The 57,671-nt window shown below is 54.4% G+C and carries 47 protein-coding genes (2 of these 47 running past the window's edge); 24 read left to right on the top strand and 23 right to left on the bottom strand.

Annotated features, from left to right (window positions below):
• The 3 genes from glnD to ABGA49_RS10180 all read left to right on the top strand — a co-directional run.
• A protein-coding gene (glnD, locus tag ABGA49_RS10190; protein ID WP_061497579.1) for a bifunctional uridylyltransferase/uridylyl-removing protein GlnD crosses the window boundary here: on the top strand, nt 1-1,042 show its 3' portion. Its footprint begins 1,634 nt before the window's first position; the window shows 1,042 of its 2,676 coding nt (coding positions 1,635-2,676); its start codon lies beyond the left edge, outside the window; its stop codon occupies nt 1,040-1,042.
• A 33-nt stretch (nt 1,043-1,075) separates the two neighbouring features.
• Entirely contained in the window at nt 1,076-1,900 is an 825-nt protein-coding gene (gene dapD, locus ABGA49_RS10185) for a 2,3,4,5-tetrahydropyridine-2,6-dicarboxylate N-succinyltransferase (protein WP_061497581.1), read from the top strand.
• A 122-nt stretch (nt 1,901-2,022) separates the two neighbouring features.
• Nucleotides 2,023-2,412: a DUF3461 family protein gene (locus ABGA49_RS10180; protein WP_017457991.1), complete on the top strand. Its 390-nt coding sequence runs from the start codon at nt 2,023-2,025 to the stop codon at nt 2,410-2,412.
• Nucleotides 2,413-2,471: 59 nt separating this feature from the next.
• Here the strand turns inward: ABGA49_RS10180 and cdaR are convergent, their stop codons facing one another.
• The 3 genes from cdaR to dgt all read right to left on the bottom strand — a co-directional run bounded on the left by cdaR (nt 2,472) and on the right by dgt (nt 6,877).
• Nucleotides 2,472-3,629, bottom strand: a complete 1,158-nt coding sequence (gene cdaR / locus ABGA49_RS10175; RefSeq protein ID WP_061497583.1) for a DNA-binding transcriptional regulator CdaR — start codon at nt 3,627-3,629, stop codon at nt 2,472-2,474.
• A 157-nt stretch (nt 3,630-3,786) separates the two neighbouring features.
• Nucleotides 3,787-5,223, bottom strand: coding sequence for a serine endoprotease DegP (degP, locus tag ABGA49_RS10170; protein WP_061497584.1), 1,437 nt, complete (start codon nt 5,221-5,223; stop codon nt 3,787-3,789).
• Between the two features lie 139 nt (nt 5,224-5,362).
• Nucleotides 5,363-6,877: a dGTPase gene (gene dgt, locus ABGA49_RS10165; RefSeq protein WP_088237408.1), complete on the bottom strand. Its 1,515-nt coding sequence runs from the start codon at nt 6,875-6,877 to the stop codon at nt 5,363-5,365.
• A gap of 106 nt (nt 6,878-6,983) precedes the next feature.
• On the opposite strand from dgt, the gene mtnN reads away from it, so the two are divergent.
• The 3 genes from mtnN to ABGA49_RS10150 are packed head-to-tail and all read left to right on the top strand — an operon-like array spanning nt 6,984 to nt 9,112.
• Nucleotides 6,984-7,682 carry a 5'-methylthioadenosine/S-adenosylhomocysteine nucleosidase gene (mtnN, locus tag ABGA49_RS10160; protein WP_347665509.1) on the top strand — a complete coding sequence of 233 codons (699 nt, stop codon included), beginning with the start codon at nt 6,984-6,986 and terminating at the stop codon, nt 7,680-7,682.
• Nucleotides 7,675-8,475 carry a vitamin B12 ABC transporter substrate-binding protein BtuF gene (gene btuF / locus ABGA49_RS10155; RefSeq protein WP_347665508.1) on the top strand — a complete coding sequence of 267 codons (801 nt, stop codon included), beginning with the start codon at nt 7,675-7,677 and terminating at the stop codon, nt 8,473-8,475. Before mtnN ends, btuF begins: the two co-directional genes overlap by 8 nt.
• A gap of 13 nt (nt 8,476-8,488) precedes the next feature.
• Nucleotides 8,489-9,112, top strand: a complete 624-nt coding sequence (locus tag ABGA49_RS10150; RefSeq protein WP_061497592.1) for a TRIC cation channel family protein — start codon at nt 8,489-8,491, stop codon at nt 9,110-9,112.
• 47 nt (nt 9,113-9,159) lie between these two features.
• Here ABGA49_RS10150 and erpA read toward each other — a convergent pair whose 3' ends face one another.
• Both erpA and clcA read right to left on the bottom strand, forming a co-directional pair.
• Nucleotides 9,160-9,504 (bottom strand): iron-sulfur cluster insertion protein ErpA, encoded by a 345-nt coding sequence (erpA, locus tag ABGA49_RS10145; RefSeq protein WP_023480429.1) that lies wholly within the window; start codon nt 9,502-9,504, stop codon nt 9,160-9,162.
• A gap of 82 nt (nt 9,505-9,586) precedes the next feature.
• Complete coding sequence (clcA, locus tag ABGA49_RS10140) at nt 9,587-10,996, bottom strand: H(+)/Cl(-) exchange transporter ClcA (RefSeq protein ID WP_088237407.1); 1,410 nt, start codon at nt 10,994-10,996, stop codon at nt 9,587-9,589.
• Nucleotides 10,997-11,167: 171 nt separating this feature from the next.
• On the opposite strand from clcA, the gene hemL reads away from it, so the two are divergent.
• Nucleotides 11,168-12,448, top strand: a complete 1,281-nt coding sequence (hemL, locus tag ABGA49_RS10135) for a glutamate-1-semialdehyde 2,1-aminomutase (RefSeq protein ID WP_061497595.1) — start codon at nt 11,168-11,170, stop codon at nt 12,446-12,448.
• 38 nt (nt 12,449-12,486) lie between these two features.
• On the opposite strand, the gene fhuB is transcribed toward hemL, so the two are convergent.
• The 6 genes from fhuB to hrpB all read right to left on the bottom strand — a co-directional run bounded on the left by fhuB (nt 12,487) and on the right by hrpB (nt 23,712).
• Complete coding sequence (gene fhuB / locus ABGA49_RS10130) at nt 12,487-14,469, bottom strand: Fe(3+)-hydroxamate ABC transporter permease FhuB (RefSeq protein ID WP_347665507.1); 1,983 nt, start codon at nt 14,467-14,469, stop codon at nt 12,487-12,489.
• On the bottom strand, nt 14,466-15,356 hold the full coding sequence (gene fhuD, locus ABGA49_RS10125) for a Fe(3+)-hydroxamate ABC transporter substrate-binding protein FhuD (protein ID WP_088237405.1): 891 nt from the start codon (nt 15,354-15,356) through the stop codon (nt 14,466-14,468). Before fhuD ends, fhuB begins: the two co-directional genes overlap by 4 nt.
• On the bottom strand, nt 15,356-16,153 hold the full coding sequence (fhuC, locus tag ABGA49_RS10120) for a Fe3+-hydroxamate ABC transporter ATP-binding protein FhuC (protein ID WP_061497602.1): 798 nt from the start codon (nt 16,151-16,153) through the stop codon (nt 15,356-15,358). The genes fhuD and fhuC overlap by 1 nt, the downstream gene beginning before the upstream one ends.
• Before the next feature lie 47 nt (nt 16,154-16,200).
• Complete coding sequence (fhuA, locus tag ABGA49_RS10115) at nt 16,201-18,375, bottom strand: ferrichrome porin FhuA (RefSeq protein ID WP_347665506.1); 2,175 nt, start codon at nt 18,373-18,375, stop codon at nt 16,201-16,203.
• A gap of 260 nt (nt 18,376-18,635) precedes the next feature.
• Nucleotides 18,636-21,167, bottom strand: coding sequence for a bifunctional glycosyl transferase/transpeptidase (gene mrcB, locus ABGA49_RS10110; RefSeq protein ID WP_061497605.1), 2,532 nt, complete (start codon nt 21,165-21,167; stop codon nt 18,636-18,638).
• Nucleotides 21,168-21,282: 115 nt separating this feature from the next.
• Nucleotides 21,283-23,712: an ATP-dependent helicase HrpB gene (gene hrpB, locus ABGA49_RS10105; protein WP_347665505.1), complete on the bottom strand. Its 2,430-nt coding sequence runs from the start codon at nt 23,710-23,712 to the stop codon at nt 21,283-21,285.
• Nucleotides 23,713-23,794: 82 nt separating this feature from the next.
• Between hrpB and thpR the strand changes: the two genes are divergently transcribed.
• The 9 genes from thpR to panD all read left to right on the top strand — a co-directional run bounded on the left by thpR (nt 23,795) and on the right by panD (nt 30,867).
• A complete protein-coding gene (gene thpR, locus ABGA49_RS10100) occupies nt 23,795-24,325 on the top strand; it encodes an RNA 2',3'-cyclic phosphodiesterase (RefSeq protein ID WP_134318852.1) in 531 nt (176 codons plus the stop codon).
• A 15-nt stretch (nt 24,326-24,340) separates the two neighbouring features.
• Nucleotides 24,341-25,048 carry a DNA/RNA nuclease SfsA gene (sfsA, locus tag ABGA49_RS10095; protein ID WP_061497611.1) on the top strand — a complete coding sequence of 236 codons (708 nt, stop codon included), beginning with the start codon at nt 24,341-24,343 and terminating at the stop codon, nt 25,046-25,048.
• A gap of 173 nt (nt 25,049-25,221) precedes the next feature.
• Nucleotides 25,222-25,677 (top strand): RNA polymerase-binding protein DksA, encoded by a 456-nt coding sequence (gene dksA, locus ABGA49_RS10090; protein WP_007373199.1) that lies wholly within the window; start codon nt 25,222-25,224, stop codon nt 25,675-25,677.
• Between the two features lie 92 nt (nt 25,678-25,769).
• The gene (gluQRS, locus tag ABGA49_RS10085; RefSeq protein WP_061497612.1) at nt 25,770-26,672 is read left to right on the top strand and encodes a tRNA glutamyl-Q(34) synthetase GluQRS; all 903 of its coding nucleotides are present in this window, start codon (nt 25,770-25,772) and stop codon (nt 26,670-26,672) included.
• Between the two features lie 56 nt (nt 26,673-26,728).
• The gene (pcnB, locus tag ABGA49_RS10080) at nt 26,729-28,126 is read left to right on the top strand and encodes a polynucleotide adenylyltransferase PcnB (protein WP_071890601.1); all 1,398 of its coding nucleotides are present in this window, start codon (nt 26,729-26,731) and stop codon (nt 28,124-28,126) included.
• Nucleotides 28,123-28,602 (top strand): 2-amino-4-hydroxy-6-hydroxymethyldihydropteridine diphosphokinase, encoded by a 480-nt coding sequence (gene folK / locus ABGA49_RS10075; RefSeq protein ID WP_088237401.1) that lies wholly within the window; start codon nt 28,123-28,125, stop codon nt 28,600-28,602. The genes pcnB and folK overlap by 4 nt, the downstream gene beginning before the upstream one ends.
• A 108-nt stretch (nt 28,603-28,710) precedes the next feature.
• Nucleotides 28,711-29,502, top strand: a complete 792-nt coding sequence (gene panB / locus ABGA49_RS10070) for a 3-methyl-2-oxobutanoate hydroxymethyltransferase (protein WP_134318854.1) — start codon at nt 28,711-28,713, stop codon at nt 29,500-29,502.
• A gap of 11 nt (nt 29,503-29,513) precedes the next feature.
• On the top strand, nt 29,514-30,377 hold the full coding sequence (gene panC / locus ABGA49_RS10065) for a pantoate--beta-alanine ligase (RefSeq protein ID WP_061497622.1): 864 nt from the start codon (nt 29,514-29,516) through the stop codon (nt 30,375-30,377).
• A 109-nt stretch (nt 30,378-30,486) separates the two neighbouring features.
• Entirely contained in the window at nt 30,487-30,867 is a 381-nt protein-coding gene (gene panD, locus ABGA49_RS10060; protein WP_061497624.1) for an aspartate 1-decarboxylase, read from the top strand.
• Nucleotides 30,868-30,871: 4 nt separating this feature from the next.
• On the opposite strand, the gene ABGA49_RS10055 is transcribed toward panD, so the two are convergent.
• From ABGA49_RS10055 to ABGA49_RS10045, 3 genes are all read right to left on the bottom strand, one after another.
• Complete coding sequence (locus ABGA49_RS10055; protein WP_061497625.1) at nt 30,872-32,116, bottom strand: polysaccharide deacetylase family protein; 1,245 nt, start codon at nt 32,114-32,116, stop codon at nt 30,872-30,874.
• 132 nt (nt 32,117-32,248) lie between these two features.
• Nucleotides 32,249-33,019 (bottom strand): ABC transporter permease, encoded by a 771-nt coding sequence (locus ABGA49_RS10050; RefSeq protein ID WP_061497627.1) that lies wholly within the window; start codon nt 33,017-33,019, stop codon nt 32,249-32,251.
• Nucleotides 33,016-33,942, bottom strand: coding sequence for an ABC transporter ATP-binding protein (locus tag ABGA49_RS10045; RefSeq protein ID WP_061497629.1), 927 nt, complete (start codon nt 33,940-33,942; stop codon nt 33,016-33,018). Before ABGA49_RS10045 ends, ABGA49_RS10050 begins: the two co-directional genes overlap by 4 nt.
• Before the next feature lie 107 nt (nt 33,943-34,049).
• On the opposite strand from ABGA49_RS10045, the gene can reads away from it, so the two are divergent.
• On the top strand, nt 34,050-34,712 hold the full coding sequence (gene can, locus ABGA49_RS10040; RefSeq protein WP_061497631.1) for a carbonate dehydratase: 663 nt from the start codon (nt 34,050-34,052) through the stop codon (nt 34,710-34,712).
• 27 nt (nt 34,713-34,739) lie between these two features.
• Here can and hpt read toward each other — a convergent pair whose 3' ends face one another.
• On the bottom strand, nt 34,740-35,276 hold the full coding sequence (gene hpt / locus ABGA49_RS10035) for a hypoxanthine phosphoribosyltransferase (RefSeq protein ID WP_061497633.1): 537 nt from the start codon (nt 35,274-35,276) through the stop codon (nt 34,740-34,742).
• Between the two features lie 205 nt (nt 35,277-35,481).
• Here hpt and ABGA49_RS10030 point away from each other — a divergent pair, with 205 nt between their 5' ends.
• On the top strand, nt 35,482-37,872 hold the full coding sequence (locus ABGA49_RS10030; RefSeq protein ID WP_061497635.1) for a glucose/quinate/shikimate family membrane-bound PQQ-dependent dehydrogenase: 2,391 nt from the start codon (nt 35,482-35,484) through the stop codon (nt 37,870-37,872).
• 84 nt (nt 37,873-37,956) lie between these two features.
• On the opposite strand, the gene cueO is transcribed toward ABGA49_RS10030, so the two are convergent.
• Entirely contained in the window at nt 37,957-39,591 is a 1,635-nt protein-coding gene (cueO, locus tag ABGA49_RS10025; RefSeq protein ID WP_347665504.1) for a multicopper oxidase CueO, read from the bottom strand.
• A gap of 144 nt (nt 39,592-39,735) precedes the next feature.
• Here cueO and ABGA49_RS10020 point away from each other — a divergent pair, with 144 nt between their 5' ends.
• From ABGA49_RS10020 to speD, 3 genes are all read left to right on the top strand, one after another.
• Nucleotides 39,736-40,083 carry a YacC family pilotin-like protein gene (locus tag ABGA49_RS10020; protein ID WP_061497638.1) on the top strand — a complete coding sequence of 116 codons (348 nt, stop codon included), beginning with the start codon at nt 39,736-39,738 and terminating at the stop codon, nt 40,081-40,083.
• A 142-nt stretch (nt 40,084-40,225) separates the two neighbouring features.
• Nucleotides 40,226-41,083, top strand: coding sequence for a polyamine aminopropyltransferase (gene speE, locus ABGA49_RS10015; protein WP_061497640.1), 858 nt, complete (start codon nt 40,226-40,228; stop codon nt 41,081-41,083).
• Nucleotides 41,084-41,097: 14 nt separating this feature from the next.
• Nucleotides 41,098-41,892 carry an adenosylmethionine decarboxylase gene (gene speD / locus ABGA49_RS10010; RefSeq protein WP_061497642.1) on the top strand — a complete coding sequence of 265 codons (795 nt, stop codon included), beginning with the start codon at nt 41,098-41,100 and terminating at the stop codon, nt 41,890-41,892.
• Nucleotides 41,893-41,921: 29 nt separating this feature from the next.
• Here the strand turns inward: speD and yacL are convergent, their stop codons facing one another.
• From yacL to pdhR, 7 genes are all read right to left on the bottom strand, one after another.
• A complete protein-coding gene (gene yacL, locus ABGA49_RS10005) occupies nt 41,922-42,284 on the bottom strand; it encodes a protein YacL (protein ID WP_061497644.1) in 363 nt (120 codons plus the stop codon).
• Nucleotides 42,285-42,570: 286 nt separating this feature from the next.
• Entirely contained in the window at nt 42,571-45,168 is a 2,598-nt protein-coding gene (gene acnB, locus ABGA49_RS10000; protein ID WP_088237395.1) for a bifunctional aconitate hydratase 2/2-methylisocitrate dehydratase, read from the bottom strand.
• A 267-nt stretch (nt 45,169-45,435) separates the two neighbouring features.
• On the bottom strand, nt 45,436-46,863 hold the full coding sequence (locus ABGA49_RS09995) for a hypothetical protein (RefSeq protein ID WP_082794186.1): 1,428 nt from the start codon (nt 46,861-46,863) through the stop codon (nt 45,436-45,438).
• 157 nt (nt 46,864-47,020) lie between these two features.
• On the bottom strand, nt 47,021-48,445 hold the full coding sequence (gene lpdA / locus ABGA49_RS09990; RefSeq protein WP_061500180.1) for a dihydrolipoyl dehydrogenase: 1,425 nt from the start codon (nt 48,443-48,445) through the stop codon (nt 47,021-47,023).
• Between the two features lie 203 nt (nt 48,446-48,648).
• The gene (gene aceF, locus ABGA49_RS09985; protein WP_347665503.1) at nt 48,649-50,547 is read right to left on the bottom strand and encodes a pyruvate dehydrogenase complex dihydrolipoyllysine-residue acetyltransferase; all 1,899 of its coding nucleotides are present in this window, start codon (nt 50,545-50,547) and stop codon (nt 48,649-48,651) included.
• Between the two features lie 14 nt (nt 50,548-50,561).
• Entirely contained in the window at nt 50,562-53,225 is a 2,664-nt protein-coding gene (aceE, locus tag ABGA49_RS09980) for a pyruvate dehydrogenase (acetyl-transferring), homodimeric type (RefSeq protein ID WP_061497649.1), read from the bottom strand.
• A 174-nt stretch (nt 53,226-53,399) separates the two neighbouring features.
• Nucleotides 53,400-54,164 carry a pyruvate dehydrogenase complex transcriptional repressor PdhR gene (gene pdhR / locus ABGA49_RS09975; protein ID WP_061497651.1) on the bottom strand — a complete coding sequence of 255 codons (765 nt, stop codon included), beginning with the start codon at nt 54,162-54,164 and terminating at the stop codon, nt 53,400-53,402.
• A 534-nt stretch (nt 54,165-54,698) separates the two neighbouring features.
• Here pdhR and aroP point away from each other — a divergent pair.
• The 3 genes from aroP to ABGA49_RS09960 form a co-directional block, all read left to right on the top strand.
• A complete protein-coding gene (aroP, locus tag ABGA49_RS09970; protein WP_088237393.1) occupies nt 54,699-56,072 on the top strand; it encodes an aromatic amino acid transporter AroP in 1,374 nt (457 codons plus the stop codon).
• A 171-nt stretch (nt 56,073-56,243) separates the two neighbouring features.
• Nucleotides 56,244-57,650, top strand: a complete 1,407-nt coding sequence (locus ABGA49_RS09965) for an MFS transporter (protein WP_061500183.1) — start codon at nt 56,244-56,246, stop codon at nt 57,648-57,650.
• Nucleotides 57,650-57,671, top strand: the start of a protein-coding gene (locus ABGA49_RS09960) for a family 43 glycosylhydrolase (protein ID WP_347665502.1). It continues 929 nt past the right edge of the window; 22 of the gene's 951 nt are visible here — the first part of the coding sequence; its start codon is at nt 57,650-57,652; its stop codon lies off the right edge, out of view. The genes ABGA49_RS09965 and ABGA49_RS09960 overlap by 1 nt, the downstream gene beginning before the upstream one ends.

The following is a 57,671-nucleotide window of genomic DNA, read 5'->3' as shown; positions in this document are numbered from 1 at the left end:
AGAAACGCAACTGGTTGCCTGGCTGGTCCGCCATCACTTGCTGATGTCGGTAACCGCCCAACGCCGTGATATTCAGGATCCGGAAGTCATCAAGCAGTTCGCTGAAGAGGTGCAAACGGAGAACCGGTTACGCTTCCTGGTCTGCCTGACCGTTGCGGATATTTGCGCCACTAACGAAACCCTGTGGAACAGCTGGAAGCAGAGCCTGTTGCGCGAACTCTATTTCGCCACTGAAAAACAGCTACGCCGTGGCATGCAAAACACGCCGGATATGCGTGAGCGGGTGCGCCATCATCAATTACAAGCGCTGGCGTTGCTGCGTATGGACAATATTGATGAGGAGCAGTTGCATCAGATTTGGGCGCGTTGCCGCGCCAACTATTTTGTGCGCCATAGCCCAAACCAGTTGGCATGGCATGCCCGGCACCTGCTCGCGCATGATTTAAGCAAACCGCTGATCCTACTTAGTCCTCAGGCAACCCGTGGCGGCACAGAGATCTTTATCTGGAGTCCCGACAGACCTTACCTCTTTGCCGCAGTATGTGCCGAACTCGACAGACGTAATCTCAGCGTCCATGACGCGCAGATCTTCACCACCCGTGACGGCATGGCAATGGATACCTTTATTGTGCTGGAACCGGATGGCAGCCCGCTCTCCGCCGATCGTCACGATGCCATCTGCTTTGGTTTAGAGCAGGCTATCACGCAACACACCTGGCAACCGCCACAGCCACGACGTCAGCCAGCCAAATTGCGTCACTTTACCGTCGACACGGAAGTGAATTTCCTGCCGACCCATACCGACAGAAAATCCTTCCTTGAATTGATTGCACTCGATCAACCCGGCTTGCTCGCACGCGTTGGCCAGGTGTTTGCCGACCTTGGAATTTCGTTGCACGGGGCGAGAATTACAACAATTGGTGAACGAGTAGAAGATTTATTTATAATCGCAACCGCCGACCGGCGTGGCCTTAATAATGCGCTGCAAAAGGAGGTGCAACAACGGTTGACAGAGGCCCTCAATCCAAACGATAAAGGGTGATGATTTTTTTACACAGATGGAAAGAGCTTAACAATGCAGCAGTTACAGAACGTTATTGAAACCGCTTTCGAGCGTCGCGCAGAGATCACCCCGGCCAATGTGGATACCGTTACCCGTGAAGCGGTCAACCAGGTTATTGCTCTGCTCGATTCCGGCGCCCTGCGCGTCGCAGAAAAAATCGATGGTCAATGGGTCACTCACCAGTGGCTGAAGAAAGCGGTTCTGCTCTCTTTCCGCATTAACGATAACCAGGTTATCGACGGTGCAGAAAGCCGCTACTTCGATAAAGTGCCGATGAAATTCGCCGACTACGATGCAGCGCGTTTCCAAAAAGAAGGTTTCCGTGTCGTGCCGCCGGCTGCGGTTCGTCAGGGTGCGTTTATCGCCCGTAATACTGTACTGATGCCGTCGTACGTTAATATCGGTGCCTATGTCGATGAAGGCACCATGGTGGATACCTGGGCAACCGTAGGGTCCTGTGCGCAGATTGGTAAAAACGTTCACCTCTCCGGTGGCGTGGGAATCGGTGGCGTACTGGAGCCATTACAGGCAAACCCGACTATCATTGAAGATAACTGCTTTATCGGCGCGCGTTCCGAAGTGGTGGAAGGTGTTATCGTTGAAGAGGGGTCGGTTATCTCCATGGGCGTGTATATCGGTCAGAGCACCCGTATTTATGACCGCGAAACCGGTGAAATTCACTACGGCCGTGTACCGGCGGGTTCCGTTGTGGTTTCCGGCAATCTGCCATCCAAAGATGGCAAATACAGCCTCTACTGTGCTGTTATCGTGAAAAAAGTCGATGCGAAAACGCGTGGCAAAGTGGGTATCAACGAACTCCTGCGCACCATCGATTAAGTCTTTCCCCTCTCCCTTTTCGGGAGAGGGTGACCTGTCCCGCCTTTTTAGTACGCGCAGGTGGAAAAAATAGATTTTTTCGTTAATTATTCATAGGTTATGTTGAGCTTAAGGGTACCGCTATGTACGATAATCTGAAAAGTTTAGGCATTACCAATCCCGATGAAATTGATCGTTACAGCCTCCGCCAGGAAGCGAACAACGATATCCTGAAAATCTATTTTCATAAGGACAAAGGCGAGTTTTTTGCCAAGAGCGTGAAGTTTAAATACCCGCGTCAGCGTAAAACCGTGGTCGCTGACGGTGTCGGCCAGGGGTATAAAGAGGTTCAGGAGATCAGCCCTAACCTGCGCTATGTCATTGATGAGTTAGATCAAATCTGCCAGCGCGATCGTACCGAAGTGGATCTGAAACGTAAGATCCTTGACGATCTGCGTCACCTTGAAAGCGTGGTTACCAACAAGATCAATGAAATTGAGTCGGATCTTGAGAAATTAACGCGCGGGAAATAACCGTGTCGTGCTTACCCGGTCTGCGGAGCCTTTCCACAGGCCGGGTAAGAAATATCAAATCAACGTTGCTCGTCCAGTTGCAGCGCCACATACAGTAGTAGCCTGTCATCGAAATTCCCTAAATCCAGCCCGGTCAGTTCAGAGATGCGATTGAGACGGTATTCCAGCGTGTTGCGGTGGATAAACAGCGCCTTGGACGTTGCCAGCGGCTGTACGTTATGGCGGAACCAGGCCGATAAAGTGCGCCTGAGCAGGCCATTGTTGTCCATCGCTTTTAACCGTGACAACGGGCGCGCCAGCTCATTCGCCTGCCAGCCGCCACGTAAACTGTCCAGCAATACTGGCAACATCAGATCCTGATAAAAATAGCTGCGGTTTTCCGGCATCCGCTGTTTACCCACCATCATCGTGGTGCGCGCGGTACGGTATGAACGGGCGATACTGCCAGGACCAGTAAAATAGTTGCCAAGTGCAACACGAAAACGCAGTTGGCCGTTCTCTTTCATGCGGGTAATCAATTGCTCAACGCGCTTGCGGTGATCTTCCGCGTCCCAGCGACCAAACTGATTGAGCGCCGGTTTGAGCACCACCATCTCCGTTAATGAGACAATCGCGATAAGGTTGTTGCGTTCCGGCGTAGTCAGCGCATTTTGCAACTGCTGCAATTCGGCCATGGCACTATCAACGCCCAGTTGACCACTGTCGACTTCCACGACCGCGACCACGCGCGGCTGGTTTAAATCGATACCCAAGCGCTGCGCCCACTCAGTTAATGCGGGCGTATGCTCTTCCGCCTGGATCAGGTTCATCACCAGCTCTTCACGTAAGCGGCTGTCTTGTGCCAGCAGATGCATCAAACGGGATTGTTCCAGCATCATCTCAGCGGTCATACAGACCAGTTCGCCATATTTGCGCAACGTTTCCGGTTCGCCGGTCAAACCGATAACGCCGACAATTTCGCCTTCCAGTCGTAGCGGCAGATTGATCCCCTGACGTACGCCATGCAAGTGACGCGCGACCGCATCATCAATGTCCACCACGCGGCCCTGGGAGAGAACTAACAGCGCACCTTCGTGCAATTCCCCAATTCGTTCGCGATCGCCGCTACCAATGATGCGACCACGTGCATCCATGACGTTAATGTTTGTATCGATGATGCGCATCGTGCGCGCCACGATATCCTGTGCCATTTTGGTATCAAGGTGCCAGCCAGCCATGTAACCCTCCCGTTAGCAGAGCCCAAGCATATGGGAGAAAACCATAGCGCGCACTGTGCATATGCACAAAGCAGCATTCAGAAGTATGGAGTTGTGGAAGGCTTCACAAAACAGAAGGAGCCCCTCTCCTCGCAGGGAGGAAGAGGGGTTTTACAGATTACTGCATCAGCAGATAAATGGAGGTATCGCCACGCTGAATATTCAGCGCCAGTACAGACGGTTTGCCGTCGAGGATTTTGCGCAACTCAGCGATATTTTTCACCGGCTGCTGGTTAGCACCGATAATCACATCCCCTTTTTTCAGGCCAATCTGCGCCGCAGGGGTATTCGCTTTCACTGCGTTAACCACCACGCCAGCATCTTTGCCTTTGTTGCTCATTTCCGCGCCTTCAATACCGCTGAAGATGGTGCTGGAATCCACCTGGTTCTGGCTGCTCTGCTGTAATTCCAGCGTGATATTCACCGGTTTGCCGTCACGCAACAGGCCAAGAGCAACTTTACTGCCAATTGGCATTGAACCCACTTCCGCACGCAGTGCGGCGAAGCTGCTAATCGGTTTGCCATTCAGCGAGGTGATCACATCACCCGCCTTGATACCCGCTTTCGCGGCGGCGGAATTCGGCATCACCTGGCTGACAAACGCCCCGCGTTGGGCATCGACTTTCATCGCTTTCGCCAGCTCGGAGTTCAGTTCAGTCCCCATAATCCCCAGCTCACCACGGCGTACCTGGCCGAACTCAACCATCTGGCCGGTCAGGTTTTTCACCATATTACTCGGGATGGCAAAACCGATACCAATGTTGCCGCCGTCCGGCGCGAGGATTGCGGTGTTAATCCCGATCAGTTCACCATTCAGGTTGACCAGTGCACCACCGGAGTTACCCCGGTTAATCGCCGCATCCGTTTGGATAAAGTTTTCGTAGTTTTCAGCATTCAGCCCGCTGCGGCCAAGCGCGGAAACAATCCCGGAAGTCACCGTCTCACCCAGACCGAACGGGTTACCAATCGCTACCGTATAGTCACCCACGCGCAGGGCGTCAGAATCCGCCAGCTTGATAGCGGTCAGGTTTTTCGGATCCTGAATCTGGATCAGGGCGATGTCGGAACGCGGGTCTTTACCCACCACTTTAGCGTCAAATTTACGCCCGTCGCTCAACTGAACCTTAATGGTATTGGCGTTATCCACGACGTGGTTGTTGGTCACAACATAGCCTTTGGCGGCATCAATAATGACCCCGGAGCCCAATGCCATAAATTTCTGCTGCTGACCACCGCCGGAGCCATCTTGCCCACCCTGACCGCCCTGACAGAATGGCGAGCCCTGGAACGGAGAACCGTCCTGGCAGAACGGTGAATTATCACCAAAGAACTGCTGGAAGTTACGTGGCATACGCGGGGTATTCACCGTCGTGCTGCCTTCTACGTTAATACTCACCACCGAAGGCATCACTTTTTCCAGCATCGGCGCAAGGCTCGGCATTTGTTGCGACGGGGTAGCTGAAGATGCTGTTTCCGCCGCCGTAGCTGACAGAGGAGACAGCGCTAAACTTAAACTCAAGGCCAGTGCACTCATTGCTAACGTGGTTTTTTTCATGTGTCTCTATCTCATTACCGATTAACGCAAACAAACTGCTGTGTATGTACCACTCAGAGTCGATTTATAGCCTGAAGTTCCGGGATGTCGTTTCGGCAAAAAGTAAAAATTTATTGTCGTTCTTTACAAAACAACGGGGTTATTCCACTGCCATCAAACGACGATATTCATCCCAAGAATATAAATCAGTCATACCGCTGATATAATCCTGAATCAATCGACAACGATGATAATACTCCAGCACCGGATACTCCGCCGAATCGGGCGATAATTTACTGACCGCTTCTACATACGCTAATCGATGGCGCGTCGACAGTTTATGAAACAGACGCGATGCAATCGGAAAGCGGCGCAGACGCTCCTTTTCCACCAGCTCAGTAAAATCCGCCAACGATAATTGTAACAACGGGCGGTAAATATCCAGCAACCCACTGATGACGCGATAACCTTGTAATTCAAGCTGCTCAACGTCCGGGTGGCTGAATACATGTTTAATGGCGACATTTTTATATAATTCAAGTAGCTGACTGAATCCGCTATCATCCTCCAGCAACGCATGGTTGAATTCACCGCTGAAGATTTGGGGCAGGTTATCAATAAAGCGCTGTGCAGCGTAGGGCACCAGCTTATTAAGGGTATTGACCCGCAGATACATAAAGAATTGATCTTCCGCACTGCGGCTCATGGAATTCACACGGGATTTATCCCAGGCATTTTCGACCACCTGAGCAAACAACGAACCCTTTTCATGTGTTCCCCAGGCATCATAAAGATGCTGGTAAAGTTGTTCCGCCGTGAAAATACGTTTTTCTACCGCATCCTCTAAGTCGGCGACGCAATAAGAAATATCATCAGCGGCTTCCATTATCCACGTCAAAGGGAAGCGGCTGTAAGTATCCAGGTTTAATTCTTTACGTAAGCGCTCAACATAGGCTTCTTCGCTGAAATAATAACCTGGTTTTTTCATTAAATAGCTGTGCGACGTTGGAGGAGAACCAACCCACCATGCAGGGCGCGTATATTTTAATATGCAACCGACCTGCGCCCATGTCAGGTTCATTCGCATCAGCGTATGCACCAGGCGGATCCCCTGCGCGTTTCCTTCAAAATGGCTTAAATCCTGACGAACTTTTCTACGTAGCGCATTTAACCCATCTTCGCCTTCATGCAGGCGCAACACCGCCACTTCACAGCGATCGTCCGATAACGGTTGACCGAGCGCATCTTCCGGCGCCAGCCGCTGATGGAACCAATCATTAATTGCCGCCTCGCCAAAATGGCCGAAAGGTGGGTTGCCAATGTCATGCATCAGGCACGCCATTTCAACAATGCTTTCAAACGGTCCGGTCAGTTCATCCAACCCGTAAGTTTCCAGCAACTTCAGTTCTTTCAGGCGGCTAAGGATTTCTTTGGCGATGTAGCGTCCCACCTGTTGTACTTCCAGGGAGTGGGTAAGGCGTGTACGTACCGCGGCATTGCGTTCCAGGGGGAAAACCTGCGTTTTTTGTTGCAACCGCCGAATGGCCGGGGAGTTGATGATGCGCCCGCGATCGCTTTCAAAAATACGCAGGATTTCACGCTCAGTTTTCACGCCCTGCGGCGAACGATAGCGACGGTGCCAGTTTATTTTGTTGCGAAAGTCGATCTCTGCCATTTTCTCTCCTGTGCGAAGCGTCACGGGATATCATGCAATTGTGTATGCCATGATAGACTATGCCCTGAAAACGTAATTCTGTCTTATCACATTAGCGAGTATCTCCATGAAAATTGGCATTATTGGTGCAATGGAAGAAGAAGTTACGCTGCTGCGTGACAAAATCGAGAACCGTCAGACCCTGAATATTGGCGGGAGCGAAATCTACACCGGTACGCTGAATGGCACTGACGTTGCACTGCTGAAGTCGGGCATTGGCAAAGTCGCTGCTGCCATGGGCGCAACGTTGCTGCTGGAGCGCTGCCAGCCGGATGTGATTATCAATACCGGTTCTGCGGGCGGTCTGGCGCCAACGCTGAAAGTAGGCGATATCGTGGTGTCTGACGAAGCGCGTTATCACGATGCCGACGTGACGGCTTTCGGTTACGAGTACGGCCAGTTACCGGGCTGCCCGGCGGGCTTTAAAGCCGATGATAAACTGATTGCCACCGCAGAAGCCTGTATCGCGCAACTGGATCTGCACGCCGTGCGCGGTTTGATTGTCAGCGGCGATGCCTTTATCAATGGTTCAGTGGGTCTGGCGAAAATCCGCCACAACTTCCCGCAAGCCATCGCCGTGGAAATGGAAGCCACCGCCATTGCGCATGTTTGCCATAACTTCGGCGTGCCGTTTGTTGTGGTTCGCGCCATCTCCGACGTGGCAGATCAACAGTCGCACCTGAGCTTTGATGAGTTCCTGGCCGTCGCGGCGAAACAATCCAGCCTGATGGTAGAAACCCTGGTGCAGAACCTGGCGCGTGGCTAATCGTTCACTCGGGGCGCTTGCCGCCCTGCTTATTCTGCTGCCGGCGTGGCTGTTCGCCGCGCCGCGCGTGATTTCGCTCTCACCGGCCAATACAGAACTGCTGTTTGCCGCAGGGATTACGCCTGTCGGCGTGAGCAGTTATTCCGATTACCCTCCCGAAGCCGCGCATATTGAACAAGTCGCCAGTTGGCAAGGCATCAACCTCGAACGCATTGTCGCATTGAAACCCGACATGGTGCTGGCGTGGCGCGGAGGCAACACCGAACGGCAGGTCAATCAACTGAAGCAGTTTGGCGTTACCGTGATGTGGGTGGATGCCATCACCATCGAACAAGTTGCAGAGACGCTGCGCGCGCTTGAGCCCTACAGCCCGCATCCTGAGCAGGCCCGACAAGCGGCGCAACAGCTGATGGCACATTATGACGAATTGAAAGCGCGCTATGCAAACCAGCCGAAAAAACGCGTGTTCCTGCAATTTGGTGCACAGCCGCTGTTCACCAGCGGGCAAGGTTCGATTCAGAACGAGGTGCTGGAGCTGTGCGGCGGCGAAAACATCTTTGCCGCCAGTCGCGTGCCCTGGCCGCAGGTCAGCCGCGAGCAAGTATTAGCCCGCCAGCCGCAGGCGATTGTGGTCGCCGGAGAGGCGCGTGAAATTCCCAATATCGAACAATTCTGGCATAGCCAGCTCGATGTACCGATTATTTCTCTACACAGCGACTGGTTTGAACGCGCAAGCCCGCGTATTATCCTCGCCGCTCAACAACTCTGTACTGCCCTTGCGCAGGTGAAATAACCGGGGAATTCACATGCTCGTCTACTGGCTGGATATTATCGGCACTGCCGTGTTTGCCATCTCAGGCGTCCTGCTTGCCGGAAAATTGCGGATGGATCCGTTTGGCGTGCTGGTGCTCGGCGTGGTTACCGCAGTTGGCGGCGGGACGATCCGCGATATGGCGCTGGCGCACGGGCCGGTATTCTGGGTAACCGATCCTACCGATCTGGTGGTCGCCATGGTGACCTGCATGCTGACCATTATTCTGGTGCGTCAGCCGCGCCGCCTGCCGAAGTGGATACTCCCTGTGCTGGACGCCGTAGGTCTGGCGGTGTTTGTCGGGATTGGCGTGAATAAGGCCTTTCTGGCCGAAACCGGGCCGCTGGTCGCCATCTGTATGGGCGTTGTCACCGGTGTGGGCGGCGGGATAATCCGTGACGTTCTGGCGCGGGAAGTGCCGATGATCCTGCGTACCGAAATTTACGCCACTGCCTGTATCGCCGGCGGCATTGTGCATGCGACTGCGTTTCACTTTTTTACCATTCCGCTGGAAACAGCCAGTATGCTGGGCATGGTGGTTACGCTGGTGATTCGTCTGGCGGCCATTCGCTGGCATCTGAAGCTACCGACGTTCGCCCTGGATGAACCGGGCCGATAACAAAAAAGCCGTGTCGATGACACGGCTTTTTATACCTGCCGGGTTCGTTAAATACTGAACGAAGAACCGCAGCCGCAGGTGCTGGTCGCATTCGGGTTGGTGACCACAAAGCGGGAACCTTCCAGACCTTCGGTATAATCAACCGAACCACCTACCAGATATTGCAGGCTCATGGGATCAACCACCAGGCCAACGCCCTGTTTCTCAATGGTCATATCGCCATCGTTGATTTGATCATCAAAGGTAAAACCATACTGGAAGCCACTGCAACCACCACCGGTGATGTAGACACGCAGTTTCAGGTTTGGATTTTCCTCATCTGCGATCAGGCTTTTTACTTTGTTGGCTGCTGCATCGGTAAACTGCAGCGGCAACGCTACGTCATCACTCATGTCTTGCTCCCATTGCTACTGCGATCCGGGCAAATAGTCACCCGATCATTGTTGGCTATTATCCAATACGCTATTAAATCGTTCAAGTATTCTCCCGCCGCGACGCCTCAACACCGGCCGCCTCCTGCCTGGCAAGCGTACGTGCCAGGATAGCGGAATAGAGCGGTTTGCCGCCAAGGAACTGTGCTAACAGTGTCGCACCGAGACAGGTGATAATCATTGGCAGAATAAGCTGATAATTGTCTGTCATTTCCAGAACCAGCACGATCCCGGTCAGCGGCGCGCGTAACGAAGCAGCCAGTAACGCGCCCATGCCCGCGACGGCAAACGTTGCTGCATCCAGTTGATAGTGCGGAAAAAGATCTGCACTCGCACTGCCGAAAGCCATCCCCAACACCGTACCCAGCGACAGCATCGGCGCAAATATTCCCCCCGGTGCACCCGAACAGAAACACAGCAGCGTCATGGCAACACGGATCAAAAAGAGTAATAGCAACACCCCAACAGTATAGTTCCCGGCTGCCGCTATCGGGATCAAAGCAAAACCCCCACCGGAAAACGCCGGGGCAATCAGCCCCAACACGCCGCAAGCACCACCGATAAGCCCACCGATCAGCACCCAGCGGGTCGTCTGGCCACCATGAATACGTTGAAAAAGATCCTGAGTACGCAGCACCAGCGTATTAAACAAAGGCCCTACGCAGCCAAAAATCATCCCCAGCACCAGATAGAGCCAGAGTGTGTTGACCGGCGCATTACTAAGTTTGCCAACATCAATGACCGCGGCTTCGCCATTAAACAGGCGAAACACAATGCTCGACATGATCACACCGGTGAACACGGCTTTAATGGAGATGAGGTTGTAGTGAAACTGGGAGCGCATCTCTTCAATAATAAAAAGGATCCCAGCCAAGGGCGCATTGAACGCGGCTGACAAGCCTGCCGCTGCACCGGTCGCCAGTAGCGTATGGCGCGCCTCTGCACTGCGCATACGGAACAGATCCGCCACCATGCGGCCAATATTACCGCCAATCTGCACCGTCGGGCCTTCCCGGCCAAGTACCATGCCTGCGCCAAGTGTTCCCATACCGCCGATAAATTTAACCGGCAGTACGCGCCACCAGCGTACCGGACGTAACTCTTCCAGTGCGCCTTCAATTTCCGGAATACCGGAACCGCCAGCCTCCGGCGCAAAGCGGCGAACCAAAAAATACCCCACCATCGCCAACAGAGCGGAGCCAATGAAAGCCAGTGACCAGATCTGCCACGCGTTATCCGCCACCTGGGCGAGCGCGCCAGTCCGGGTATTGATGACGAAATTGACCGCTTTTTCAAAAGCGACGCCCACTAATCCAGTCAGCGTTCCCGCGACGGCAGCCATTATTAATATCGCCAGCGGCGTTTTATCGCGTTGCAACAAGTGACGCAAAATATTCCTGCGACGCCGACGTTCCACTTGCTGCTGTTCAAATGAGGTGGTTTCAGGAGTCATAGATGAGAAAAGATAAGACAAATACAGCGGGCATTGTAACGAACCGGGGTTCCCGCGTCGCGGCTAAAATCCCTGCAAAATATGTCATTCCACCGGCCAGGGCGTGCATAACCTTCCTGTAATCACATAGAATGACGGGCATTGATTTTTCCACCAACCAGGAATGAAAACATGAGTAAGTCTGAAAACCTCTATAACGCAGCGCGTGAATTGATCCCGGGCGGAGTCAACTCACCGGTTCGCGCCTTTACCGGCGTGGGTGGTACGCCGCTGTTTATCGAGCGTGCTGACGGCGCTTATTTATACGATGTCGATGGCAAAGCCTATATCGATTATGTCGGCTCCTGGGGGCCAATGGTGCTGGGGCACAACCATCCGGCCATTCGCAATGCGGTAATCGACGCCGCCAGCCGCGGGCTGAGCTTTGGCGCACCGACTGAAATGGAAGTCAAAATGGCGGAACTGGTGACAGAACTGGTGCCAACGATGGATATGGTGCGCATGGTGAACTCCGGGACGGAAGCGACTATGAGTGCGATTCGCCTGGCGCGCGGCTTTACCGGTCGCGATAAAATCATCAAATTCGAAGGCTGCTACCACGGGCACGCGGATTGCCTGCTGGTAAAAGCGGGATCCGGCGCGTTGACGCTGGGCCAGCCGAACTCACCTGGCGTTCCGGCGGATTTCGCCAAACATACCCTCACCTGCACCTACAACGATCTCGCTTCCGTGCGCGCAGCCTTTGAACAATATCCGCAGGATATTGCCTGCATTATAGTTGAGCCAGTGGCAGGCAATATGAACTGCATTCCGCCACAGCCGGAATTCCTGCCAGGCCTGCGTGCGCTGTGTGATGAATTTGGCGCACTGCTGATCATCGATGAAGTGATGACCGGTTTCCGTGTGGCGCTGGCCGGGGCGCAAGCGTACTACGATGTGACACCGGATCTGACCTGCCTTGGCAAAATCATCGGTGGCGGCATGCCGGTCGGCGCATTTGGCGGTCGCCGCGAGGTGATGGATGCACTGGCACCCACCGGCCCGGTTTATCAGGCGGGAACACTGTCCGGTAACCCGATTGCGATGGCGGCGGGCTACGCCTGTTTAACCGAAGTGGCTCAGCCTGGCATCCACACTACCCTGACCGAACTGACCACCCAACTGGCCAATGGTCTGCTTGATGCCGCTCAGCAGGCAGGCATCCCACTGGTTGTGAACCATGTCGGCGGTATGTTCGGCTTGTTCTTTACCGATGCGCAAAGCGTGACCTGCTATCAGGATGTAGTGAAATGCGATGTTGAACGTTTCAAACGGTTCTTCCATCTGATGCTGGAAGAAGGCGTTTACCTTGCGCCGTCTGCGTTTGAAGCGGGCTTCATGTCTGTCGCACACAGCGAAGAAGATATCGACAATACTATCGATGCCGCTCGCCGCGTATTCGCGAAACTCTGATGTTCTTTCCCCTCACCCCACCAGGGAGAGGGGGAATATTAACGGCTCTGCTTTCTCAACAAATAGATAAAGTACGGCGCGCCAATGAAGGTCGACAGCAACCCTGCCGGGATCTGATACGGAAATAACATCATCCGCCCGCACCAGTCGGCAAAGACCAGCAACATGCCCCCCACCAGTGCTGAAATCAGCATATGCGGCATCGTGCGGCGAAAACCCATCATCCGTGCAATATGCGGTGCCATCAGCCCGACAAAGCTCAGCGGGCCAATGGTCATCGTCGCCGTGGCCGTTAAGGCCGCAGCCAGCAGCAGTAGCGCAACACGCGATGATGTTAGCGCCATTCCCACTGCCCGAGCGGTATTTCCCCCCAGCGGTAAAATCATCAGCCAGCGACGGCACAGCGGCGTCAACGTCAGCAACACCACCATCATCGCACTGGTGCGCCATACCTGCTCACCGGAGGCGTTATAGGTTGAACCGGAAATCCACGTCAGGATCGCCGTCATTCGCGGGTCGCCGCTGGCCTGCATCATCATCAGCAGCATGGTAAACGCCGTGCTTAACGCCATACCGGCCAGTAACATGCGGTGCGGTGAAAACCCGCCGCGCCCGGCAGAAACCATGATAATCAGTAGCGTCGCCGCGGCACCAAGACTTCCGGCGGGCATCAGCCAGCCAAAGGCGTTCCCCGGCACGAAAAAGAGCATCAGCACCACGCCAAACGCCGCACCGGAGCTGATCCCCAGCACTTCCGGGCTGGCCATCGGGTTACCGGTCAGGCGCTGAATAATGCAACCCGCAACAGCCAGCATGATGCCAGCAGTGAGTGCCGCGATGATGCGCGGCCAGCGCCACTCCAGAAGGTCATTCAGTAACGCACCACTGGCCCAGTGCCAGCCTTGCGCATCCCGACCGAATGCCAGCGCCCCCCACATCACCAGCAACAGCAACACCAGCCCCCCGAAGGCAAACCCCGGCACGTGCTGACGCTCAGCGGGAACGTTATCCCCGGCGTTCATCGCGGGTGCGCTCAAGCTGCGCAGGCGCGGCAACAGCCACAGCAGCAACGGTGCGCCAATCAACGCGGTCACGGAGCCGGTGGAGATCTCCATCCATACCCGGGTCAGCAACCAGACCAGTTGATCGGAAAGCCACAAGATGAGCGCGCCAATAAACGGCGACAGCACCAGTCGCGCCAGTAAACGGCGAGCGCCGAGCATTTTTGCCAACAGCGGCGCAAACAGGCCGATAAAACCAATAATCCCCACCGCATTCACCAGTAAGGCACTCAGGGCGATCGCCAGCGTCAGCGCCGCCAGCCGGGCCAGCGACAAGGCCAGTCCGAGGTTACGTGCGACACCATCATCCAGCCCCATCAGGGTCAGCGGACGCAGCAGCAACAACGTTAATAGACCGCAGCCCGCCAGTTGTGGCCACAGACGCTGCACCATGCTCCAGTCGGTCTGAGTCAGCGTACCGGTGCTCCATAAGAACATGCTTTGCAGCTGATCGTGATGAAACAGCGCCAGCAACTGGTTGATTGCTCCGCAATAAAGACTCACCACCAGCCCGGCAAGGATCAGTGTCACCGGCGATAACCGTTTGCCCCAGGCCACGCCAAACACCAGCGCGCCCACAGCGCACGCACCCGCCAGTGCAGCAAACTGCAAAGCCAGCACGCCCGGTATCGCCCACAGTGTGGTGACGGTGATCCCCAGTTGAGCGCCGGTCGCCACGCCAAGTGTGGTCGGTTCCGCCAACGGGTTGCGCAATACTTGCTGGAACAACACGCCCACCAGCCCAAGACCCGCCCCCACCAGCAGGGAAATTACCAGCCTTGGCAGCAAGCTGTAGTGGAACAGCATTTGATCGATACGGTCTATGTCTGGCGCACGCAGCGCCTCACCCCACTGCGCTCGCGGCAACGCAATGTTTAAATTGGACCAACTCAGCCCTGCGGCGATAGCAAATAACAGCGCCAGTAGCAGTATCGGGAAAAGGGAGAGACGACGACTCATGCCTTCCCTCCCAGCGCGTTATCCAGCACACGAGTAAAGTGCATCGCTGACAGCGTCGCACCATAAAACCAGACAGCCGGCACGCGCTGGAAACGTCCGGAACGCACAAAAGGCATCGCCTGCCAGAGCGGCGTCGCCATCAGCTTGCGCATATCCTGGTCATTGCCGTGATCGAAACAGAGCACATCCACATCGTTGTATTCCGCCAGCCTGTCGATACCCACTGCCACACTGCCCCAGAAGCTGGTTTCACCATGCCAGGCATTACGAATTCCCAGACTATCAAGCACTTCCTGGAACAGGCAGTTCGGACCAAACGCCAGTACATGGCGGGGATCCAGCAGCGTGATCATCAGCAACGGGCGGTTGCCACGGCGGGCGAAATGCGGTTTTGTCCCGTCGATCAACGCATCAAACGCATCCAGATGTGTTTTCGCAGCCGCTTCCCTGTTCAGCAACTGCGCCATCTCGTTAAGGGAGTGGCGCGCCATCGTGAGCGGTTTTTTACCATCGCTGAAGGTGAAACCACGCCCTGGGGCAATACGCGCCAGTTTGGTTTCTGACGGGCCATAGCCTGCGGACCAGACAAGATAAGAGGGCTTCATCTGCGTCAGCAGTTCGAGATTAGGCTCTGTCCGCAGCCCGATATCGATCACCGCGTCAGGCAGTGCGGGTTCGTTAACCCACACGTTGTAATTATGCACATCTGCCACGCCATAGGGCGCAACGCCGAGCGCCAGCAGTAACTCAACGGGTAGCCATTCGAGGGCAACGATACGGTGCGGGTCGACAGACGCCGCCTGCGCGTTGCGCATGTTCCACAGTAAGGGAGAGAGCGCCATCGCCGTCAGCAGGCGACGACGGCTAATCTGAGGTAATTGGGCCATTAGTAGACAAAACTCACCGGTGCGGCGCCGGAAGGGTGCGGCAGGATGCCCATCGGGATGCCATAAATGTGTTCAAGCGTGTCGGCGCGCATTAAGTCATCCGGTATCCCTTCCGCGATCATTTCACCGCCGCGCAGTGCCACCAGATAATCGCAGTATCGCGCCGCCATATTAATGTCGTGCAGGACGGCAATCACCGTTAACCCACGCTGCTGACTGAGACGATGCACCAGCGCCAGCACATCAACCTGGTGCGCGATATCCAGCGCGGAAGTCGGCTCATCAAGCAGCAGGCAACGGCTATCCTGCGCCACCAGCATGGCAATCCACGCGCGCTGACGTTCACCACCGGAAAGGCTGTCCACCAGGCGATGCGCCAACGGTTTCAACCCAACCAACGCTATCGCTTCTTCAACTTTTTCCCGGTCAGCAATACCAAAACGCCCCAACGCACCGTGCCACGGATAACGACCAATCGCCACCAGCTCACGTACAGTCATCCCTTCCGCCTGCGGCAGTTGCTGAGGAAGATACGCCACCTTGCGGGCAAAGGCTTTACTGTTCCAGCTCGCCAACGGCTGCTCATCCAGCAGAATATCGCCGCCGGAAGGTGGCTGATGACGGCCCAACATTTTGAGCAGCGTGGATTTGCCGGAACCGTTATGACCAATCAACCCGGTGACTTTTCCGGGGGGAAAACGCAAAGATAACGGGTGGAGCAGCGTACGACCGGGTACGCTAAAGCTCACTCCGTTCAGTTGAAATGTCGTGTCGGGAAGCGTGTTCTTTTCCTGCATAGTAGCCAACTTGTCAAAGGGCACGGCGAACCGTGCCCGAAGAGAGATTAGAAGCGGAAGGTTGCTGTCGCCACTACCTGACGCTCTGCGCCCCAGAAACAGCCATAGGCCTGGAAGCAGCTGGAAACATAATCGCGATCAAGCAGATTGTTTACGTTCAAAGCAACACTAGAACCCGCCATACCCAGACGAGCCAGGTCATACTTGATAACAGCATCCATCACCGTCGCACTGCCCACTTTGAATGCGTTATCCGGTGCGCCGTAACTTGAACCGATGAAGCGTCCTCCAGTGCCCAGCGTCAGGCCAGACAATACGCCAGAATGGAAGGTGTAATCGCCCCACAGGGATCCCATGTTGCGCGGCACCTGCTCGACATGATTACCCTTCAGATTGGTATCTTTGGTGTATTCAGCATCGATATAGGTATAAGACGCGGTCACATTGATATTGGCATTCAACGCTGCTTTCGCTTCCAGCTCCACACCACGCGAACGCACTTCCCCTGATGGAACCTGTAACGTCGTATTATTCGGGTCGGTAGTCAGCGTATTGGTCTTCGTCAGCTGATACACCGCTCCACTGAGTACGATCGGCATATCTTTCGGTACATAGCGAATACCGGCTTCATACTGCTCGCCTTTTGAAGGAGCAAAAGCCATACGCGGCGTGCTATAGAGATCGAATGCATTCGGTTCGAAAGACTGGCTGTAGCTGATATAGGGCGCAATACCGTTATCAAAGAGATAGTTAACACCACCACGCCAGGTGAACTGGTGGTCATTGCGATCGACAGAACCCCCATCGGCACGTACGGTCGTCTGCTGATTTGACCAGTCATAACGACCACCCAGCGTAAAGACCCACTTATCCCACTCCGCCTGGTTTTGGGCGTAGATCCCGGTCTGTTTGGTTTCGTTCAATTGGTAAGGCGCGGCATCACCAAAAGTGAAATCTTCCGGTGTATAAGGATTATAGAGGTCGATAGACGGTGCACTACCAAATGTCGCATTGATATCGTTACGCATGCGCATGAAATCAACGCCGGTCAGCAGAGTATGTTCAACTGCACCCGTGGAAAATTTACTCTGTAACTGCGTATCGACGCTGAAGTTCTGGAGACGCTCATTATCGACAACAGTGCCGCGATTAAGGGTATGCCCATCGGCCGCAATACCTGTACCGTATACGCTCTGCTGATCTGTTTTCATCTCAGAGAAGCGCAAGTTCTGGCGCAGGGTAAAGGTGTCATCGAAACCATGTTCAACGCTATAACCGACCATTTTCTGGTTACGGGAATAAGTGTTGTTCTTCGCGCCTTCATTGAAGTCAGTACCAATACGGCTACCGTTCGGCAACGGCTGAACAGTTCCTTCTTTCGGCAACCATCCGTAGTAGCCAGTTTGTGGCTCATTCTGGAAGTAAGAGAGGAAAGTGAAACGGGTTTTATCGTCAGGACGCCAGGTAAAAGAGGGCGCGATAGCATAACGTTTTTGCTTCGCATTAACCTGCTGCTGATCGTTAGAACGGGCGACACCTGTCAGACGGTAGGAAAATTCACCGTTATCATCCAGCGCATCGCTGAAATCAAACCCTGTCTGGTACAGATTATCCGTCCCCATCTTGAACTGGACTTCGTGCAGCGGTTCTGTAGTCGGACGTTTGCTAACCATGGAAATAATGCCACCCGGATTACTCTTCCCATAGAGAACAGAAGTCGGCCCACGCATCAGTTCAACACGCTCTAGCATATAGGGATCGATGACTGCGTCGTTGTAGAAGTTACCCTGCAGTTTCAATCCATCCAGATAATTGTTCTGGCTGAGGCCAACAGAGGTAAACCCGCGGATACTCACAAAGTCATAAGTATTGGACGAGCCGCGGTTACTCACGACAACGCCGGGTGTATAGCCTAACGCCTCTTTTACTGAAGCAGGCTGGCGGATTTGCATCTCTTCGCTGGTCACCACGGAAACAGACTGCGGGGTTTTCTCCAGCGGCGTATCCGTTTTGGTGGCGGTCGCAGAGTGTTTCGCCGCGATCGTCGCCGCCGGCCCCCATGCGCTCTCCTGCGGGGCAGCGGTGGTGACGGTGATGGTCTCTTCTTTTTGGGTCGTTGCTGCCTGTGCATAAACAGACATGCCGCTAACCGCTGTGGCTACAACCACTGCGATTTTACGCAGCGAGGTGTTGACTGGCTGAGCAGTATTGGGACGCGCCATTGTTTTCTCTCTGGATCAATGAGTGAATGATAACGTAAACGATAATTATTATTATGACCGCAGCATAATAGGCGAACGGTTGCCTGTATAGCAAGCAACGCGCCGTCTGAACGGGCTTAAAGGATGAAGAAATAACCAGATAGAAACGGGGAGTTAAAGGGCTATTAAAAGGAATTTACTATCGCGTTATCCGGATGTTTTAGACGACGAAAAAGAAAACCCCCGGCCTTCGACCAGGGGTTTGATGGCACTGTCATGGCTTAGTTGCCGCCAAACATCTCTTTGATCCACCCCGCTACGCCATCGCTTTTCTGCTCCTGCTGCGGCTGTTGCTGTGGTGGTTGTTGAGGCTGCTGTTGCGGCTGCGTCGACGAATCAAACGGGTTACCCGTCTGCGGCTGCATCTGGTTCTGCTGACACAGCGTTTCCGGGCTGGTGGTCCAGACCGGTAGCTGACGTGTACCGCCACCGCCGCAGACAAAGTTACCCATATCGTCGACGCCCATCGTGGTGATATCTTCCGGCGGCGTCAGATCTAACGGGATCGGCGACTGGTTTTCCAGGTAACGCTGATAAATCGCCATTGCGCCGCTGGCGCCATACAATTTGGTCGGCTGGTTATTGTCGCGCCCCACCCAGGTAATGGTGACTTCACGCCCGTCGATACCGGCAAACCAGGTATCGACGTTATTGTTGGTGGTCCCGGTTTTACCCGCCAGGTGCAGCCCCGGATACTTCGCGCCAAGCTGACGGCCCGTACCCCGTTGCACAACCTGCTGCATGGTCCACAGCGTCATATACGCCGCCTGCGCTGGTACTGCACGCTCGGCCTGCGGGAAGCTTTGATAGAGCACGGTGCCGTCTTCAGCGATCACCGAGCGCAGCGCGGAAAGCGGTGCGCGGTTCCCCCCGCTGGCGATCGTCTGGAATGCCTGCGCCACTTCAATCGGCGTCAGGTTCAGCGCCCCAAGCAGCATTGATGGCATTCCCGTCAGCTGATCTTTCGGCGCACCGAGTTTTTCCCAGGTATCCGTCACCGCCGGCAGACCAATCGCCATCCCGAGGTTAACGGTCGGCACGTTCATAGAACGGGTCAGCGCATCCACCAGCATGACCTGACCACTGAAACGGTGGTCATCGTTCTGCGGTGCCCACACCTGGCCATTGGACAGGCGCAGTGAGATCGGCGCATCCGCGATCCACGTATTCAGGCGATATTGATTCGGCTGACTTAACGCGGTCAGATAGGTCGCCGGTTTCGCCAGTGAACCAATCGATCGACGCGCCTGCATCGCACGGTTATAACCGGCAAACTGCGGTGTCGCGCCACCGACCATCGCCCGCACCTCGCCGGTAAAGCGGTCTACCACCACCATCGCGGTTTCAAGGTCGGTCAATTTGCGCTGTTTAATCAGCGCCGGAATGCCATCCACCGCCGCTTTTTCGGCAGCATCCTGCGCCACAGAATCAAAAGTCGTAAAGATCTTCACGCCGGAGAGATCTTTCACTTTGTCGCCCAGCTTCGCCTGCAGCTCCTGACGCACCATCTGCATAAACGCCGGCTGCGGTGAAATCACCCCACCGCGCGGCTGCACGCCGAGTGGACGGGCGCTCAGCATGTCATACAGTTCCTGGTCGATCACGTTCTGCTGTTGCAGCAAGCGCAGCACCAGATTTCGGCGTTCCAGCGCCAGTTTTGGATTGCGCCATGGGTTGTAGACCGAGGCCCCTTTCACCATCCCAACCAGCAACGCCTGCTGATCAAGACTTAGCTCTTCCACCGGACGACCAAAATAGTACAGGCTCGCCAGCGGGAACCCGCGGATCTCGTTATCGCCGCTCTGCCCCAGGTAAACCTCGTTCATATACAGCTCAAGGATGCGATCCTTGCTGTAACGGGCATCCATGATCAGCGCCATATAGGCTTCGTTAGCTTTACGCCAGTAAGAACGCTCGCTGCTGAGGAACAGGTTTTTCACCAGTTGCTGAGTCAGCGTACTCGCCCCCTGCACGGTACGGCCTGCCGTCAGGTTAGCCAGTACCGCACGGCCAATGGAGTAGAAGCTAATGCCATCGTGTTCGTAAAAATGGCGGTCTTCCGTTGCCAGTAGGGTATCCACCAGCAGATCCGGGAATCCGTTACGCGGAACAAACAGACGCTGCTCGCCGTTTGGCGACGAGAGCATGGTGATCAGACGCGGATCGAGGCGGAAGAAACCGAACTGGCGGTTGCTGTCCATATTTTCGATGGTTTCCAGACGATCGCCATCAAACGTCAGACGCGCACGCACCTGCCCTTCTTTACTGTCCGGGAAATCAAACGGACGGCGGATCATCTCAATGCTTTTCGCCTGCACGGTAAACTCGCCGGGACGCGTCATCTTCGTCACCTGGCGGTACTGCGTGGCTTCCAGCAGTTTCACCATCTCGTTTTTACTGACCGCCATATCCGGTTCAAGGTTGACCATGCGACCATAGACCGCTGCGGGCAACTGCCACACTTTGCCGTCGATACGGGCGCGGATCTTTTGATCCAAATAGACGCCATAAATGGCGCACAGCACGGCAAGGACAATGAAGATTTTCAACAGCAGCCAGAACCAGCCGCGTTTACCCCGGGGCTTCCGGCCTTTGCCTCTTCCTTTTTTCGGCATCGGTTCTTCATCCTCATCGTCATCATCTTCGTACTCGTCATACTCCTCTTCCCGGAGTCGACGACGACTGATCTTCTCTTTTGCCGGACGCGCTGGTTTACCTTTGCGTCCAATTGGCTCGCGGTCATTCCCCGCCATGCTTTACTCTCCGCAACTTTCAGGCGCAAGGGCCTGATTCTCAACTCTTCTGCACAGAGGCAGAAGAAGAAATCTCTCAATTTTCACCCGCGCCGGACGGCAAACACTGACCGACTCAGGAGTATTTTTTCGTCCGCCGCGTGGGGGCGGTATTCGCCGGATCGTCCGGCCAGACATGTTTCGGGTAGCGCCCCTTCATCTCTTTTTGCACATCGCGCCAGGAACCGGCCCAAAACGCCGCTAAATCACGGGTAATTTGCAGCGGTCGCTGCGCAGGAGAAAGCAGCTCCAGCACCAGCGCCACGCGCCCCTGCGCAATGGTGGGCGTGGTGGCTTCACCAAACATTTCCTGAATGCGAACTGCCAGTACCGGCGGATTATCCTCATGATAGCGAATGGCTATCCGGCTTCCGGTCGGCACAGTGTAATGCCCAGGCAGCTCACTATCCAGCCGTTGACGTAATGACCACGGCAACAGGGTTTGTAACGCCTGCGTAACATCCAGTGCGTTCAGATCGCGCAACGAACGGATCCCCCCCATGTGCGGGAGCAACCACTGCTCCAATGAATCCAGTAACGAAGCGTCATCCACGGCGGGCCATGTCTGCTCCGGCAGCCACTTCGCCGCACAGTGTAATCGCAAACGCAACTGTTCAGCTTCCGGCGTCCAGTTCAGCACCCGCAGCCCTTTATCACGGATGCCATTGAGCATCGCCAGATGCAATTCCTCTTCCGACGGCTTTGCCAGCGGCTGCACTTTTACCGTCAGTTGTCCTATCTGGCTCCTGCGGAACGCTTTCAACGTGCCTTGCGCATCATCCCATTCAACGGTGTCTGACTGCTGCAATAAGTGCGGGCAACGGGCAATCAGCGCGTCGATATCCAGCGGCAGCGCCAGCAGAATACGGGCATCCGGCGACTGACTTCCTTGCAATAGCAGCGGAGCAATCAGCCACTCATGGCGGCCCAGCGCATCGTCAGCGTCCAGCGTGGCCCCCATACCGTTCGCCAGTTGATAACGCCCCTGCTGGCCTCGCCTGCGCGCAATACGATCGGCAAAGGCACTGGCCAGCAGCGGTGCCAGCGCATCGCTGTCCGGTTCACCGGCCTGACTTTTCAACCGCCGGGCAAGCTGGCGTGCGCGCTGCTGCCAGTTCGCCTGTTGACGCGCGAACGCCGTGCTGAGATCGCTATTTCCTGCGCGCGGCGGCTCTTCAAGAATGGCCGCCAGTTTCGCCGCAGTGGCTATATCATCATCACCTTTCGCCGAGGCCAGCATCGCTGCCAGACGCGGATCGCTACCGAGCGCCGCCATCTTCCGACCTGACGCTGTTAAGCGCCCTTCATCCAGCGCTTGCAACTGTTTCAGGAGATTGCGTGCCGCTGCGAGGTTTACCTCAGGCGGCATATCCAGCCAGTTAAGCCGGGCGGGATCCTGGCATCCCCACAGTAATAATTCCATCAACAGGCCGGATAAATCGCTGTTGAGTATTTCCGGGCTGCTTTGCGCCGCGGCGCGTTCCGCCTGATCTTTGCCCAGTAAATGCAAACAAATCCCGGGTTCAAGACGGCCTGCACGCCCGGCACGCTGCGTCATTGAGGCGACGCTGATACGCTGCGTGATCAGCCGGGTTAAACCAGTACGAGGGTCAAAACGGGCAACGCGTTCCTGTGCGCTATCCACCACCAGCCGTATGCCTTCAATGGTCAAACTGGTTTCGGCAATATTAGTCGCCAGCACCACTTTTCGTTGCCCGCTCGGGGGCGGCAAAATCGCTTTACGCTGTTCGCTTAACGGCAGCGCACCATACAGCGGGCAGAGCACAACATCATTGCCCACGCGGGAAGCGAGCTGCTCCTGAACGCGCAGGATCTCACCTACACCCGGTAAAAACAGCAGCAGTGAACCTGGCTCACTGCGCAACAACTCGGCGGTCGCTTGCGCCACCGCTTCGTCAAAACGCTGATGCGCCGGCAGTGCCTGGAAGCGCTGTTCAACCGGCCAGGCGCGCCCCTGCGAAACGACGACCGGCGCATCCGGCAACAACGCCTGCAAGCGCGCGTTATCCAGCGTCGCGGACATCACCAGCAATTTGAGATCATCACGCAACCCCTGCTGAACATCCAGCAGCAGCGCCAGAGCCAGATCGGCCTGTAAACTGCGTTCGTGGAATTCATCCAGTATCACCAGCCCCACGCCGCTCAGCTCCGGATCGTGCTGGATCAGGCGCGTCAGGATCCCTTCGGTGACCACTTCCAGCCGCGTGTTTGGCCCCACGCAGCTTTCCGCCCGCATGCGATAGCCAACCGTTTCTCCGGGTTTCTCATTAAGAAGTTCCGCCAGCCGCTGCGCAACATTGCGGGCTGCGAGGCGACGCGGCTCCAGCAGTAAAATACGCCCCTCAATAGCGCCCTGTTGCAGCAATTGCAGTGGCAGCCATGTGGATTTCCCTGCCCCGGTCGGCGCGCTCAATAGCACCTGGGGCGCGCGTTGCAACGCAGAAAGGATATCGGGAAGAACAGCGGCGACCGGCAATAAGGACACAAAAGCTCCTGAGGGTTAACATAGAACAGCGCAGTAGTATACCATCGCCGCAAATCATTACCGAGCCATTACCGGGGAGCGCATGTCCGAATCCAAAAGGCTGTTTTTTGCCATTGAGTTACCCGCCGGGATACAGACAGAGGTGGTGCACTGGCGCGCGCAGCACTTTCCGGCCGACGCCGGGCGCCCCATCGCCGCTGCCAACCTCCATCTGACACTGGCATTTCTCGGTGATATCAGCGCGGAGAAACAGCGGGCGCTGGAAACGCTTGCCGGACGGATACAGCAGCCTGGTTTTACGCTGACACTGGATGATGCAGGGCAGTGGCTGCGATCGCGCGTGGTCTGGCTTGGTGCGCGTCAGCCGCCGCGCGGGTTGCTACAGCTGGCGAATATGCTTCGCGCGCAGGCTTCCCGCAGCGGTTGTTACCAAAGTCCGCAGCCTTTCCACCCGCATATCACGCTATTGCGCGACGCCGCTCAGGCGGTGGCTATTCCGCCGCCGGGTTTTCGCTGGACCTTTCCGGTTGGGGCGTTTGCGCTGTATGAATCGCAGTTTATCAACGGACGCACCCGTTATACGGCGCTCAACCGCTGGACATTAAAACCATAACAATAAGGATCGCCTATGCAGTTTTCCCCGCCGCTAAAACCCGCCACGCTGATTCAGCGCTATAAACGATTTCTTGCCGATGTCATTACGCCAGAGGGCGAAACGCTGACGCTGCATTGCCCCAATACCGGCGCAATGACCGGCTGCGCCACACCTGGCGACACGGTGTGGTATTCCACATCAGAAAATCCTAAACGCAAATATGCACACACATGGGAATTAACGCAAACGCGGCAAGGGGCATTTATTTGCGTCAACACGCTGCGCGCAAATACGCTGACCAAAGAGGCGATCCTCGCCGGAAGCCTGCCAGAACTGACCGGCTATAGCGCGCTGAAAAGCGAAGTAAAATATGGTGCGGAACGTAGCAGAATTGATTTTCTGCTACAGGCGGATGATCGCCGCAACTGCTATATTGAAGTGAAATCGGTCACGCTCGCCGAGCAGCAGTCAGGCTTTTTCCCGGATGCGGTCACTCTCCGGGGTCAGAAGCATCTGCGGGAATTAATGAGCGTGGCGGCTAATGGTGATCGCGCTGTAATCCTGTTTGCCGTCTTGCACTCAGCCGTTGAACATTTTTCTCCAGCGCGCCATATTGATGAGGAATACGCACGTTTGTTGAATGACGCACAACGTCAGGGGGTGGAAATTCTCGCTTATAAAGCGGAACTTTCTGCCGATAACATCACTCTGAGTTTGCCGGTGCCTTTCACCGTTTATTAAAGGCAGACGTTTGACTAATAAGTGTTCTGGTCGCGTGCGCAAATACGCTTTTCTTCACAGGGTTGTCAAGTGTTACGTTTAGATATTTGCCATCCGGAAAAGCATCTGTTATTTATAGCGGCCTGATTTTTCCCCCAACCGGGGATCGATAGTGCGTGTTAAGGAGAAGCAACATGCAAGAAGGGCAAAACCGTAAAACATCGTCCCTGAGTATTCTCGCCATCGCTGGGGTGGAGCCGTATCAAGAGAAACCGGGCGAAGAGTATATGAACGAAGCCCAGCTGGCTCACTTCAAGCGCATTCTTGAAGCATGGCGTAATCAACTTAGGGATGAAGTCGATCGCACCGTCACACATATGCAAGACGAAGCTGCAAACTTCCCTGATCCGGTTGATCGTGCCGCACAGGAAGAAGAGTTCAGCCTCGAACTGCGTAACCGTGATCGCGAGCGCAAGCTGATTAAAAAGATCGAGAAGACGCTGAAAAAAGTGGAAGACGAAGATTTCGGCTTCTGTGAATCCTGCGGTGTGGAAATTGGCATCCGCCGCCTGGAAGCGCGTCCGACCGCCGATCTGTGTATCGACTGCAAAACGCTGGCGGAAATCCGCGAAAAACAGATGGCGGGTTAATCACCCGTTATCACTGACGGCACACCACAACACTGTGGCTGCGCCTTATACGGCGGGATTTATTCCCGCCCTATATTTTTTTGCCTGTTGATATGCCTGAACCTGAATCACACTATATTGGGCGCTTTGCGCCATCTCCCTCTGGTGAACTGCATTTTGGTTCGCTGATTGCTGCGCTTGGCAGCTACCTGCAAGCCCGTGCCAGCCAAGGCCTTTGGCTTGTACGCATCGAAGATATTGACCCTCCCCGTGAAATTCCCGGTGCGGCAAACACCATCCTGCGTCAGCTTGAACATTATGGCCTGCAGTGGGACGGCGATGTGCTCTGGCAATCACAACGTCATGAAGCTTACCGCGATGCGCTCGCCACGTTGCAACGTGAAGGATTAAGCTATTACTGCACCTGCTCGCGCGCGCGGATTCAAAGTGTAGGCGGCACTTATGATGGCTATTGCCGTACCCGCCATAACGGCCCGGAAAACGCGGCTGTACGCCTGATGCAACAGCATCCGGTGCTGGCCTTTGATGACAAACTGCGCGGTCATATCATTGCCGATGAAAAACTGGCGCGGGAAGATTTTATTATTCATCGTCGTGATGGGCTGTTTGCTTACAACCTGGCGGTGGTGGTGGATGACCATTTTCAGGGGGTTACCGAGATTGTGCGAGGTGCGGATTTGATCGAACCCACAGTGCGACAAATCTCTCTCTATCAACACTTCGGCTGGCCGACACCAGAGTACATTCATTTGCCTCTGGCGCTGAATGAGCAGGGAAATAAGCTCTCCAAGCAGAACCATGCGCCTGCCTTGCCTGGCGGCGATCCGCGCCCCATAATAATCATGGCTTTACAATTCCTGAACCAGGATGTAACACAAGAATGGCAGGATCTCAGCATTGAGGCATTGCTGAAAAGGGCAGTGGCGAACTGGGCGCTTTCCCGCGTTCCGGGAGCAGCGTGTGCGAATACAGCATTCTCAAATGCCTCGCGCTGAGCTATGATTAGCCGCTATTTTTTTGTCCTGACGTTTGACACTTACCGAGGTGTACTATTTTTACCCGAGTCGCTAATTTTTGCCGCAAGGTGCTGAGCCGCGAAGAGAGCATGGTCGTTGAGGCTATGGCCCAACCACAGATGACGGTTATTCCGCGTGAGCAGCACGCTATTTCCCGCAAAGATATCAGTGAAAACGCGCTCAAGGTGCTCTATCGTCTGAATAAAGCGGGCTACGACGCTTACCTGGTAGGCGGCGGCGTGCGCGACTTATTGCTGGGCAAAAAACCAAAAGATTTTGACGTCACCACCAGCGCCACCCCGGACCAGGTACGTAAACTGTTCCGCAACTGCCGCCTGGTTGGTCGCCGTTTCCGTCTCGCACATGTGATGTTCGGGCCGGAAATCATCGAAGTCGCCACCTTTCGCGGGCACCATGACGATCAACAAACCGATCGCACCACCTCTCAGCGTGGGCAAAACGGTATGCTGCTGCGCGACAATATCTTCGGTTCCATTGAAGAAGATGCCCAGCGCCGTGACTTCACCATTAACAGCCTCTATTACAGCGTAGCCGATTTTACCGTTCGCGATTATGTGGGCGGTATGCGCGACCTGGAAGACGGCGTGATCCGACTGATTGGCAACCCGGAGACGCGTTACCGCGAAGATCCGGTACGCATGCTGCGCGCTGTACGTTTCGCCGCCAAGCTGAACATGCGTATCAGCGAAGAAACCGCCGAACCCATTCCGCGTCTCGCCACCCTGATCAACGATGTACCGCCAGCGCGCCTGTTTGAGGAGTCGCTCAAATTGTTGCAGGCAGGCTACGGCTACGAAACCTGCCGGCTGCTGCGCGAATACGGTCTGTTCCAGCCGCTGTTCCCGACCATCACGCGCTATTTCACCGAAAACGGCGATAGCCCGATGGAGCATATTATCGAACAGGTGCTGAAGAACACGGATAACCGCATCCGCAATGATATGCGCGTTAACCCGGCGTTTCTGTTTGCTGCCATGTTCTGGTATCCGTTACTGGAGAATGCCCAGCGCATCGCACAAGAAGGCGGGCTAGCCTATTACGACGCTTTTGCGCTGGCGATGAATGATGTGCTGGACGAAGCCTGTCGTTCGTTGGCTATTCCGAAGCGCATCACTACGCTGATTCGCGATATCTGGCAGTTGCAGTTGCGTATGTCCCGTCGTCAGGGGAAACGCGCCTGGAAACTGATGGAACATCCCAAATTCCGCGCTGCCTATGACCTGATGGCGCTGCGCGCCGATGCCGAAAACAACGGTGAGCTGCAACGACTGGTCAAATGGTGGGGTGAATTCCAGGTTTCTGCGCCGCCCGCACAAAAAGATATGCTGGATAATCTGGGTGATGAACCGGCTGAACGCCGTCGTCATCGTCGCCCACGCAAACGCGCGCCGCGTCGTGAGGGCAGTGCGTGACAGTCGCGTATATTGCGCTGGGGAGCAATCTGGCATCACCGCTCGACCAGGTTAATGCCGCCATAACGGCCATTGGGGAGATCCCGCAAAGCCGGATAGTGGCGGTCTCCTCACTCTACCGCACTCCCCCACTCGGCCCGCAGGATCAGCCGGACTATCTCAACGCCGCCGTGGCGCTGGAAACCGAACTCATGCCCGAAGCGCTGCTCGATCATACCCAGCGTATTGAGTTGCAGCAGGGCCGCGTGCGCAAAGCAGAGCGCTGGGGACCACGTACGCTTGACCTGGACATTATGCTGTTCGGTGAATTAACGCTGAATACTCCCCGTCTGACTGTCCCTCATTACGACATGAAAAACCGCGGCTTTATGCTGTGGCCGCTGTTTGAAATCGCGCCAGAGTGCGTATTCCCGGATGGCGTCACCCTGCGGTCAGTACTGGCGCAACTTAACGCTCCGAAACCTGACGCCTGGTAATATTTCCTTTCTGCCCACCCGCATCCCACGGGTTGTCTAAAATCATTGCCCACCTGAGTGTTGCTGTTAGAATGCGCCAAGATTCGTTTTGGACTATCAGGAAACGCTATGAAACCGACCACCATCTCTTGGCTGCACAAGTGCAAGCAGGAAAAGAAACGCTTCGCAACCATCACTGCTTACGACTATAGCTTCGCGAAACTGTTTGCCGAAGAGGGGATTAACGTGATGCTGGTGGGCGACTCGCTTGGGATGACGGTACAAGGTCATGACTCCACCCTGCCGGTAACAGTGGCGGATATCGCCTACCATACTCAGGCCGTACGCCGTGGCGCACCGGCTTGCCTGCTGCTTGCCGATCTGCCATTTATGGCATATGCCACGCCGGAGCAGGCGTTTGAGAACGCTGCTGTGGTGATGCGCGCCGGCGCCAATATGGTCAAAATCGAAGGCGGCGCCTGGCTTGCGCCTACCGTCAAAATGCTCACAGAACGTGCCGTGCCGGTGTGCGGGCATCTGGGGTTAACCCCGCAATCGGTGAATATTTTCGGCGGCTATAAAGTCCAGGGGCGCGGTGATGCCGCACAGGGACTGTTTGATGATGCGCTGGCGCTGGAAGCCGCAGGCGCGCAGTTGCTGGTGCTGGAATGCGTACCGGTTGAGCTGGCGCAGCGTATTACCGATGCGTTGCGTATCCCGGTGATTGGTATTGGTGCAGGCAACGTCACTGATGGTCAGATTCTGGTCATGCACGATGCCTTCGGTATTACCGGCGGCCACATTCCTAAATTCGCTAAAAATTTCCTGAATGAAGCAGGCGACATGCGCGCCGCCGTTAGGCAGTATGTTGCTGAAGTTGAGTCCGGCGTCTATCCGGGCGAAGAACACAGTTTCCATTAAGGAGTCCTGTTGTGTTGATTATTGAAACCCTCCCGCTGCTACGTCAGCATATCCGCCGACTACGCCTGGAAGGTAAACGCATTGCGCTGGTGCCCACCATGGGCAACCTGCATGATGGGCATATGAAACTGGTTGATGAAGCCAAAGCCCGCGCCGATGTGGTGGTAGTGAGCATTTTCGTTAACCCGATGCAGTTTGATCGGCCGGATGATTTGGCGCGTTACCCGCGCACCCTGCAGGAAGATTGTGAAAAGCTGAACAAACGCAAAGCGGATATCGTCTTTGCCCCTGCCCCTGCGGAAATTTACCCACAAGGCACCGATACCCAGACCTATGTCGACGTACCCGGCATCTCCACCATGCTGGAAGGCGCAAGCCGTCCGGGTCATTTCCGGGGTGTATCCACCATCGTTAGTAAGCTGTTTAACATGGTGCAGCCGGACATCGCCTGTTTTGGCGAGAAGGATTACCAGCAGTTACAGCTTATTCGCAAAATGGTGGCGGATATGGGCTACGACATTGAGATTGTCGGCGTGCCCACCGTGCGGGCAAAAGATGGCCTGGCACTGAGCTCACGTAATGGTTACCTCACCGCCGATCAGCGCAAAATCGCTCCGGCGCTCAGCAAAGTAATGAACGTGCTCGCTGATAAACTGCAGGCAGGCGAGCGTAACTGCGAAGAGCTGATTGCGATTGCTGAGCAGGAGGTCAATGACGCCGGTTTACGCGCCGATGATATCCAGATCCGCGATGCAGACACATTGTTGGCGTTATCCGACAGCAGCCAGCGGGCAGTGGTGTTGATGGCGGCATGGCTTGGTCAGGCGCGGCTTATCGACAATAAAGTGGTTGAACTCGCCCATCAGGCGGGGTAAAAAAATGGGCAATACGCCGCCTCTGCTCATGCAGACGTGGCACGCCGTACGGGGGGATACGCATGGAGCCGCCCCCTCTTTCAGGTTACTTATCAGTAGGGTTTAACTTATGATTCGCACAATGCTGCAAGGCAAGCTCCACCGCGTCAAAGTGACACAGGCCGACCTGCATTACGAAGGTTCCTGCGCCATTGACCAGGATTTCCTTGAGGCGGCTGGTATTCTGGAATACGAAGCCATTGATATTTACAACGTGACCAACGGGAAACGTTTTTCCACCTATGCGATTGCCGGTGAGCGCGGCTCAAAAATTATTTCGGTTAACGGTGCGGCAGCGCACTGCGCAGATGTCGGCGATATCCTGATCATCGCCAGCTACGTCACCGTACCGGATGAGGTTGCCCGTAGCTGGCAGCCAAAAGTGGCTTATTTCGATGGCGACAATGAGATGAAACGCACGGCCAAAGCCGTGCCGGTTCAGGTTGCCTGATGCCCTAACCCTGCGGCTGATTACTGATCAGCCGCGACATCGCTTCCAGCGAATCCGTTCTTAGCACATACAGTCGTTTCAGCAAGAACGGATTATCCCCAGGTTTTACCTTTCCACGTACCGTGGTGACCGCCAGATGGAAACCGGCATCATTCGCCGCCTTTACCGCTTTATCGTCATACACGCCAAACGGGTACGCCAGGTAAAGCACGTGCGGGTTGAACTGCGCCAGCGCGCGACGCGAACGTTTAAAATCAAACAGAAGATTGTGATAGTTGCGGCTCAGTAGAATCGGATGCATGGCATCGTCGACCCGGTGCAGAAAATGGGTATGCGACTGCACATCAAACACATCGCTGATATCGTATAGTTCTGACACGCTCATAAACTGCAGCGTTTTCGGATCCCATGGCTGTGGTTTCAGCTTGATGCGCGACGAGATAATAAACGCCGTAGCTTTGAAATTATATGCACGCAGGATAGGCCAGGCATAACGACTGACGGACTTCAGCCCATCATCAAAGGTGATCACCACCGAACGCGCCGGCAAATTCATACGGTTACGGACATAGCCTTCCAGTTGATACATGGACAAGGTGGTATAGCCCTGATCGCGCAGCCAGGTCATCTGGTTCGTAAACGCACGCACCGATGTGGTGGTCGAGGTATGGCGAAAACGGGTATTCTCTTCATCACGCAGAATATGGTGGTACGTCAGCACGGGAATGCCATTGTCTTCCTGGGCATCCAGGCTACTCACCCACGCCAGTCGGTTGCCAATGCGGATCTGGAACCAGGTCTGGTTCAGACGATCTTTGAGCTTATCAATAATCGGGTAACGCAGATTTTCCGCCAGCGTGCCAAACGGCTCACTGGTCACATCCGGTGCGTTATAGAGCGGTGTGTCCTGCCAGGTAATAAGATTCTGGTTACTGAGCGGCTTGTTCAGATCGCCAAGGCTATCTTCCACGCGCTGATTGCCGGAAACCAGCCCCAAATGCCCTTTGTCGATAAACCCGCTGCCGAAGCCGAAGCGAAACGCATAGTAATCTTCCGCCCCCGGGACGACTGCGATGATTTGCCCGGCGCGAATATTGCCGACGGTAACCACTTTGTCGCCAACTTGCGCCCAAATATCCGCATCTTCGGTGGTTTGCATATAGCGAGCAGGAACACGTTGTTCACTCACAATACTGGCAGAAGCGCTACAGGTTATCAGCAGCAACAGAATGGTAATCAAACGAGACATGAGACGAACCGGTCTGAGAAAGTGAGCCCAGTGTAACAAAGCAGAAACCAATACCAACGGCTCTTTTTAGTACAAAAAATACGCTAATCCTGGGGATTGGCTCTCCCCCGGAGAAGAGAGCCAGATCCGACTTTAGCTGCGCAGCCCCCGCCCGCGCTGGATCAAATACCAGCAGAGCAGATAAAAGGCGACGATAAATACCACCAGTACACCGACCGTGGTTACCAGCGGTACATCGGTAATGCCAAGGAAGCCAAAGCGGAACCCACTTATCATATAGACAATCGGGTTCAGATGAGACAGCGCCTGCCAGAACGGCGGCAGCAGCGTCAATGAATAGAACACCCCGCCAAGATAGGTCAGCGGCGTCAGCACAAATGTCGGGATCAGGCTGATATCATCAAACGTTTTCGCAAAAACTGCGTTCAATAAACCGGCGAGTGAAAACAGCACTGCGGTAAGCAGCAGCGTCAGGGCGACGAACAGCCATGAATGCACCTGAAATGGCACGAAAAACAGCGATACGGCGGTCACCAGTACACCCACGCACAGCCCGCGCGCCACGCCGCCGCCGACATAACCGGCGATAATGACATGCGTCGGCACCGGAGCAACCAGCAACTCTTCTATATTGCGCTGGAATTTCGCGCTAAAGAAAGACGAGGCCACATTGGCGTAAGCGTTGGTGATCACCGCCATCATGATCAACCCCGGCACGATAAACTGCATATAGGTAAAACCGTGCATTTCCCCGATGCGCGAACCGATCAGATTGCCGAAAATAATAAAATAGAGCGTCATGGTGATCACCGGCGGCACCAGCGTTTGCACCCAGATGCGCATAAAACGCTGGATCTCTTTGTGCCAGATACTCTTCAGCGCCACCCAAAAAAGCTGCATCATGCGCTTTCTCCTTTTTTCTCATGCACCAGCGTGACGAACAGCTCTTCGAGACGGTTGGCTTTATTACGCATACTCAATACCTGCACACCCTGCGCGCTCAGTTGGCTGAACACGCTATTTATCCCCTGCTCACGCAGAACTTCCACTTCCAGCGTGGACGTATCCACCAGCCGGTATTGGTACCCTTCCAGCTTCGGTAACGGGCTTTTCGGCGCTAAATCGAGAATAAAGGTCTCTGACTTCAGCTTAGAGAGCAGCGCTTTCATTGAGGTGTTTTCAATCAGGTCGCCGCGCTGAATAATGCCAATATTGCGGCACAGCATTTCGGCTTCTTCCAGATAATGGGTGGTCAGAATAATGGTGGTGCCTTTATCATTCAGATCCTTCAGAAAGCCCCACATTGAGCGGCGTAATTCAATATCCACGCCTGCAGTTGGCTCGTCGAGGATCAGCAGTTTCGGCTCGTGCATCAGCGCACGGGCAATCATCAAACGACGTTTCATGCCGCCGGAAAGCATTCGTGCACGTTCGTTACGTTTTTCCCACAGATCGAGTTGATTCAGGTATTTTTCGCTGCGAACTAACGCCTCTTTACGATCCACGCCGTAGTAACCAGCCTGGTTCACCACAATCTGCTGGACGGTTTCAAACGGGTTAAAGTTAAATTCCTGCGGCACTAGCCCCAGTTGGCGCTTGGCGTTAACAATGTCTTTGTCCAGATCGTAACCAAAGACACTGACGCGCCCGGACGTTTTATTCACCAGCGAACTGATAATCCCAATGGTGGTGGATTTTCCTGCGCCATTCGGCCCAAGAAGTGCATAGAAATCGCCTGCTTCTACTTTCAAATCAATGCCGCGCAGCGCCTGAACGCCGCCCGGATAGGTTTTTTTAAGCTGCTCAAGCTCCAGTGCAATGGTCATGAATTATCACTTACCTGTTTTCTCACACTCGATGTGTGGTTTAAAAAGAGTTGGAGTTAACCTATATTAGCGCAACGCACTTATCTGGTTACAGGTTGTTAACTTCCATGAAAGACATAGATACACTCATCAGCAATAATGCACTATGGTCAAAAATGCTGGTTGAAGAAGATCCCGGATTTTTCGAAACACTGGCGCAAGCACAGAAGCCGCGCTTTCTATGGATTGGATGCTCTGACTCCCGCGTTCCTGCCGAACGCCTTACCGGCCTCGAACCTGGCGAACTGTTTGTTCACCGAAATGTTGCCAACCTGGTGATCCACACAGATTTGAACTGCCTCTCCGTGGTTCAGTACGCCGTGGATGTGCTGGAAGTTGAACACATCATCATTTGCGGCCACTATGGCTGCGGCGGTGTCCAGGCCGCGGTAGAAAATCCGGAACTGGGTCTTATCAACAACTGGCTGCTGCATATTCGCGATATCTGGTTTAAACATAGCTCGCTGCTTGGCGAAATGCCGCCGGAGCGTCGTCTCGATACGCTGTGCGAACTGAACGTCATGGAACAGGTGTATAACCTGGGTCACTCGACGATCATGCAGTCCGCATGGAAACGTGGACAGAAAGTGACCATTCACGGCTGGGCCTACGGTATTCATGATGGCCTGCTGCGCGATCTGGATGTCACCGCGACTAACCGCGAAACGCTGGAACAGCGTTACCGTCAGGGTGTGTCTAACCTCAGTCAGAAACACAGCAATCACAAATAACAATCGGGGCCGTCGGCCCCGATTTTTTTATTCTTCCAGCATGACCACTTTGCCAACATAAGGCAGATGGCGATAGCGCTGTGCATAATCAATGCCGTAACCCACCACAAACTCATCCGGAATGGAAAAGCCGACAAACTCAACGGGTACGTCCACTTCACGGCGGGAAGGTTTATCCAGCAAGGTGCAAATCGCCAGCGATTTCGGCTCGCGCAGGCTGAGGATTTCACGCACTTTCGACAGCGTATTACCCGAATCGATAATGTCTTCGACGATCAGCACGTCTTTGCCGCGAATGTCTTCGTCCAGATCTTTAAGGATTTTCACATCACGGGTGGTGGACATGCCGCTGCCGTAGCTGGAGGCGGTCATAAAATCGACTTCGTGAGAAACCTGCACTTCACGGCACAGGTCAGCCATAAACATAAACGATCCACGCAGCAGCCCCACCAGTACCATTTCGCTGCCGCTATCTTTGTAACGTTCAGTGATTTGACGACCCAGCTCAACGATACGCGCTTTGATCTCCGCTTCCGGGATCATCACTTCAACAGTGTGTTTCATTTTAACTAACCATATGATTTAAATCGTAAATCATTCAACACCGGTTGAGAGCGCCGGTAATTGAAACGCAAGATGCGCAGTATACCAGCAAAAAGATTATTAGGTGCCATTCCGCGACAAAGCTCATTTTGTGATGACGATCACACTTGTTAACTCCTATAATGAATTGCTATCAAAATATTAACAAACAGACGAGTGTCTTTTTATGGCAGAAACAAAAACGCAACAGCCGCGGCGTCTGGTGACGCTGACGGCACTGTTCGCAGCCTTTTGCGGGCTGTATCTGTTAATCGGCGGAGCCTGGCTGGTCGCCATTGGCGGCTCCTGGTACTACCCTATCGCAGGCCTGGTAATGCTGGCGGTGACCTGGCTGTTATGGAAAGGTCAGCGTGCTGCATTAGGGGTGTATGCCGCCCTGTTGCTGATCACCATGATATGGGGCGTGTGGGAAGTCGGTTTCGATTTCTGGGCGCTCACACCGCGTAGTGACATCCTGGTCTTCTTCGGTATCTGGCTAATCTTGCCCTTTGTCTGGCGGCGATTAGTTGTCCCCGCCCGTGGCGCGGTCGCTGCGCTGGTGGTGACGCTGCTGGTCAGTGGCGGCATTCTGACGTGGGCCGGTTTTAACGATCCGCAAGAGATCCACGGCACGCTGAGCGCAGAAAGTACGCCTGCACAGGCCATCTCTACAGTTGCTGACAGTGACTGGCCCGCTTACGGTCGTAATCAAGAAGGGCAGCGTTACTCGCCGTTGAAACAGATCAACGCCGATAACGTGCATAATCTGAAAGAAGCGTGGGTGTTTCGCACCGGCGATCTGAAACTGCCAAACGATCCCGGTGAAATTACCAACGAAGTGACGCCCATTAAAGTCGGCGATTCCTTGTTCCTGTGTACGGCGCACCAGCGTCTGTTCGCCCTTGATGCCGCCACGGGTAAAGAGAAATGGCACTTTGATCCGCAACTGAATACCAATCCGAGCTTCCAGCATGTCACCTGCCGTGGCGTTTCTTATCATGAAGCGACCGCTGACAATGCCAGCCCGGATGTGGTGGCGGATTGCCCGCGCCGTATTATCCTGCCAGTGAATGATGGTCGTCTGTTCGCCATCAACGCGGATAACGGTAAGCCGTGTGACTCCTTTGCCAATAAAGGCATTCTCAACCTGCAAACCAATATGCCGGTGACCACGCCGGGCATGTACGAGCCCACCTCGCCGCCAATCGTCACCGATAAGGTGATTATCATTGCCGGTGCTGTAACGGATAACTTCTCCACCCGGGAGCCTTCAGGGGTCATCCGCGGTTTCGATATCAATACCGGTAAACTGCTGTGGGCCTTCGATCCGGGTGCGAAAGATCCAAATGCGATCCCCGCCGATGAACACCATTATACCGTCAACTCGCCGAATTCCTGGGCGCCTGCCGCCTATGACGCGAAGCTGGATTTGGTCTATCTACCGATGGGCGTCACCACGCCGGATATCTGGGGCGGTAAACGCACACCCGAGCAGGAGCGTTACGCCAGCTCAATCGTCGCGCTGAACGCGACCACCGGCAAACTGGCCTGGAGCTACCAGACCGTTCACCACGATTTGTGGGACATGGATATGCCGTCGCAGCCAACGCTGGCGGATATCAGCGTCAACGGCAAAACGGTTCCGGTGATTTATGCTCCGGCGAAAACCGGCAACATTTTCGTACTGGATCGTCGTAATGGCGAACTGGTCGTGCCCGCGCCGGAAAAACCGGTACCGCAAGGGGCTGCCAAAGGTGATTACGTCACCCCTACCCAGCCGTTCTCCGATCTGAGCTTCCGTCCGAAGAAAGATCTCAGCGGGGCGGACATGTGGGGTGCCACCATGTTCGATCAACTGGTGTGCCGCGTCATGTTCCACCAGATGCGCTATGAAGGCATTTTCACCCCACCGTCGGAACAGGGCACGCTGGTGTTCCCGGGTAACCTGGGGATGTTCGAATGGGGCGGCATCTCTGTCGATCCGCATCGCCAGGTCGCCATTGCCAACCCGATGGCACTACCGTTTGTGTCGAAACTGATCCCGCGCGGTCCGGGTAACCCGATGGAACCGCCGAAAGACGCGAAAGGCACCGGTTCTGAGTCAGGCATCCAGCCGCAGTACGGTGTACCGTATGGCGTCACGTTGAACCCGTTCCTGTCACCGTTCGGTCTGCCGTGTAAACAACCGGCATGGGGTTACATTTCCGCTCTCGATTTGAAAACCAATCAGGTGGTGTGGAAAAAACGTATTGGTACGCCGCAGGACAGCATGCCGTTCCCGATGCCGGTTCCGGTACCGTTCAATATGGGGATGCCGATGCTTGGCGGCCCGATCTCCACAGCGGGTAATGTGCTGTTTATCGCGGCAACTGCTGATAATTACCTGCGCGCTTACAATATGAGCAACGGAGAAAAACTGTGGCAGGGTCGATTGCCAGCGGGCGGTCAGGCCACACCGATGACCTATGAAGTCAATGGCAAACAGTATGTGGTCATTTCCGCTGGTGGTCACGGATCGTTCGGCACCAAAATGGGCGACTATATCGTCGCCTATGCACTGCCGGATGACGCCAAATAAAGAGAATGCAAGCCCGGTAGCGAGGTTGCGTACCGGGCCGCTCACTCTCCAGCCGGAGGCGCGTTTTGACGCCCTCCGGCTTTTTTACACCGTAAACCCTAACATCATCCCGGTATCTTCATGCTCCAGCAGATGGCAGTGCGCCATATAAGCATGCTCTTTTGGCGCGTCATGCTGGAAGCGAACTAACACTTCACTGCGTGCCCCGTAGACATTCACGGTATCTTTCCAGCCCGCACGATGCGCCGCAGGCGGTTTCCCGTTTTCTGACAGAATACGGAACTGGGTCCCGTGAATATGGAAAGGGTGCAGCATCATGTCGCCTTCGCCCGAGATGACCCAACGTTCGTACTGCCCTTTTTGCGCCGCAAACGCCGGTGTGGTCATATCGAAGGCTTTGCCGTTGATCCGGTTGGCAGAGTGGAAATCAAACCCACCGTTACCGTGGTTCATCGCACCATGATCACTCTTCATTCCGCCATGGTTCATCTGACCATGATCCATTTGCATCGAGCCCATCTGCCCGTGGCTCATCGGCATATTCCCGCTCTGGGTATGGTTCATTTGCCCATGGCCCATCATCATGCCGGCCATTGCCGCGTCACCGTACTTCTGTTGTAACGCCTGCATCCCCATCATATCGAGCATCGGGTCCATCGACAGTTGCAGCGTCCGTTGTGTTAACCCTTCGAGCGGTGGCAATGCGGGCAACAATGCGAGCTTATCGGGCAATATGCCGGAAGCGGTGACCTGCAACGGCTGAATACGCAGCACCGGCTGCGGCTGGTCAAACGGCGCAACCGTCATCCCCATCTGCTGTACCGGCAGCGTAACAATATCGAAGGGCGTACCGTCGCTGATATCCACTAATACCTCGAACCGCTCCCCCATCAACATCGGTAATTCATTGACCTTGACAGGTTCACTTAGCAAACCGCCGTCGCTCGCTATCACATACAGCGGGCGTTTATCGCTGGCGGCAACATTAAGCGAACGCGCATTGCAGCCATTGAGCAAACGCAGACGTAACCAGCCTCGTGGTGCGGCATGCTGGGGATACACAGCGCCATTAGTCAGTAAGGTATCGCCAAACCAGCCCACGGCTGCGCTCATCACATCAAGCTGATAATCAATTTGCCCCTGCGCGGTAAATCTTTTGTCCTGCATAATCAGCGGAACATCGTCAATGCCCCACTGTTGCGGCAGGCGCAGTTGGCGAAGCGTATCATCTTCAATCAGTACCAGCCCGGCGAGCCCCATCGCCACCTGGCGACCGGTTTTACCGTGTTGATGTGGGTGGAACCAGCAGGTTGCCGCCTGTTGCGTAGGGGTAAAGGTTACCGTACGGCTACCACCGGGTTTGATTACCCCTTGCGGCCCGCCATCAACCTCCCCTGCAACTTCAACGCCGTGCCAGTGCACGGTGGTCTCTTCGGCCAGTGTATTACGGATCTCAACTGTAACGGCGCGGCCCTGACGGAGCTGAAGCGCAGGCCCAAGCAGTGAGCCGTTGTAACCCCAGGTGGTTGCAGATTTACCGCCGAACAGGGTTTCCCCTGCGTGTACCGTAAGCTGAATACGGTTTTGCGCATCGGGACTGAGCAGTGGCGGGACGGGAAGTGTCGGGCGTTCAGCGGCAAACAGCGATCGGCTCCACAGTGGCAGCGCGCTCATTACGCCTAACGCGGCGGAATATTTCAAAAAATCACGGCGTTGCATGGGCATTTCCTTATCAATTGCAGGCGATATTTTGAGCATAAACCCTCCCCCTGCCGGAAGGTCAAGAAATCAGATAATAATAAATATCGTCGCCCTATCAGGACTGTGCTAACGTTTAAATTCCGTTACGCCGTGGTAGAAATAATGAAGACGTTTTTCAGAACAGTAGTCCTCGGCAGCCTGCTGGCTGTCTCCGCAAACAGTTATGCGCTAAGTGAATCCGAAGCTGAAGATATGGCCGATCTGACGGCCGTGTTTGTATTTCTGAAAAACGACTGCGGCTATAACAACTTGCCTAACGGGCAGATCCGTCGCGCACTGGTCTTTTTCGCCCAGCAAAACCAGTGGGATCTCAGCAACTATGACACCTGGGATATGAAATCGCTGGGTGAAGATAGCTACCGCGACCTGAGCGGCATCGGTATTCCTACCGCCAAAAAATGTAAAGCCCTCGCTCGCGACTCCCTTAGCCTTCTCGCCTACGTTAAATAATCGTCCCCTGTTCCATCTTGCTTCTGGCCGCGCTGCGACACGAAGCAAGACGGGATAACGGTGATATTCTGACCGTGCAACCACGGTCAGAGTTAGCTATGATGTTGCGCCCATTTTCGCGGTGTTAACAAAGGAGCAACCTATGGCCGACAACCCCGTGTGGCACGAAACCCTGCATGACCACTTTGGTCAATACTTTGCCGTTGATAACGTGCTGTATCACGAGAAAACCGATCATCAGGATCTGGTCATCTTCGAGAACGCCGCGTTTGGTCGCGTAATGGCGCTGGATGGCGTTGTTCAGACCACCGAACGTGATGAGTTCATCTACCACGAAATGATGACCCATGTTCCGCTGCTGGCTCATGGTCATGCAAAAGATGTGTTAATCATCGGCGGTGGCGATGGCGCCATGTTGCGTGAAGTCTCGCGCCATAAAAATATTGCCACCATCACCATGGTGGAAATCGACGCCGGCGTCGTCTCTTTCTGCCGTCAATATCTGCCGAATCACAGCGCCGGGGCGTATGACGATCCCCGTTTTCAGTTGGTGATCGACGATGGCGTCAATTTTGTTAACCACACCCGCCAGACATTCGACGTGATCATTTCTGACTGCACCGATCCTATCGGTCCGGGGGAGAGCCTGTTCACTTCCGCCTTTTATGAAGGCTGTAAACGCTGTCTGAACCCGGGCGGGATTTTCGTGGCGCAGAATGGCGTAAGCTTTCTGCAACAAGAGGAGGTCACCGGCAGTTATCGCAAATTGAGTCACTATTTTAGCGACGTCAGTTTTTATCAGGCAGCGGTTCCGACCTATTACGGCGGCATCATGACGTTTGCCTGGGCGACGGATAACGAAGCATTGCGCCACCTCTCAACCGGGATCATCGCCGCCCGTTTCCATACTGCCGCAATAACCTGCCGTTACTATAATCCGGCGATTCATACCGCGGCTTTCGCCTTGCCACAATATGTGCAAGACGCCCTGTCTTCCTAAGGAGGTGATGAAAATTGAAAAAGCTGAAGCTGCATGGCTTTAACAACCTGACGAAAAGCCTGAGTTTTTGTATCTACGACATCTGCTACGCCAAGACGGCGGAAGAGCGTGACGGCTACATTGCCTATATTGATGAACTCTATAACGCCAACCGTCTGACAGAGATCCTGAGCGAAACCTGCAATATTATCGGTGCTAATATCCTGAACATTGCCCGCCAGGATTACGAGCCGCAGGGCGCGAGCGTGACCATTCTGGTGAGCGAAGAACCCGTCGACCCGCAGCTTATCGATAAAACCGAACACCCAGGCCCGCTGCCGGAAGCGGTGGTCGCGCATCTGGATAAGAGCCATATTTGCGTCCATACCTACCCGGAAAGCCATCCTGAGGGAGGTTTGTGCACATTCCGCGCCGATATCGAGGTCTCCACTTGCGGCGTTATCTCTCCGCTCAAAGCGCTGAATTACCTGATCCACCAGTTAGAGTCAGATATTGTCACGGTCGATTACCGCGTGCGCGGCTTTACCCGCGACATTAATGGCATGAAGCATTTTATCGATCATGAGATTAATTCGATTCAGAACTTTATGTCTGATGACATGAAATCACTGTACGACATGGTGGATGTGAACGTTTATCAGGAAAATATCTTTCATACCAAGATGTTGCTTAAAGAGTTCGATCTTAAGCACTACATGTTCCATACCAAACCGGAAGACCTGACTACAGAAGAACGCAAAGAGATCACAGAAGCGTTGTGGAAAGAGATGCGCGAGATCTACTACGGCCGCAATATTCCAGCCGTATAACCTGCGACGGAGCACGGAGGCTCCCTTAACTATCGCTGTTTCAGGAATTCGCGATAGGCGGCCACCACCTGAAGAAAATCCTCTACGCCGCACAGCGACAGGCTCTCTTCATCGTAATAGCTCATCCCTTCTTCCATCTCATCGCCGGAAAATTCGAGCTGGTTGGCGCGCACCATCACCTCTTCACCATCCATCCACAGCGTATATTCATGCCCAGCACGTTGCCAGGAGCGCTCGCTGCCCTTCACCGTTTTCGCCGCCTGCTCCACTTCATCCAGTAAGGCCAGGTTCTCTTTCACTTCTTCATTAAACCAATGCCCGACAGCTTCGTGGCCCATCGACATTCGCACCTTCACCATGCCGGTGACATCACGCAGAAATTCGTAATCCATAATCGCTTCCTCCTGCCGGCCTGATGGCCCGCCTATGCTGTAATTATCGCAGCACACTGCCAGAAAAAAAGCGTACTAACGGGAAGCAACGAAAAATATCCGTGCGAAAGCGCTTCGCCTGCGCAGAAATCATCCGTCGGGTTGCTGTGGCGCAGAAGACGCATAATGATGGCGGCGATAGCCGCGTTTTCGACATGTCAGTCATCGACATTTGATGCGCTTAAAAAGCGATTTTTTGCAGCGCGAGGGGAAAGAAAAAAGCCACCCCGAAGGGTGGCTCTGGTACTCAGACCGCGGTCTGGAAAATCACACCATCTGCTTTCTCAGTGTACTGATTAAGCTGGTCGAAGTTCAGGTAGCGGTAGGTGTCTGCAGCGGTTTTATCCACCTGCGACATAAAGTTAAGGTACTCTTCCGGCGTCGGCAGTTTACCGGTCAGCGCAGCAACTGCTGCCAGCTCCGCAGATGCCAGGTAAACGTTCGCCCCGGTACCTAAACGGTTCGGGAAGTTACGCGTAGACGTGGATACCACAGTCGAACCGTCCGCCACACGCGCCTGGTTACCCATGCACAGGGAGCAGCCCGGGATCTCAATGCGCGCACCGCTCTTACCGAACACGCTGTAATACCCTTCTTCCGTCAACTGTGCGGCATCCATACGGGTCGGCGGCGCAACCCACAGGCGGGTCGGCAGCTGGCCTTTATGGCTGTCCAGCAGTTTACCGGCGGCACGGAAGTGGCCGATGTTCGTCATGCAGGAACCGATAAAGACTTCATCGATGCTCGCACCCTGCACGTCTGACAGCAGACGCGCGTCATCCGGATCGTTCGGCGCACAGAGGATCGGCTCTTTGATGTCCGCCAGATCGATGTCGATGACCGCCGCGTACTCTGCGTCAGCATCGGCTTCCAGCAGTTGCGGATCCGCCAGCCATTTTTCCATGCCCTGTACGCGACGTTCCAGCGTACGACGATCGCCGTAGCCTTCGGAAATCATCCACTTCAGCAGCACGATGTTCGAGTTCAGATACTCGATAATCGGTTCTTTATTCAGTTTGATGGTGCAACCGGCAGCCGAACGCTCAGCAGAGGCATCCGTCAGCTCAAACGCCTGCTCGACTTTCAGATCCGGCAGACCTTCGATTTCGAGGATGCGGCCAGAGAAGATGTTTTTCTTCCCTTTCTTCTCAACGGTCAGCAGGCCTTGTTTGATGGCATACAGCGGGATGGCATGCACCAGATCGCGCAGGGTAATACCCGGCTGCATTTTGCCTTTGAAGCGCACCAGCACAGACTCCGGCATATCCAACGGCATAACGCCAGTGGCGGCAGCAAACGCCACCAGGCCAGACCCCGCCGGGAAGGAGATACCGATCGGGAAACGGGTATGCGAGTCACCACCGGTACCGACAGTATCCGGCAGCAGCATACGGTTCAGCCACGAGTGGATTACGCCGTCGCCAGGACGCAGGGAAACACCGCCACGGTTCATAATGAAGTCCGGCAGCGTATGATGTGTGGTCACATCCACAGGCTTCGGATAGGCCGCCGTGTGGCAGAAAGACTGCATCACCAGATCGGAAGAGAAGCCCAGGCATGCCAGATCTTTCAGTTCATCACGGGTCATCGGACCGGTGGTGTCCTGAGAACCCACGGAGGTCATTTTCGGTTCGCAGTAAGCACCTGGACGGATACCGGCCACGCCGCAGGCGCGACCTACCATTTTCTGCGCCAGCGAGTAGCCGCGGCTGCTTTCCGCCACGTCTTTCGCCTGACGGAACACATCACTGTGCGGCAGACCCAGCGCTTCGCGCGCTTTGGTTGTCAGCCCACGACCGATGATCAACGGGATACGGCCACCGGCGCGCACTTCGTCGATCAACACGTCGGTTTTCAGCTCAAAGCTGGCCAGCAGTTCGCCGGTTTCATGGTTGCGAACTTCACCTTTGAACGGATACACGTCGATCACGTCGCCCATGTTGAGGCTGTTCACATCCACTTCGATAGGCAGCGCACCCGCATCTTCCATGGTGTTGAAGAAGATAGGCGCAATTTTACCGCCGAGCACCAGACCGCCGCCGCGCTTGTTCGGCACGTTCGGAATGTCATCGCCCATAAACCACAGTACGGAGTTGGTGGCGGATTTACGGGAAGAACCGGTACCGACTACATCGCCGACATAGGCCAGCGGGAAACCTTTTTTCGCCAGCGCCTCGATCTGTTTGATCGGGCCAACAACGCCTGGCTGATCCGGCTCAATGCCTTCACGGGCGTTCTTCAGCATCGCCAGCGCGTGCAGCGGGATATCCGGGCGGGACCAGGCATCCGGTGCCGGAGAGAGATCATCAGTGTTGGTTTCGCCGGTAACTTTAAATACCGTCACGGTGATTTTGTCGGCCAGTGCCGGACGGCTCAGGAACCATTCTGCGTCGGCCCAGGATTGCAACACCTGTTTCGCGTAGGCGTTGCCCGCTTTGGCTTTCTCTTCCACATCGTAGAAGTTGTCGAACATCAGCAGCGTATGGGACAGCGCTTTAGCGGCGATCGGCGCAAGTTTGTCGCTATCCAGCGCATCAATCAGCGGGTGAATGTTATAACCGCCCTGCATAGTGCCCAGCAGTTCAATGGCTTTTTCAGGGGTGACCAGTGGGGAGGTGGCGTCGCCTTTAGCGATGGCAGCAAGGAAACCCGCTTTGACATAGGCGGCTTCATCAACGCCTGGCGGGACACGGTTAGTCAGCAGATCAATCAGGAATTCTTCTTCGCCAGCAGGCGGGTTTTTCAGCAGCTCGACAAGGCCTGCCATTTGGGTTGCATCTAATGGTTTTGGCGCAATCCCCTCAGCGGCACGTTCAGCTACGTGCTTACGGTATTCTTCTAGCACGACGGTTCTCCTCGCTCTCATTGTCATAATGCGGCAGGCGTTTCTCTTCACTCTCCTGTGAGACAGCAGTTTGTAGGGTAAATCCGCGAACCGCGTTCGGCAGCATAGCAGGATTTACGGGGGGTGTTAATCTGTTTACAAAAAAGCAACATAAAAAATTGGCTGAATCGTTAAAGGCGGAATAAAGCAGAGGACAGGCGGTTTTTAGGGAACAGAATCGACGGCATAAAAAACAAAAAACGGCCCCAAAGGACCGTTTTTATGACGTTATTGTGACAGCGTTCGTAGCAAGGAAACCACATTGTTGCGTGTGTATTGCTCCGGGTTAACGGTCTGATCAACCAGTTCTCCCATCACATATTTTTTCACCGTTTCGCGGTTATTCACCTGCTCGTGATGCCCCACACTCGCCAGTTGCCCACGCGCGGTGTAATTGAGGGTAGTACTGCTCTCGTCATCATTTTCCAGCAAGTGGTAATAGTAGTTCTGCGAGGACTTCATGCCGTTCAGCGACAGCGGGAAAGAGGGGTCTAGCGCTTGATGCCAGGCGGCGCTGGTATGGCTTCGCGCGGTCTGCTTCAGGGTTTTTGACCCATCACTGGCGACGGCCTCTTCAGTCGTTTGCGAAGCCTGGTAGGAAAAACGATCTTTCTCTTCTTCATGCAGCGGGTTGATGGATTTTTCCGTTTGCGTCAGTGATAAAGAGAAGTCATTCAGCCCGCTTAGCTGCGATTTACCATTGTCGCCGACGCGAATATCCGCCACGCCCACTTTTAATGACTCATCGTTTGCCGTCGTGGTATTTAACGCGCGGAATACCGACTTCAGCGCTTCCATCTGCGCCCGATCACCGTGACCGGCAATGCGCGCTTTATCAAACTTGCTGTCGTAGGCATTCAGCGCACTTTGCTGCTGTGCATAGTCGCCAGACAGCCCGGATTGAGAAAGATCGCTGCTCATCTTCAGCGAGAAATCCTTATCTTCATAGGCTATCCAGCGCTCTTTCATGTCCGCATGGAAATTGAGTGATTGCAGCGATGTGTCGCCAGTACGCATATCCGTTTTTAAATCCACGGATTTGAGCACACTGCTATCAAACTGCGTTAACCCCTTCACGTCGACTTCAGGCGGGTTGCGGCCCAGCCCTGATAACGTTTTTTGCAACGACTCACCCAGTTTGGCGACAGCATCAGCTTCGTCATCATTCAGACTGTCGCCTTCCGTTTTGACCTCCACCGCCATGCCATCGTCCTGCTGGGTCATGATCAGATGAACGGTGGAGCCAGATTGCGTGACGATATCCAGCGTGATGGCGGATTCATTTCCACCACTCCCGTTCATCGCGACGCCGGAGAGCGCCTGGGTGAAATCGGCGCGATTTTCTTTCAGGTTACTGAGCAGCACGCTGCCCAGACTGCCAAATGCGGAAACAGAGTTGCTCCCCTTTGCAGACTGCATCAATTCCTGGATTGTGGCATTGTTTTGCAGAGAGGGACTGGCGCTGATTTTCTTTGGCGACAGGCTATATACTGCGGCGATTTCCGCGGTCTGGCTGCCAAACATCACTTTTGCCGATGCCGTTGCACCCGCAGAAGTGGTGTTACTGCTGGCGGTACGCGCCGAGGTGTTCACTGTGGACGATGGGGTAACACGCGCCGCAGAAGAGAGCGACGATAGGTTGAGGCCGTTGATCATGACGATAAAACTCCTTCTCTCGCCGGGAATGGTCGACAGAGGGTAATATCGGCAAAATCTGCGTAATATTTATACCCTGGCAGTGAAAGTCTCTACCCGCTCACGAAAACGGCGCAAAAAAAACGCCTCCGAAGAGGCGCTTTAACGTGGCGAAAATTTATTTTTTCTTCGCTTTCGGGTTCGGCAGGTCAGTGATGCTGCCTTCGAACACTTCTGCCGCCAGCCCCACGGATTCGTGCAGGGTCGGGTGAGCATGGATGGTCAGCGCGATATCTTCAGCGTCGCAACCCATTTCGATCGCCAGTCCGATTTCGCCCAGCAGCTCACCGCCGTTGGTACCGACAATCGCGCCACCGATAACACGGTGCGTCTCTTTGTCGAAAATCAGTTTGGTCATACCGTCTGCGCAATCAGAAGCGATAGCACGACCAGACGCTGCCCACGGGAAGGTGGCAGTTTCGTAGCTGATGCCTTTCTCTTTCGCTTCTTTCTCGGTCAGACCCACCCATGCCACTTCCGGCTCGGTGTAGGCGATAGACGGGATAACTTTCGGATCGAAGTAATGTTTCTTACCGGCGATAACTTCGGCGGCCACGTGGCCTTCGTGCACGCCTTTGTGCGCCAACATTGGCTGACCGACGATATCGCCGATAGCAAAGATGTGCGGCACGTTGGTACGCAATTGTTTATCAACACGGATAAAGCCACGGTCGTCCACTTCCACGCCGGCTTTACCTGCGTCGAGGTTTTTACCGTTCGGCACACGGCCGATGGCCACCAGCACGGCATCGTAACGCTGCGCTTCAGACGGGGCCTTTTTGCCTTCCATGGAAACATAGATACCGTCTTCTTTCGCTTCAACGGCGGTCACTTTGGTTTCCAGCATCAGGTTAAATTTCTTGCTGATGCGTTTGGTGAAGACTTTAACGATATCTTTGTCAGCAGCCGGGATAACCTGGTCGAACATTTCAACCACGTCAATCTCTGAACCCAGCGCATGGTACACGGTACCCATTTCCAGACCGATGATACCGCCACCCATAACCAGCATACGCTTCGGTACGGATTTCAGTTCCAGTGCGTCGGTGGAGTCCCATACGCGTGGATCTTCATGCGGGATAAACGGCAGTTGAATCGGACGGGAGCCCGCCGCGATGATTGCATTGTCAAAGTTGATCACGGTTTTACCGTTTTCGCCTTCAACTTCCAGGGTGTTCGCCCCGGTGAATTTACCCAGACCGTTAACCACTTTAACTTTACGGCCTTTCGCCATCCCCGCCAGACCGCCGGTCAGCTGAGTGATAACTTTCTCTTTCCAGGTACGAATTTTGTCGATATCGGTTTTCGGCTCGCCAAAAACGATGCCGTGTTCAGCCAGCGCTTTGGCTTCTTCGATAACTTTTGCTACGTGCAGCAGCGCTTTAGAAGGGATACAACCCACGTTCAGACACACACCGCCAAGGGTGCTGTAACGTTCAACGATGACGGTTTCCAGACCTAAATCAGCGCAACGGAAGGCAGCAGAGTAACCTGCCGGGCCTGCCCCAAGTACCACGACCTGAGTTTTGATTTCAGTACTCATCATGACCTCTTATTGATTTCCGGCGGTCAGGGGTACTTCATGTCGCCCTTCATCCACCGGGACGTTCTATCCGCCCGCAGTTTACAAAAATGTTAACAATTTTGAAACAACAAACGGCAAACGATTTGTCCTTTGCCCCTGATAACCCCATAAGCAGTATGAGATTAGCAGAAAAAAGCCGGCCGTCAGGCCGGCTTTTTCGATTACATCACCAGACGGCGGATGTCAGACAGCATGTTATTGATGATGGTGATAAAGCGCGCACCATCCGCACCGTCAATCACACGGTGGTCGAAGGAGAGCGAAATTGGCATCATCAGACGCGGTACGAACTCTTTACCGTTCCAGACCGGCTCCATGGCTGATTTGGAGACACCGAGGATAGCCACTTCCGGCGCGTTAACAATCGGCGCGAAGTGGGTAGTACCCAGGCCACCGATGCTGGAGATGGTGAAGCAACCGCCCTGCATTTCGCCAGCAGTCAGCTTACCGTCACGCGCTTTTTTCGAGATCACCGTCAGTTCACGTGACAGCTCAGTGATGCTCTTCTTGTTCACGTCTTTAAAGACCGGAACAACCAGGCCGTTCGGGGTATCCACCGCCACACCAATGTTGATGTATTTTTTCAGCGTCAGACGCTGTGCATCTTCAGACAGCGAGCTGTTGAAGCGCGGCATTTGTTCCAGTGCAGCAGCGACCGCTTTCATGATGAAGACAACCGGGGTGAATTTCACATCCAGTTTGCGCTTCTCAGCTTCGGCATTCTGCTGTTTACGGAACGCTTCCAGATCGGTGATATCGGTCTTATCGAAGTGCGTAACGTGCGGGATCATCACCCAGTTACGGCTCAGGTTAGCGCCAGAAATTTTCTGGATACGACCCAACTCGACTTCTTCGACTTCGCCAAACTTGCTGAAGTCCACTTTCGGCCACGGCAGCAGACCCGGCAGAGAACCACCGGTTGCGCCGGCAGCAGGTGCAGATTCAGCGCGTTTAACCGCGTCTTTCACATAATTCTGAACGTCTTCGCGCAGGATACGGCCTTTACGACCGGTGCCTTTCACTTTCGCCAGATTCACACCGAATTCGCGCGCCAGGCGACGGATCAGCGGAGTGGCATGGACGTAAGCATCGTTTTCTGCGAAGTCGGATTTACCTTCTGCTTTCGCCGGAGCGGCAGCCGGTTTCGCCGCCTGAGCAGCCGGGGCCGGGGCAGCGGCAGCAGGTGCAGCAGCCGGAGCCGCAGCAGGCGCAGCGCCTTCCACATCGAATACCATGATCAGAGAGCCAGTGGAGACTTTGTCGCCCACGTTCACTTTCAGCTCTTTCACGGTGCCTGCGAACGGTGCCGGAACTTCCATCGAGGCTTTGTCGCCTTCTACGGTGATCAGCGACTGCTCAGCGGAGACTTTGTCGCCCACTTTCACCAGCACTTCGGTCACTTCAACTTCATCGCCGCCGATATCCGGTACGTTGACGTCTTTCGGGCCAGACGCAGCGGCCGGTGCGCTCGCCACAGCCGGAGCTGCCGCTTGTGCCGGAGCCGCAGCCGGTGCTGCATCCGCAACGTCGAAGATCATGATCAGCGAGCCGGTAGAGACTTTATCGCCGGTGTTGATTTTGATCTCTTTTACGGTGCCCGCGAACGGTGCCGGAACTTCCATCGACGCTTTGTCGCCTTCAACGGTGATCAGGGACTGTTCTGCAGCCACGGTATCGCCGACTTTCACCAGGATCTCAGTGACTTCAACTTCGTCACCGCCGATATCCGGGACGTTAACTTCTTTGGCTGCCGCAGCGGCCGGGGCTGCTGCTGGCGCGGCGTCTTTCTTCTCTTCTGCCGGAGCAGGTGCAGCGGCTGCTGCACCTTCGGCGGAATCGAAAATCATGATCAGTTTGCCGGTCTCGGTTTTGTCGCCAACAGAGACTTTGATCTCTTTAACAACGCCAGCCTGCGGAGACGGGACTTCCATAGAGGCTTTGTCGCCTTCTACGGTGATCAGCGACTGTTCAGCTTCAACTTTGTCGCCCACTTTGACCAGGATCTCGGTGATTTCAACTTCATCAGACCCGATGTCCGGTACATTGATTTCGATAGCCATTATCTCTTTACCTCTTACGCCAGACGCGGGTTAACTTTTTCTGCATCGATGTTGAATTTGGTGATGGCTTCCGCTACCACTTTCTTGTCGATTTCGCCACGTTTAGCCAGTTCGCCCAGTGCTGCAACGACCACGTAAGAAGCATCAACTTCGAAGTGGTGACGCAGGTTTTCACGGCTGTCGGAGCGACCGAAGCCATCCGTACCCAGTACGCGGTAATCATCAGCCGGTACATAAGTACGAACCTGCTCGGCGAACAGTTTCATATAGTCAGTAGACGCTACAGCCGGAGCATCGTTCATCACCTGGGCGATGTACGGTACACGCGGGGTTTCCAGCGGGTGCAGCATGTTCCAGCGTTCACAATCCTGGCCATCACGCGCCAGTTCAGTGAAGGAAGTTACGCTGTAGACGTCAGAACCGACGCCGTAATCTTTCGCCAGGATCTGTGCTGCTTCACGCACGTGACGCAGAATAGAACCGGAGCCCAGCAGCTGAACTTTACCTTTGCTGCCTTCAACGGTTTCGAGTTTGTAGATACCTTTACGGATACCTTCCTCGGCGCCTTCCGGCATCGCTGGCATGTGGTAGTTTTCGTTCAGCGTGGTGATGTAGTAGTAAACGTTCTCTTGTTTTTCACCGTACATACGCTCCAGGCCATCGTGCATGATGACAGCCACTTCGTACGCGTAAGACGGGTCGTAAGAGATACAGTTCGGAATAGTCAGCGATTGAATGTGGCTGTGACCATCTTCGTGCTGCAGACCTTCACCGTTCAGGGTGGTACGACCGGAGGTACCGCCAACCAGGAAGCCGCGAGCCTGCTGGTCGCCTGCCTGCCAGCACAGGTCGCCGATACGCTGGAACCCGAACATGGAGTAGTAGATGTAGAACGGAATCATCGGCAGGTTGTTGGTGCTGTAAGAGGTCGCAGCCGCCAGCCAGGATGCGCCAGCACCCAGTTCGTTGATACCTTCCTGCAGAATCTGACCTTTTTCGTCTTCTTTGTAGTAAGCAACCTGCTCACGGTCCTGCGGGGTGTACTGCTGACCGTTCGGGCTGTAGATACCAATCTGACGGAACAGACCTTCCATACCGAACGTACGCGCTTCATCGGCAATGATCGGAACCAGACGATCTTTGATCGATTTGTTCTTCAGCATCACGTTCAGGGCACGAACGAAAGCGATAGTGGTGGAGATCTCTTTGTTCTGCTCTTCCAGCAGCTGAGAGAAGTCTTCCAGAGCCGGCAGATCAAGTTTCTCGGTGAAGTTCGGCTGACGTGACGGCAGGTAGCCTTTCAGCGCCTGGCGACGTTCGTGCAGGTATTTGTGCTCTTCAGACCCTTCCGGGAAGGTGATGTAAGAGAGGTTTTCAACCTGCTCGTCGGTGACAGGTACATTGAAACGGTCGCGGATATAACGCACGCCGTCCATGTTCATTTTCTTCACCTGGTGAGCGATGTTTTTACCTTCTGCGGTATCACCCATGCCGTAACCTTTGATGGTGTGGGCGAGGATAACGGTCGCTTTACCTTTGGTTTCACGCGCTTTTTTCAGTGCAGCGTAAATTTTCTTCGGATCGTGGCCGCCACGGTTAAGCGCCCAAATCTGATCATCAGTCCAGTCAGCAACCAGCGCTGCGGTTTCCGGGTATTTGCCGAAGAAGTGCTCACGCACGTAAGCGCCGTCTTTGGATTTGAAGGTCTGGTAGTCGCCGTCAACGGTTTCGTTCATCAGTTGGATCAGTTTGCCGCTGGTGTCTTTACGCAGCAGTTCGTCCCAACGGGAACCCCACATGACTTTGATTACGTTCCAGCCAGCACCGCTGAAGATGCCTTCCAGTTCGTTGATAATTTTGCCGTTGCCGGTAACCGGGCCATCAAGACGCTGTAAGTTACAGTTGATGATGAAGCACAGGTTGTCCAGTTTTTCACGGGTTGCGATGGTGATAGCGCCTTTAGATTCCGGCTCATCCATTTCACCGTCGCCCAGGAAAGCGTAAACGGTTTGTTCAGAGGTATCTTTCAGGCCACGGTGTTCCAGATATTTCAGGAATTTCGCCTGGTAGATAGCGCCAATCGGGCCCAGACCCATGGATACGGTCGGGAACTGCCAGAATTCCGGCATCAGTTTCGGGTGCGGGTAAGACGACAGCCCTTTACCGTGAACTTCCTGACGGAAGTTATTCATCTGCTCTTCAGTCAGACGACCTTCCAGGAACGCACGCGCGTAGATGCCCGGAGAGATATGGCCCTGGAAGTACACCAGGTCGCCGCCGTCTTTCTCGTTGCGGGCACGGAAGAAGTGGTTGAAGCAGACTTCATAAACAGTCGCAGAAGACTGGAAGGAAGCCATGTGGCCGCCCAGTTCGAGGTCTTTTTTGGACGCACGCAGAACGGTCATGATTGCGTTCCAGCGGATAGCTGAACGAATACGGCGTTCCAGTTCCAGATTGCCCGGGTATTCCGGTTCATCTTCAACGGCAATAGTGTTTACATAGTTGCTCGCCCCTGTGCCAGCTGCCACTTTCACGCCGCCTTTGCGGGCTTCAGAAAGGAGCTGGTCAATCAGATACTGAGCACGCTCAACACCTTCTTCACGGATGACCGATTCGATCGCCTGTAGCCAGTCGCGAGTTTCGATCGGATCCACGTCATTTTGGAAACGTTCTGACATGGGGGGTATTCCTTATCTATCTAATACGTTGATTTGTCTGGAACCTGTCCCATTGCATTCTCATCATGACTGAACAACAAAAGTGCAATAAGACAGGTTCTGCGTTTAGTTGCCGCGCGCTAAAGTTTGGCGCTGGTGTTACAACTCTTCCGGTACAAACTGCACCAGAAAATATTAATTCTTTCTCTGCTCCAACCGACGAAGCGAGCGTTCACGACGACTCTGCTCGCGGCTGCGATCCAGCAAAATCTCTTCAATAAACGCCAGGTGACGATGCGACGCTTCGCGCGCTTCTTCCGGTTGCCCGGCCATGATCGCCGCGAAAATACTGGAACGGTGACTGCTAACCAGCGGGAGCATCTCACGGCGTGCGTACAGCAATTCGAAGTTCTGACGAACGTTTTGCGCCAACATGGGCTCCATGCAGCGTAGCAGATGCAGCAGCACCACATTATGCGCCGCCTCGGTGACGGCAATTTGATACTGCACGACAGCATCGGACTCAGCATCCAGATCGCCCGACTGCTGCGCCAGCTCAATCGCCTGATGCAGTTCGCCAATACGTACTTTGTCTTCATCAGTGCTACGGAGCGCGGCGTAATAGGCGGCAATGCCTTCCAGCGCGTGGCGAGTTTCAAGCAGGTCAAACTGGGATTCGGGATGATCGGTCAGGAGCTCGACCAGCGGGTCGCTAAAGCTCTGCCACAGACTGCTCTGGACAAAGGTTCCACCACCCTGACGACGAAGCAGCAAACCTTTCGCTTCGAGCCGCTGGATGGCCTCACGCAGTGAAGGACGAGAAACATCGAACTGTTTAGCCAGCTCGCGCTCTGGAGGCAATTTTTCGCCGGGACGTAATGTCCCTTCAAGAATCAAAAACTCCAGTTGTTGCTCAATCACATCGGAGAGTTTTGGTTGGCGGATTTTACTGTAGGCCATTGTTCCTTGTCTCTACCATTCGCCCAGAGTCAATTGGTCTTACCAATTTCATGTTCGTGACGCTAAAGTAACAAAGTATTCACCTTATGTCCATACAGGTTTTGATTGAAATCAGGAAACCACGCACATTTTAACAATGTTACAGAAATGACGTTTCAAAGATGTAACCTTGCACAAATGACCCGTTTACCACGAAAGAGGCAGTTTTAACTTTCTTGAAACGATAATTAAGGCATGTGAACCGATTCAGTTAATAAATAAATGAATTTATATTCACATAAATTGCATAATTTATTAGTTTTACTTAAGAATGGTTACAGGCGGGTTACTGACAAATGGTTTCTTTTTCACCAGGTCGTCATTAGACCTTCATAAAGCAGATGCATTCCCCGGCGCTTACCACTATTCTGAGCCATACGAAAGGGATGGACGAAAATTCGCTTCAACATTTCGTAAACTAAAAACTACAAAAAATGGAATTTATCGCTTACACGCAAACGACAGCGTATACATAACAACCACACACGAGGTTTCATAATGGAAGGTCAACAGCACGGCGATCAGCTAAAGCGCGGCCTTAAGAACCGCCATATACAGCTTATCGCGCTGGGCGGTGCTATCGGGACTGGCCTGTTTCTGGGTAGCGCGTCAGTCATTCAGTCCGCGGGTCCGGGTATTATTCTGGGCTACGCCATTGCCGGTTTTATTGCATTTCTGATCATGCGTCAGCTCGGTGAAATGGTCGTGGAAGAGCCGGTTGCCGGTTCATTCAGCCATTTTGCCTACAAATATTGGGGGAGCTTTGCCGGTTTTGCTTCCGGCTGGAACTACTGGGTGCTCTATGTGCTGGTGGCCATGGCGGAACTGACCGCGGTGGGTAAATACATTCAGTTCTGGTGGCCTGAGATCCCAACGTGGGCTTCCGCTGCCGCCTTCTTCGTCATCATTAACGCCATTAACCTGACCAACGTAAAAGTGTTTGGGGAAATGGAGTTCTGGTTCGCCATCATTAAAGTCTTCGCTGTGGTCGCCATGATCGTCTTCGGCGGCTGGCTGCTGTTTAGCGGCAGCGCCGGCCCGCAAGCGACCGTGCGTAACCTGTGGGAACAGGGCGGCTTCCTGCCGCACGGTTTTACCGGACTGGTGATGATGATGGCTATCATTATGTTCTCTTTCGGCGGCCTGGAACTGGTGGGTATTACCGCCGCTGAAGCCGACAATCCGGAACAGAGCATTCCCAAAGCCACCAATCAGGTCATCTACCGCATTTTGATCTTCTATGTGGGCTCGCTGGCGGTACTGCTCTCGCTGCTGCCGTGGACGCGCGTAACGGCGGATACCAGCCCGTTTGTGCTGATCTTCCATGAACTGGGCGACACGTTTGTAGCCAATGCATTGAATATTGTGGTACTGACCGCTGCACTGTCGGTGTACAACAGCTGCGTTTACTGCAACAGCCGTATGCTGTTCGGTCTTGCGCAACAGGGTAACGCACCGAAAGCGTTGCTCTCTGTGGATAAACGCGGCGTGCCAGTGAACACCATTCTGGTCTCAGCGGTCGTGACGGCACTGTGCGTACTGATCAACTACCTGGCGCCTGAGTCAGCATTCGGTCTGTTGATGGCGCTGGTGGTATCCGCACTGGTGATCAACTGGGCGATGATCAGCCTCGCGCACATGCGTTTCCGCCGTGCGAAACAGCTGCAAGGTGTGACGCCGCGCTTCCCGGCGCTGTTCTACCCGTTAGGCAACTGGATCTGCCTGCTGTTTATGGCTGCGGTGCTGGTGATCATGCTGATGACCCCAGGTATGGCTATCTCGGTATGGCTGATCCCGGTATGGATTGTGGTTCTTGGCGTGGGTTACATGCTCAAACAGAAAAACGCTAAAGCCGTAAAAGCCCATTAATCCTTATCCTCTTACCCCTTTCCCGCCCGGGAGAGGGGTATTATCACTGTGTTACCTTCCTCACACTTTCTTTTACATAGCCATTTTGTCCATCACTGCGACCTTATCCTGCTGCGCAAAGTCAAATTTCCAGGCAAATAATTCTTCCACATCTCAATGGGAGAAGCGGCAATGGACAACAATAAGCTGTCTGTTAAAGAGAAGATTGGCTATGGCATGGGCGATGCCGGATGTAACATCATTTTTGGCGCCATCATGTTGTTTGTTAACTACTTCTACACGGATATCTTCGGCCTCGCCCCTGCACTGGTCGGGGTATTACTGCTGTCGATTCGTGTAATTGATGCGGTGACAGATCCTTTAATGGGTGCCCTCGCCGACCGTACGCAAAGTAAATATGGACGTTTTCGCCCATGGCTGCTGTGGATAGCTTTGCCGTATGCCGTTTTCAGCGTATTAATGTTCACCACCCCCGACTGGACCTATAACAGTAAGGTGATCTACGCGTTTATCACCTACTTCCTGCTGTCGTTGACCTATACCGCGATCAACATTCCCTACTGCTCCCTGGGCGGTGTGATCACCAACGATCCGAAAGAGCGCGTTGCCTGTCAGTCGTACCGTTTTGTGATGGTCGGTATCGCTACCCTGCTGCTCTCTTTGACGCTGCTGCCAATGGCAGAATGGTTCGGCGGTGCAGACAAAGCCAAAGGCTACCAGATGGCGATGACGGTGTTGGCATTCATTGGTATGTGTATGTTTTTGTTCTGCTTTGCCACCGTGCGGGAACGTATTCACCCGGCAGTTCCCACCAATGACGACCTGAAAAAGGACTTCAAAGACGTGTGGAAAAATGACCAGTGGGTGCGCATTTTGTTGCTGACGCTGTGTAACGTTTGCCCCGGCTTTATCCGCATGGCGGCAACCATGTACTACGTCACCTGGGTGATGGGAGAAAGCACCCATTTCGCTACTTTATTTATCAGCCTTGGCGTGGTGGGCATGATGTTCGGCAGTATGCTGGCGAAAGTGCTGACTGACCGCTGGTGCAAACTGAAAGTCTTCTTCTGGACCAATATCGTGCTGGCTATTTTCTCCTGCGCGTTCTACTTCTTTGACCCACACGCCACGACGCTGATTGTGGTGCTCTACTTCCTGCTGAATATCCTGCACCAGATCCCCTCACCGTTGCACTGGTCGTTAATGGCTGACGTGGACGATTACGGTGAATGGAAAACCGGGAAACGCATTACCGGCATCAGCTTCTCCGGTAACCTGTTCTTCCTGAAAGTGGGGCTGGCGATAGCCGGCGCAATGGTAGGCTTCCTGCTCTCGTGGTATGGCTACGACGCAGGCGCCAAACAGCAAAGCGACACGGCAATTAACGGCATCATGCTGCTCTTTACCGTGATCCCTGGCGTCGGTTACCTGATCACGGCAGGCGTCGTCCGTTTACTGAAAGTCGACCGCGAAACGATGAGACGGATTCAGGACGATCTGGAAAAACGCCGGATTAACTACCATGAACTGACCGAACGTCAGCATGTGCCGTCTGGTGACAACGTAAGGAAAGCATAATGCGCACCTGGCCAAACCCGT

It is taken from the genome of Kosakonia sp. WA-90 (assembly GCF_039871955.1).
In the GTDB taxonomy this organism is placed as follows: domain Bacteria; phylum Pseudomonadota; class Gammaproteobacteria; order Enterobacterales; family Enterobacteriaceae; genus Kosakonia; species Kosakonia oryzendophytica.
Note: the sequence above shows the minus strand (reverse complement) of the source record. Positions and strands in the feature narration are given on the sequence as shown.

Excerpts from the sequence above, each read along its gene's own strand:
- dapD (WP_061497581.1), top strand. The coding sequence starts at position 1,076 with ATGCAGCAGTTACAGAACGTTATTGAAACCGCTTTCGAGCGTCGCGCA.
- ABGA49_RS10180 (WP_017457991.1), top strand. The coding sequence starts at position 2,023 with ATGTACGATAATCTGAAAAGTTTAGGCATTACCAATCCCGATGAAATT.
- cdaR (WP_061497583.1), bottom strand. The coding sequence starts at position 3,629 with ATGGCTGGCTGGCACCTTGATACCAAAATGGCACAGGATATCGTGGCG.
- degP (WP_061497584.1), bottom strand. The coding sequence starts at position 5,223 with ATGAAAAAAACCACGTTAGCAATGAGTGCACTGGCCTTGAGTTTAAGT.
- dgt (WP_088237408.1), bottom strand. The coding sequence starts at position 6,877 with ATGGCAGAGATCGACTTTCGCAACAAAATAAACTGGCACCGTCGCTAT.
- mtnN (WP_347665509.1), top strand. The coding sequence starts at position 6,984 with ATGAAAATTGGCATTATTGGTGCAATGGAAGAAGAAGTTACGCTGCTG.
- ABGA49_RS10150 (WP_061497592.1), top strand. The coding sequence starts at position 8,489 with ATGCTCGTCTACTGGCTGGATATTATCGGCACTGCCGTGTTTGCCATC.
- erpA (WP_023480429.1), bottom strand. The coding sequence starts at position 9,504 with ATGAGTGATGACGTAGCGTTGCCGCTGCAGTTTACCGATGCAGCAGCC.
- clcA (WP_088237407.1), bottom strand. The coding sequence starts at position 10,996 with ATGACTCCTGAAACCACCTCATTTGAACAGCAGCAAGTGGAACGTCGG.
- hemL (WP_061497595.1), top strand. The coding sequence starts at position 11,168 with ATGAGTAAGTCTGAAAACCTCTATAACGCAGCGCGTGAATTGATCCCG.
- fhuB (WP_347665507.1), bottom strand. The coding sequence starts at position 14,469 with ATGAGTCGTCGTCTCTCCCTTTTCCCGATACTGCTACTGGCGCTGTTA.
- fhuD (WP_088237405.1), bottom strand. The coding sequence starts at position 15,356 with ATGGCCCAATTACCTCAGATTAGCCGTCGTCGCCTGCTGACGGCGATG.
- fhuC (WP_061497602.1), bottom strand. The coding sequence starts at position 16,153 with ATGCAGGAAAAGAACACGCTTCCCGACACGACATTTCAACTGAACGGA.
- fhuA (WP_347665506.1), bottom strand. The coding sequence starts at position 18,375 with ATGGCGCGTCCCAATACTGCTCAGCCAGTCAACACCTCGCTGCGTAAA.
- mrcB (WP_061497605.1), bottom strand. The coding sequence starts at position 21,167 with ATGGCGGGGAATGACCGCGAGCCAATTGGACGCAAAGGTAAACCAGCG.
- thpR (WP_134318852.1), top strand. The coding sequence starts at position 23,795 with ATGTCCGAATCCAAAAGGCTGTTTTTTGCCATTGAGTTACCCGCCGGG.
- sfsA (WP_061497611.1), top strand. The coding sequence starts at position 24,341 with ATGCAGTTTTCCCCGCCGCTAAAACCCGCCACGCTGATTCAGCGCTAT.
- dksA (WP_007373199.1), top strand. The coding sequence starts at position 25,222 with ATGCAAGAAGGGCAAAACCGTAAAACATCGTCCCTGAGTATTCTCGCC.
- gluQRS (WP_061497612.1), top strand. The coding sequence starts at position 25,770 with ATGCCTGAACCTGAATCACACTATATTGGGCGCTTTGCGCCATCTCCC.
- panB (WP_134318854.1), top strand. The coding sequence starts at position 28,711 with ATGAAACCGACCACCATCTCTTGGCTGCACAAGTGCAAGCAGGAAAAG.
- panD (WP_061497624.1), top strand. The coding sequence starts at position 30,487 with ATGATTCGCACAATGCTGCAAGGCAAGCTCCACCGCGTCAAAGTGACA.
- ABGA49_RS10055 (WP_061497625.1), bottom strand. The coding sequence starts at position 32,116 with ATGTCTCGTTTGATTACCATTCTGTTGCTGCTGATAACCTGTAGCGCT.
- ABGA49_RS10050 (WP_061497627.1), bottom strand. The coding sequence starts at position 33,019 with ATGATGCAGCTTTTTTGGGTGGCGCTGAAGAGTATCTGGCACAAAGAG.
- ABGA49_RS10045 (WP_061497629.1), bottom strand. The coding sequence starts at position 33,942 with ATGACCATTGCACTGGAGCTTGAGCAGCTTAAAAAAACCTATCCGGGC.
- can (WP_061497631.1), top strand. The coding sequence starts at position 34,050 with ATGAAAGACATAGATACACTCATCAGCAATAATGCACTATGGTCAAAA.
- hpt (WP_061497633.1), bottom strand. The coding sequence starts at position 35,276 with ATGAAACACACTGTTGAAGTGATGATCCCGGAAGCGGAGATCAAAGCG.
- ABGA49_RS10030 (WP_061497635.1), top strand. The coding sequence starts at position 35,482 with ATGGCAGAAACAAAAACGCAACAGCCGCGGCGTCTGGTGACGCTGACG.
- cueO (WP_347665504.1), bottom strand. The coding sequence starts at position 39,591 with ATGCAACGCCGTGATTTTTTGAAATATTCCGCCGCGTTAGGCGTAATG.
- ABGA49_RS10020 (WP_061497638.1), top strand. The coding sequence starts at position 39,736 with ATGAAGACGTTTTTCAGAACAGTAGTCCTCGGCAGCCTGCTGGCTGTC.
- speE (WP_061497640.1), top strand. The coding sequence starts at position 40,226 with ATGGCCGACAACCCCGTGTGGCACGAAACCCTGCATGACCACTTTGGT.
- yacL (WP_061497644.1), bottom strand. The coding sequence starts at position 42,284 with ATGGATTACGAATTTCTGCGTGATGTCACCGGCATGGTGAAGGTGCGA.
- ABGA49_RS09995 (WP_082794186.1), bottom strand. The coding sequence starts at position 46,863 with ATGATCAACGGCCTCAACCTATCGTCGCTCTCTTCTGCGGCGCGTGTT.
- lpdA (WP_061500180.1), bottom strand. The coding sequence starts at position 48,445 with ATGAGTACTGAAATCAAAACTCAGGTCGTGGTACTTGGGGCAGGCCCG.
- aceF (WP_347665503.1), bottom strand. The coding sequence starts at position 50,547 with ATGGCTATCGAAATCAATGTACCGGACATCGGGTCTGATGAAGTTGAA.
- aceE (WP_061497649.1), bottom strand. The coding sequence starts at position 53,225 with ATGTCAGAACGTTTCCAAAATGACGTGGATCCGATCGAAACTCGCGAC.
- pdhR (WP_061497651.1), bottom strand. The coding sequence starts at position 54,164 with ATGGCCTACAGTAAAATCCGCCAACCAAAACTCTCCGATGTGATTGAG.
- ABGA49_RS09965 (WP_061500183.1), top strand. The coding sequence starts at position 56,244 with ATGGACAACAATAAGCTGTCTGTTAAAGAGAAGATTGGCTATGGCATG.